Origin of the sequence: Serratia sp. MMO-28, from assembly GCF_037199905.1 — a bacterium.
Taxonomy (GTDB): Bacteria; Pseudomonadota; Gammaproteobacteria; order Enterobacterales; family Enterobacteriaceae; genus Chania; species Chania oryzae.
Window position 1 is genome coordinate 115343 of record NZ_JBBCVB010000010.1, and the last position, 57671, is coordinate 173013.

Annotated in this window: 57 protein-coding genes (1 of these 57 cut by a window edge); 27 read left to right on the forward strand and 30 right to left on the reverse strand. The window is 54.1% G+C overall.

The genetic code is table 11. From position 1 onward, the window contains the following. A protein-coding gene (gene yeaG / locus WG891_RS11085) for a protein kinase YeaG (RefSeq protein WP_076940255.1) crosses the window boundary here: on the forward strand, positions 1–1378 show its 3' portion. It extends 557 nt beyond the left edge of the window; the window shows 1378 of its 1935 coding nt (coding positions 558–1935); its start codon lies off the left edge, out of view; its stop codon occupies positions 1376–1378. Positions 1379–1497: 119 nt separating this feature from the next. Beyond that, a complete protein-coding gene (locus tag WG891_RS11090) occupies positions 1498–2769 on the forward strand; it encodes a YeaH/YhbH family protein (protein WP_076940256.1) in 1272 nt (423 codons plus the stop codon). A 397-nt stretch (positions 2770–3166) separates the two neighbouring features. Here the strand turns inward: WG891_RS11090 and cspE are convergent, their stop codons facing one another. After that, the gene (gene cspE, locus WG891_RS11095) at positions 3167–3379 is read right to left on the reverse strand and encodes a transcription antiterminator/RNA stability regulator CspE (RefSeq protein WP_076940257.1); all 213 of its coding nucleotides are present in this window, start codon (positions 3377–3379) and stop codon (positions 3167–3169) included. A 349-nt stretch (positions 3380–3728) separates the two neighbouring features. On the opposite strand from cspE, the gene WG891_RS11100 reads away from it, so the two are divergent. Next, positions 3729–3905 (forward strand): GhoT/OrtT family toxin, encoded by a 177-nt coding sequence (locus tag WG891_RS11100; protein WP_337262329.1) that lies wholly within the window; start codon positions 3729–3731, stop codon positions 3903–3905. Positions 3906–4235: 330 nt separating this feature from the next. Continuing rightward, entirely contained in the window at positions 4236–4796 is a 561-nt protein-coding gene (locus tag WG891_RS11105; protein ID WP_337262328.1) for a 3'-5' exonuclease, read from the forward strand. 13 nt (positions 4797–4809) lie between these two features. On the opposite strand, the gene dadX is transcribed toward WG891_RS11105, so the two are convergent. After that, positions 4810–5883: a catabolic alanine racemase DadX gene (dadX, locus tag WG891_RS11110; RefSeq protein ID WP_337262327.1), complete on the reverse strand. Its 1074-nt coding sequence runs from the start codon at positions 5881–5883 to the stop codon at positions 4810–4812. Between the two features lie 65 nt (positions 5884–5948). After that, positions 5949–7253 carry a D-amino acid dehydrogenase gene (locus WG891_RS11115; protein ID WP_337262326.1) on the reverse strand — a complete coding sequence of 435 codons (1305 nt, stop codon included), beginning with the start codon at positions 7251–7253 and terminating at the stop codon, positions 5949–5951. Between the two features lie 664 nt (positions 7254–7917). Between WG891_RS11115 and WG891_RS11120 the strand changes: the two genes are divergently transcribed. Continuing rightward, positions 7918–9453, forward strand: coding sequence for a SpoVR family protein (locus WG891_RS11120; RefSeq protein WP_337262325.1), 1536 nt, complete (start codon positions 7918–7920; stop codon positions 9451–9453). 55 nt (positions 9454–9508) lie between these two features. On the opposite strand, the gene fadR is transcribed toward WG891_RS11120, so the two are convergent. Then, positions 9509–10228, reverse strand: a complete 720-nt coding sequence (gene fadR, locus WG891_RS11125; RefSeq protein ID WP_337262324.1) for a fatty acid metabolism transcriptional regulator FadR — start codon at positions 10226–10228, stop codon at positions 9509–9511. A gap of 243 nt (positions 10229–10471) precedes the next feature. Between fadR and nhaB the strand changes: the two genes are divergently transcribed. From nhaB to WG891_RS11140, 3 genes are all read left to right on the forward strand, one after another. Next, complete coding sequence (gene nhaB / locus WG891_RS11130) at positions 10472–12055, forward strand: sodium/proton antiporter NhaB (RefSeq protein WP_337262323.1); 1584 nt, start codon at positions 10472–10474, stop codon at positions 12053–12055. A 122-nt stretch (positions 12056–12177) separates the two neighbouring features. Then, positions 12178–12708 (forward strand): disulfide bond formation protein DsbB, encoded by a 531-nt coding sequence (gene dsbB / locus WG891_RS11135; RefSeq protein ID WP_337262322.1) that lies wholly within the window; start codon positions 12178–12180, stop codon positions 12706–12708. Positions 12709–13528: 820 nt separating this feature from the next. Beyond that, positions 13529–14428, forward strand: a complete 900-nt coding sequence (locus tag WG891_RS11140) for a Kdo hydroxylase family protein (protein WP_337262321.1) — start codon at positions 13529–13531, stop codon at positions 14426–14428. Positions 14429–14471: 43 nt separating this feature from the next. On the opposite strand, the gene WG891_RS11145 is transcribed toward WG891_RS11140, so the two are convergent. From WG891_RS11145 to WG891_RS11160, 4 genes are all read right to left on the reverse strand, one after another. Then, positions 14472–14918: a YcgN family cysteine cluster protein gene (locus WG891_RS11145; RefSeq protein ID WP_337262320.1), complete on the reverse strand. Its 447-nt coding sequence runs from the start codon at positions 14916–14918 to the stop codon at positions 14472–14474. A gap of 155 nt (positions 14919–15073) precedes the next feature. After that, positions 15074–15730 (reverse strand): fumarylacetoacetate hydrolase family protein, encoded by a 657-nt coding sequence (locus tag WG891_RS11150; protein ID WP_076940268.1) that lies wholly within the window; start codon positions 15728–15730, stop codon positions 15074–15076. Between the two features lie 93 nt (positions 15731–15823). Continuing rightward, entirely contained in the window at positions 15824–16093 is a 270-nt protein-coding gene (locus tag WG891_RS11155; RefSeq protein ID WP_443006089.1) for a lytic murein transglycosylase, read from the reverse strand. An 18-nt stretch (positions 16094–16111) separates the two neighbouring features. After that, positions 16112–16384 (reverse strand): YcgL domain-containing protein, encoded by a 273-nt coding sequence (locus WG891_RS11160; RefSeq protein WP_337262319.1) that lies wholly within the window; start codon positions 16382–16384, stop codon positions 16112–16114. Positions 16385–16520: 136 nt separating this feature from the next. On the opposite strand from WG891_RS11160, the gene minC reads away from it, so the two are divergent. The 3 genes from minC to minE are packed head-to-tail and all read left to right on the forward strand — an operon-like array spanning position 16521 to position 18318. Further along, the gene (gene minC / locus WG891_RS11165; RefSeq protein ID WP_337262318.1) at positions 16521–17207 is read left to right on the forward strand and encodes a septum site-determining protein MinC; all 687 of its coding nucleotides are present in this window, start codon (positions 16521–16523) and stop codon (positions 17205–17207) included. A gap of 25 nt (positions 17208–17232) precedes the next feature. Beyond that, positions 17233–18045: a septum site-determining protein MinD gene (gene minD, locus WG891_RS11170; RefSeq protein WP_337262317.1), complete on the forward strand. Its 813-nt coding sequence runs from the start codon at positions 17233–17235 to the stop codon at positions 18043–18045. 3 nt (positions 18046–18048) lie between these two features. Continuing rightward, positions 18049–18318 (forward strand): cell division topological specificity factor MinE, encoded by a 270-nt coding sequence (gene minE, locus WG891_RS11175; protein ID WP_076940272.1) that lies wholly within the window; start codon positions 18049–18051, stop codon positions 18316–18318. 206 nt (positions 18319–18524) lie between these two features. Here minE and rnd read toward each other — a convergent pair whose 3' ends face one another. The 5 genes from rnd to WG891_RS11200 form a co-directional block, all read right to left on the reverse strand. After that, complete coding sequence (gene rnd, locus WG891_RS11180) at positions 18525–19646, reverse strand: ribonuclease D (RefSeq protein ID WP_337262316.1); 1122 nt, start codon at positions 19644–19646, stop codon at positions 18525–18527. A gap of 121 nt (positions 19647–19767) precedes the next feature. Next, a complete protein-coding gene (fadD, locus tag WG891_RS11185) occupies positions 19768–21456 on the reverse strand; it encodes a long-chain-fatty-acid--CoA ligase FadD (protein WP_337262315.1) in 1689 nt (562 codons plus the stop codon). 198 nt (positions 21457–21654) lie between these two features. After that, on the reverse strand, positions 21655–22254 hold the full coding sequence (locus WG891_RS11190; protein ID WP_337262314.1) for a Slp family lipoprotein: 600 nt from the start codon (positions 22252–22254) through the stop codon (positions 21655–21657). A 104-nt stretch (positions 22255–22358) separates the two neighbouring features. Beyond that, entirely contained in the window at positions 22359–23060 is a 702-nt protein-coding gene (tsaB, locus tag WG891_RS11195; RefSeq protein WP_156293631.1) for a tRNA (adenosine(37)-N6)-threonylcarbamoyltransferase complex dimerization subunit type 1 TsaB, read from the reverse strand. A 79-nt stretch (positions 23061–23139) separates the two neighbouring features. Beyond that, on the reverse strand, positions 23140–25044 hold the full coding sequence (locus WG891_RS11200) for an ATP-dependent DNA helicase (RefSeq protein ID WP_337262313.1): 1905 nt from the start codon (positions 25042–25044) through the stop codon (positions 23140–23142). A 133-nt stretch (positions 25045–25177) separates the two neighbouring features. Between WG891_RS11200 and WG891_RS11205 the strand changes: the two genes are divergently transcribed. Next, positions 25178–25522 (forward strand): RidA family protein, encoded by a 345-nt coding sequence (locus WG891_RS11205; RefSeq protein WP_076940277.1) that lies wholly within the window; start codon positions 25178–25180, stop codon positions 25520–25522. A gap of 45 nt (positions 25523–25567) precedes the next feature. Here WG891_RS11205 and mdtI read toward each other — a convergent pair whose 3' ends face one another. The 4 genes from mdtI to zwf form a co-directional block, all read right to left on the reverse strand. Further along, on the reverse strand, positions 25568–25897 hold the full coding sequence (mdtI, locus tag WG891_RS11210; RefSeq protein ID WP_076940278.1) for a multidrug/spermidine efflux SMR transporter subunit MdtI: 330 nt from the start codon (positions 25895–25897) through the stop codon (positions 25568–25570). After that, positions 25884–26252, reverse strand: coding sequence for a multidrug/spermidine efflux SMR transporter subunit MdtJ (gene mdtJ, locus WG891_RS11215; protein WP_076940279.1), 369 nt, complete (start codon positions 26250–26252; stop codon positions 25884–25886). Before mdtJ ends, mdtI begins: the two co-directional genes overlap by 14 nt. Positions 26253–26780: 528 nt before the next feature. Next, complete coding sequence (locus WG891_RS11220) at positions 26781–27422, reverse strand: bifunctional 4-hydroxy-2-oxoglutarate aldolase/2-dehydro-3-deoxy-phosphogluconate aldolase (protein ID WP_076940280.1); 642 nt, start codon at positions 27420–27422, stop codon at positions 26781–26783. 141 nt (positions 27423–27563) lie between these two features. After that, complete coding sequence (zwf, locus tag WG891_RS11225) at positions 27564–29039, reverse strand: glucose-6-phosphate dehydrogenase (RefSeq protein ID WP_076940281.1); 1476 nt, start codon at positions 29037–29039, stop codon at positions 27564–27566. Between the two features lie 394 nt (positions 29040–29433). On the opposite strand from zwf, the gene WG891_RS11230 reads away from it, so the two are divergent. The 3 genes from WG891_RS11230 to WG891_RS11240 all read left to right on the forward strand — a co-directional run bounded on the left by WG891_RS11230 (position 29434) and on the right by WG891_RS11240 (position 32920). Then, positions 29434–30306 carry a MurR/RpiR family transcriptional regulator gene (locus tag WG891_RS11230; RefSeq protein WP_076940282.1) on the forward strand — a complete coding sequence of 291 codons (873 nt, stop codon included), beginning with the start codon at positions 29434–29436 and terminating at the stop codon, positions 30304–30306. 188 nt (positions 30307–30494) lie between these two features. After that, complete coding sequence (gene pyk, locus WG891_RS11235) at positions 30495–31937, forward strand: pyruvate kinase (RefSeq protein WP_337262312.1); 1443 nt, start codon at positions 30495–30497, stop codon at positions 31935–31937. A 92-nt stretch (positions 31938–32029) separates the two neighbouring features. After that, entirely contained in the window at positions 32030–32920 is an 891-nt protein-coding gene (locus WG891_RS11240; RefSeq protein ID WP_337262311.1) for a leucine-rich repeat domain-containing protein, read from the forward strand. A 67-nt stretch (positions 32921–32987) separates the two neighbouring features. On the opposite strand, the gene lpxM is transcribed toward WG891_RS11240, so the two are convergent. The 3 genes from lpxM to znuA form a co-directional block, all read right to left on the reverse strand. Then, positions 32988–33956: a lauroyl-Kdo(2)-lipid IV(A) myristoyltransferase gene (gene lpxM / locus WG891_RS11245; protein WP_337262310.1), complete on the reverse strand. Its 969-nt coding sequence runs from the start codon at positions 33954–33956 to the stop codon at positions 32988–32990. A 130-nt stretch (positions 33957–34086) separates the two neighbouring features. Continuing rightward, positions 34087–35409, reverse strand: coding sequence for a murein DD-endopeptidase MepM (gene mepM, locus WG891_RS11250; protein ID WP_337262309.1), 1323 nt, complete (start codon positions 35407–35409; stop codon positions 34087–34089). 21 nt (positions 35410–35430) lie between these two features. Further along, a complete protein-coding gene (znuA, locus tag WG891_RS11255; RefSeq protein WP_337262443.1) occupies positions 35431–36357 on the reverse strand; it encodes a zinc ABC transporter substrate-binding protein ZnuA in 927 nt (308 codons plus the stop codon). A gap of 78 nt (positions 36358–36435) precedes the next feature. Here znuA and znuC point away from each other — a divergent pair, with 78 nt between their 5' ends. Then, positions 36436–37194 carry a zinc ABC transporter ATP-binding protein ZnuC gene (gene znuC / locus WG891_RS11260; protein ID WP_337262308.1) on the forward strand — a complete coding sequence of 253 codons (759 nt, stop codon included), beginning with the start codon at positions 36436–36438 and terminating at the stop codon, positions 37192–37194. Then, positions 37191–37976: a zinc ABC transporter permease subunit ZnuB gene (znuB, locus tag WG891_RS11265; RefSeq protein WP_337262307.1), complete on the forward strand. Its 786-nt coding sequence runs from the start codon at positions 37191–37193 to the stop codon at positions 37974–37976. Before znuC ends, znuB begins: the two co-directional genes overlap by 4 nt. A gap of 38 nt (positions 37977–38014) precedes the next feature. On the opposite strand, the gene ruvB is transcribed toward znuB, so the two are convergent. The 6 genes from ruvB to aspS all read right to left on the reverse strand — a co-directional run bounded on the left by ruvB (position 38015) and on the right by aspS (position 43416). Beyond that, positions 38015–39022: a Holliday junction branch migration DNA helicase RuvB gene (gene ruvB, locus WG891_RS11270; RefSeq protein ID WP_076940289.1), complete on the reverse strand. Its 1008-nt coding sequence runs from the start codon at positions 39020–39022 to the stop codon at positions 38015–38017. 17 nt (positions 39023–39039) lie between these two features. Then, the gene (gene ruvA / locus WG891_RS11275; RefSeq protein ID WP_337262306.1) at positions 39040–39654 is read right to left on the reverse strand and encodes a Holliday junction branch migration protein RuvA; all 615 of its coding nucleotides are present in this window, start codon (positions 39652–39654) and stop codon (positions 39040–39042) included. A 115-nt stretch (positions 39655–39769) separates the two neighbouring features. Beyond that, positions 39770–40291, reverse strand: coding sequence for a crossover junction endodeoxyribonuclease RuvC (ruvC, locus tag WG891_RS11280; protein ID WP_337262305.1), 522 nt, complete (start codon positions 40289–40291; stop codon positions 39770–39772). Positions 40292–40358: 67 nt separating this feature from the next. Beyond that, a complete protein-coding gene (locus WG891_RS11285) occupies positions 40359–41102 on the reverse strand; it encodes a YebC/PmpR family DNA-binding transcriptional regulator (protein WP_076940291.1) in 744 nt (247 codons plus the stop codon). Between the two features lie 83 nt (positions 41103–41185). Then, on the reverse strand, positions 41186–41632 hold the full coding sequence (nudB, locus tag WG891_RS11290; RefSeq protein ID WP_076940292.1) for a dihydroneopterin triphosphate diphosphatase: 447 nt from the start codon (positions 41630–41632) through the stop codon (positions 41186–41188). After that, a complete protein-coding gene (gene aspS / locus WG891_RS11295; protein WP_337262304.1) occupies positions 41632–43416 on the reverse strand; it encodes an aspartate--tRNA ligase in 1785 nt (594 codons plus the stop codon). Before aspS ends, nudB begins: the two co-directional genes overlap by 1 nt. A gap of 394 nt (positions 43417–43810) precedes the next feature. Here aspS and WG891_RS11300 point away from each other — a divergent pair, with 394 nt between their 5' ends. The 5 genes from WG891_RS11300 to cmoB all read left to right on the forward strand — a co-directional run bounded on the left by WG891_RS11300 (position 43811) and on the right by cmoB (position 47629). Then, the gene (locus tag WG891_RS11300) at positions 43811–44383 is read left to right on the forward strand and encodes a hydrolase (protein ID WP_337262303.1); all 573 of its coding nucleotides are present in this window, start codon (positions 43811–43813) and stop codon (positions 44381–44383) included. A gap of 66 nt (positions 44384–44449) precedes the next feature. Next, complete coding sequence (locus WG891_RS11305) at positions 44450–45265, forward strand: DUF72 domain-containing protein (RefSeq protein ID WP_337262302.1); 816 nt, start codon at positions 44450–44452, stop codon at positions 45263–45265. Between the two features lie 153 nt (positions 45266–45418). Continuing rightward, the gene (locus WG891_RS11310; protein WP_337262301.1) at positions 45419–45814 is read left to right on the forward strand and encodes an MAPEG family protein; all 396 of its coding nucleotides are present in this window, start codon (positions 45419–45421) and stop codon (positions 45812–45814) included. A 103-nt stretch (positions 45815–45917) separates the two neighbouring features. Further along, on the forward strand, positions 45918–46661 hold the full coding sequence (gene cmoA / locus WG891_RS11315) for a carboxy-S-adenosyl-L-methionine synthase CmoA (RefSeq protein ID WP_337262300.1): 744 nt from the start codon (positions 45918–45920) through the stop codon (positions 46659–46661). After that, complete coding sequence (gene cmoB, locus WG891_RS11320) at positions 46658–47629, forward strand: tRNA 5-methoxyuridine(34)/uridine 5-oxyacetic acid(34) synthase CmoB (protein WP_156293623.1); 972 nt, start codon at positions 46658–46660, stop codon at positions 47627–47629. The genes cmoA and cmoB overlap by 4 nt, the downstream gene beginning before the upstream one ends. Before the next feature lie 42 nt (positions 47630–47671). Here cmoB and WG891_RS11325 read toward each other — a convergent pair whose 3' ends face one another. Next, positions 47672–49042 carry an MFS transporter gene (locus WG891_RS11325; protein WP_443006105.1) on the reverse strand — a complete coding sequence of 457 codons (1371 nt, stop codon included), beginning with the start codon at positions 49040–49042 and terminating at the stop codon, positions 47672–47674. A gap of 523 nt (positions 49043–49565) precedes the next feature. Between WG891_RS11325 and WG891_RS11330 the strand changes: the two genes are divergently transcribed. Further along, positions 49566–50453 (forward strand): shikimate dehydrogenase, encoded by an 888-nt coding sequence (locus WG891_RS11330; RefSeq protein WP_337262298.1) that lies wholly within the window; start codon positions 49566–49568, stop codon positions 50451–50453. Positions 50454–50460: 7 nt separating this feature from the next. On the opposite strand, the gene WG891_RS11335 is transcribed toward WG891_RS11330, so the two are convergent. Beyond that, a complete protein-coding gene (locus WG891_RS11335; RefSeq protein WP_337262297.1) occupies positions 50461–52323 on the reverse strand; it encodes a bifunctional sugar phosphate isomerase/epimerase/4-hydroxyphenylpyruvate dioxygenase family protein in 1863 nt (620 codons plus the stop codon). Positions 52324–52537: 214 nt separating this feature from the next. Here WG891_RS11335 and WG891_RS11340 point away from each other — a divergent pair, with 214 nt between their 5' ends. From WG891_RS11340 to pcaQ, 4 genes are all read left to right on the forward strand, one after another. Beyond that, positions 52538–53185, forward strand: a complete 648-nt coding sequence (locus tag WG891_RS11340; RefSeq protein WP_076940302.1) for a TetR family transcriptional regulator — start codon at positions 52538–52540, stop codon at positions 53183–53185. Between the two features lie 151 nt (positions 53186–53336). Then, positions 53337–54059: a protocatechuate 3,4-dioxygenase subunit beta gene (gene pcaH, locus WG891_RS11345; protein ID WP_076940303.1), complete on the forward strand. Its 723-nt coding sequence runs from the start codon at positions 53337–53339 to the stop codon at positions 54057–54059. Beyond that, positions 54059–54685 (forward strand): protocatechuate 3,4-dioxygenase subunit alpha, encoded by a 627-nt coding sequence (gene pcaG / locus WG891_RS11350; RefSeq protein ID WP_443006086.1) that lies wholly within the window; start codon positions 54059–54061, stop codon positions 54683–54685. The genes pcaH and pcaG overlap by 1 nt, the downstream gene beginning before the upstream one ends. Before the next feature lie 81 nt (positions 54686–54766). Further along, positions 54767–55699, forward strand: coding sequence for a pca operon transcription factor PcaQ (gene pcaQ / locus WG891_RS11355; RefSeq protein ID WP_337262441.1), 933 nt, complete (start codon positions 54767–54769; stop codon positions 55697–55699). A 4-nt stretch (positions 55700–55703) separates the two neighbouring features. Here pcaQ and pcaC read toward each other — a convergent pair whose 3' ends face one another. Further along, positions 55704–56093 (reverse strand): 4-carboxymuconolactone decarboxylase, encoded by a 390-nt coding sequence (pcaC, locus tag WG891_RS11360; RefSeq protein ID WP_337262296.1) that lies wholly within the window; start codon positions 56091–56093, stop codon positions 55704–55706. Continuing rightward, positions 56090–57463 carry a 3-carboxy-cis,cis-muconate cycloisomerase gene (locus WG891_RS11365; RefSeq protein ID WP_337262440.1) on the reverse strand — a complete coding sequence of 458 codons (1374 nt, stop codon included), beginning with the start codon at positions 57461–57463 and terminating at the stop codon, positions 56090–56092. The genes pcaC and WG891_RS11365 overlap by 4 nt, the downstream gene beginning before the upstream one ends. Positions 57464–57671 lie beyond the last annotated feature (208 nt).

Genomic DNA, 57671 nt, shown 5'->3' on the forward strand with positions numbered 1-57671 from the left:
GTTCGGCGGTGACATCACCAAATTCAAAGTTGTGAAGGTTCGCCCTTCCATCCTTGACCAAATTGCCATCGCCAAAACCGAACCTGGCGATGAGAACAACCAGGATATTTCCGCACTGGTGGGCAAAGTGGACATCCGTAAACTGGAAAACCACGCGCAGAACGATCCAGATGCCTACGGTTATTCCGGTGCCCTGTGCCGGGCCAACCAAGGGATCATGGAGTTCGTCGAAATGTTTAAAGCACCGATTAAAGTGCTGCATCCTCTGCTGACGGCCACCCAGGAAGGTAACTACAACGGGACTGAGGGGATTTCTGCCCTGCCGTTCAGCGGCATTATCCTGGCGCACTCGAACGAATCGGAATGGGTGACCTTCCGTAACAACAAAAACAACGAGGCTTTCCTCGACCGTGTTTACATCGTCAAGGTGCCTTACTGCCTGCGGGTGTCGGAAGAGATCAAAATCTACGACAAGCTGCTGGATCACAGTGAGCTGACACACGCTCCGTGCGCCCCTGGCACACTGGAAACGTTGGCCCGCTTTACCGTGCTCTCACGGCTGAAAGAGCCAGAAAACTCCAGTATCTACTCGAAGATGCGGGTTTATGACGGCGAAAGCCTGAAAGACACCGATCCGAAAGCCAAGTCGTATCAGGAATACCGCGACTATGCCGGGGTTGATGAGGGAATGAACGGTCTTTCGACCCGTTTCGCCTTCAAAATTCTGTCTCGGGTATTCAACTTTGATCACGTTGAAGTGGCTGCAAACCCGGTCCATCTGTTCTACGTGCTGGAACAGCAGATCGAACGCGAGCAGTTCCCACAGGATCAGGCTGAAAAATACCTGGAGCACCTGAAAGGCTATCTGATTCCGAAATACGCCGAGTTTATCGGCAAGGAAATCCAGACCGCTTATCTGGAATCTTACTCCGAATACGGCCAGAACATTTTTGACCGCTATGTCACCTACGCTGATTTCTGGATCCAGGATCAGGAGTACCGTGACCCCGATACCGGCCAACTGTTTGACCGTGAGTCCTTGAATGCTGAACTGGAGAAAATCGAAAAACCAGCGGGTATCAGCAACCCGAAAGATTTCCGCAACGAGATCGTCAACTTTGTTCTGCGCGCCCGCGCCAATAATAGTGGCCGGAATCCGAACTGGACCAGTTACGAGAAGCTGCGGACGGTGATCGAGAAGAAAATGTTCTCGAATACCGAAGAGTTGCTGCCAGTCATTTCCTTCAATGCGAAAACCTCAACGGATGAGCAGAAGAAACACGATGACTTCGTCGACCGTATGATGGAGAAAGGCTATACCCGTAAACAGGTTCGCCTGCTGTGTGAATGGTACCTGCGGGTAAGGAAATCTTCATAATGTTTGCGGCCATGGCGTCATAGATAGCCTGTATACCTAGTGACTTTCGGGTTGCAGCCAACGGGCTGCAACCTGGAAGCTGCAGGTAGAGAAAGTTGGCAACGTTGTTTGGGGGATGTATGGCCTATTTCATTGACCGACGGCTGAATGGCAAAAACAAGAGCATGGTGAACCGCCAGCGCTTCTTGCGCCGTTATAAGTCGCAAATCAAACAGTCGATTGCCGAAGCCATCAACAAGCGTTCGGTGACCGACGTCGACAGCGGGGAGTCAGTTTCGATTCCTTCGGGTGATATCAGCGAACCGATGTTTCATCAGGGGCGTGGCGGTACGCGCCATCGCGTTCATCCAGGCAACGATCACTTTGTGCAAAATGACCGCGTCGAACGGCCACAAGGTGGCGGTGGCGGCGGAGGTAGCGGCCAAGGCAATGCCAGCCAGGACGGAGAAGGTGAAGATGAATTCGTCTTCCAGATCTCAAAAGATGAGTATCTCGACCTGCTGTTTGAAGATCTGGCGCTGCCAAACCTGAAGAAAAACCAGTACAAACAGTTAACAGAGTACAAAACCCATCGTGCCGGTTACACCGCTAACGGCGTACCGGCGAATATCAGCGTCGTGCGTTCATTGCAAAACTCACTGGCGCGGCGAACCGCGATGACGGCCGGTAAACGGCGGGCATTGCATGAGCTTGAAGATACCCTTACCCAGTTGGAAAACACCGAACCGGTGCAACTGCTGGAAGAGGAGCGCTTGCGTAAAGAAATTGCCGAACTGCGCAAGAAAATCGACAGTGTGCCCTTTATCGACACCTTCGATTTGCGCTACAAGAACTATGAGCGCCGCCCAGAGCCTTCCAGCCAAGCGGTGATGTTCTGCCTGATGGACGTTTCAGGTTCAATGGATCAGGCCACCAAAGACATGGCCAAACGTTTTTATATTCTGCTCTATCTGTTCCTGAGCAGGACTTATAAGAACGTTGAGGTGGTGTATATCCGCCACCATACGCAGGCCAAAGAAGTGGACGAACAGGAGTTTTTCTACTCGCAAGAAACGGGCGGTACCATTGTCTCCAGCGCGCTGAAGCTGATGGAGGAAGTGGTTGAGGAACGCTACGATCCGGCGCAGTGGAACATCTATGCCGCACAGGCATCGGACGGCGATAACTGGGCGGATGACTCACCGCTTTGTCACGAACTGTTGGCGCAAAAGATCCTGCCGATGGTGCGTTACTTCAGCTACATCGAGATCACACGCCGTGCCCACCAAACGCTGTGGCGTGAATATGAAAATCTGCAGGCAACCTTTGAAAACTTCGCCATGCAGCATATCCGCGAGCCAGAGGATATCTACCCGGTATTCCGGGCACTTTTCCACAAACAAACGGCGTAAAACCGATCTTAATCTCAATCAGCCAGATAACTCAGGTTTCTGGCTGATTGTATTTCTGCCTGAATATTCCATCCGTAAAACAAAAAACCCCGGCATGGCTGCCAGGGCTAGAATTTGTGCCGGTCGCTTTCCCGGCTGTCATGGTGCGGTGTAAGCGTTCATCGAACACTCCAACTTTACACGGCCTGAGCACGGCCCTTTCACAACAGAAAAACCTACTGTTCTCAATAACCTTTTCTGTTGCTGAAGTCTGGATAGTGGGTGGAGGCTTTCGCGGTGGGAAATCTTCACCCCCGGCACAAAGCCGGAGGTGAATAGGTAGGGTGGGTTAACGCTTGTCTGCTCCGGTCTTTGCCATCATCGCTGTCGCAAGTTTCTATCGCCCTACCGGCTCAGATTACAGCGCGGTAACGTTGCCAGCTGACGGGCCTTTAGCACCATTTTCGATGGTGAACTCAACCTTTTGGCCTTCATCAAGCGTTTTATAATCATTCCCCTGAATGGCAGAAAAATGCACAAACACATCTTTGCTACCGTCAGCAGGGGAAATAAAACCAAAACCTTTACCAGCGTCAAACCATTTTACTAAACCAGTCATTTTATTAGACATAGATACTTCCTTCATTATTTTTTAGGCCGCCATAGTGGCGAGTGAGGTCTGCTATTCAGTGGAAACTTATGGGGCACTAAAGAAGAGAATTCGCGGAAGAAGAGGTATCTGTCGGATATCACTAATACTGAGAACTGCTTTACTAAAACTGCTTTCATAAGGTCTGTGCTACAAACCGATGACGTCATTTACTCATAACCATCCGTTATTAGCAATCTATATTTATAATTATTTTTGATAAACGACTAAAACCCCCCTTGCCTGAGAACAATAAGCCAGAGCCAAACGTTGCTTGTCACAGGTTAACCCCCTAGAATGCGCAGCTCAAAAAACAACTTGGATCGGTTTCATGTCATCGCTGTGGGTAACAACGCAATACGTTTATTTAATTGGCCTATTCGTCTCTATGTTTTTTACGTACTTAGTCAGCAAGGATACCATTAAAATCCGCTGCGTCAGCGCAGTCGTCATCGGCCTGACCTGGCCACTGAGTCTCCCCGTCGTATTGCTGTTCGCCTTGTTCTAACCAAGTGACAAGAACATCTTTACTTCTGAATATGGGGCTCTGAGATATCTACCATACGGCAGACTTTGCTGAAGTTATTGGATTTTTCACAGATTTTATCAGTGACATAAACGCTAAGGTAGCCTAGTACCAGCAGGTAACCGATCATACATAAAATGAAGATAAGAGTTCTCAACGCTAGTTACCAACCCGACGCAATGACTGAAAACATCATACCGTGATTAACTGACTTTCGCCTCTGTCAAAATAGGCACTTACCCGCCGAGTTGCACCACACTATTCGGTTTGGTGTACCATTATGCTATCCACAAAGCTGCCGGAGGCCCCGCAATGCACCACCTGATGTTAGATATTGAAACGCTGGACATCGCACCCAGCGCCGTGATCCTGGTCGTTGCTGCAGTCTTTTTTGATCCCAAAACGGGCAAGCTGGGCGCGGAATTTGAAGCCGCGATCAACAGCCAGAAGGATCAGCCTGGTCGCACCATCAGCCTCACCACCGTAGCCTGGTGGGCAAAACAGTCAGATGAAGCACGTAAGCGGGCCTTTGGCGGGACAGAAAATCTGAAGCGCGTGCTAACTCACTTCAGCCGTTTTATTCACATGCACAGCACCGACAGCGTGAAAGTATGGGGCAACGGTAAAGAGTTTGACTGCACAATCCTCGAACACGCCTTCAGCCAGCTTGAAATACCCTGCCCCTGGCAATTCTGGGATACACAGGACGTGCGTACCATCATTACGCTGGCAGAACTGCACGGCTTCAACCCGAAAAAAGAGCGCCCGTTTGAAGGCACGCCTCATCGTGCGTTGGATGATGCCAAACATCAGGCACGCTATGTTGCTGATGTTATTTCCGCACTCTATTACCGCAAACCCTCTTCCGTTTGATGCTGCCCGCCTCTTACCTGACGACGTCAACGTTAACCCGCGCAGCCAGGCTGGTCAGCAATTCATAACCCAGCGTACCGGCTGCTGCTGCAACACTGTCCACCGGCAGATTCCGCCCCCATAGCTCCACGCGGGTGCCAATAGCGGCCTGCGGGCAAGGCGTCAGATCCACCATCATCATGTCCATCGAAACGCTACCCAGCGTATGGGTCAATACGCCATCGACCCACACCGGCGTGCCGGTCGGCGCATGGCGCGGATAGCCATCGGCATAGCCACAGGCCACCACGCCAATACGCTGCGGCCCAGTGGCGGTATAGCGGCCGCCATAACCCACGCGATCGCCCTGTTGCAACGTTTGCATACCAATGATTTCACTGCTCAGCGTCATCGCCGGTTGCAAGCCCGTATCAGCAATGTCGCGCCAGTTGCCGGTGGGTGAAGCGCCATACAGGATAATACCCGGCCGCACCCAGTTGCCATGGGTCTCCGGGTGCCACAAGATGGCGGCAGAATTCGCCAGGCAGCGTGGCAGAGTGATGGCGGCTGAGGCGCGTTCAATCGTTGCCATCTGTTGTGCGACACCTTCGGCGCTATCAGCGGTAGCAAAATGGCTCATCAGCGTCATCGATGCGATATTGCGCAACTCCTGCGCTTTCAGCCAGATATTGTGCAACCGCTCTGGGGCGAACCCCAAACGATTCATCCCACTATTGAGTTTCAGGTAAACATCCACGGGTGCTTGCAGACGCGCTTCGGCAATCGCCTGAAGCTGCCAGTCACTGTTCACCGCGGTGGTCAATCGATAGCGATCGATCAGCAACAAATCCTCTGGCTGAAAAAAACCTTCCAGAAGCAGGATCGGGCCGCGCCAGCCAGACTCCCTAAGCAGGATGGCCTCGGCCAGATCGAGCAGGGCAAATCCATCAGCTTGTGCCAGACTCTGCCAGACATTCTTCAGGCCATGCCCATAAGCATTAGCCTTAACAACCGACCAGACCTTGGCAGTGGGAGCAAAACGGCGAACAACGTGCAGATTATTGGCAAATGCCGCCAAATGCAGCGTAGCGGTTATCGGGCGGGGCATTGGTTCTCCTTCAGCCTCCATGGCAAACAACAGCCGCAGGCAACAACCTGCGGCACTCGTTACTTTCAGCGAGCCGGATGCACGTCATTCAGCGGGATCGCCGGTCTCTGGCGAAAGCTGGCGCTATAGCGCGCTACGGCTAAATCGTCAGAGGGGATTGCTGGCGTAGTGCCGGAAATCAGATCGGCAAGCAACTGCCCGGAACCACAGGCCATCGTCCAGCCCAGCGTACCATGCCCCGTATTGAGATAGAGGTTTTTCAGCGACGTTCGGCCAACGATCGGCGTGCCGTCGGGCGTCATTGGCCGCAGACCGGTCCAGAATGTGGCATCCTCAATCCGGCCACCGTTCGGATACAGATCGCGCACCACCATCTCCAGCGTTTCACGGCGTTTCTGTTCCAGTTCGGTATTAAAACCGACAATTTCGGCCATGCCCCCCACGCGGATGCGCTGATCAAAACGGGTAATGGCAATTTTATAGGTTTCATCCAGCACAGTAGAGAACGGCGCGGCGGCTTCATCGGTGATCGGGATCGTCAACGAATAGCCTTTCAGCGGATAGACCGGTATCGAAACCAGATCGCGCAGTAATGCGGTGGAATAGGCACCGAACGCGACCACATAGCTGTCGGCTTTAATCACTTTGCCATCACACTGCACCCCGGTGATTTTATCGCCCTCCACCAACAGGCGATCAACGCTGCGGTTGAACAAAAAATTGACACCGGCCTGTTGGGCCAGCTTCGCCAATTGCTGGGTAAACAACTGGCAATCCCCGGTTTCATCATTGGGTAACTGCAAACCGCCGGTCAACTTATGCGCCACCTGCGCCAACGCCGGTTCAACCGTCGCCAATTGGCTGGCTTCCAGCAGTTTATAAGGCACCCCGGCATCTTCCAGCACGGCGATATCCTTGGCGGCATTCTCAAACTGCTGCTGAGTACGGAACAGTTGCAACGTTCCCCCTTGACGGCCTTCGTATTGAATACCGGTTTCCTGACGCAGCACTTTGATACAGTCACGGCTGTATTCCGCCAGGCGTACCATACGGCCTTTGTTGGTCATATAGTGGGCGGTATCGCAATTTCGCAACATCTGCCACATCCAGCGCAGTTGGAAGCTGCTGCCGTCAAGACGTATCGCCAGCGGCGCATGGCGCTGGAACATCCACTTAATCGCCTTCAGCGGCACTCCTGGCGCGGCCCACGGTGCGGCATAGCCCGGTGAGATCTGCCCAGCGTTGGCGGCGCTGGTTTCCATTGCCGGCCCCGCTTGACGATCGATAACCGTGACCTCATGACCGGCTTTTGCTAAATACCAGGCACTGGCAACGCCTACCACTCCACTCCCTAAAATGACCACACGCATCGCTGACTCCAAAAGCATAATCATCTAATCACATGAAATTAACCCAGTGGAAAAACCCGAACAACAAGTTACTCATTAATCGTGACAAAATTCACATTTAATTTATCGTTCAAACGAAGATCTTTTGCAATAGACACCTATAAATAGCGATAAGATGTTGTAAAAACGGCGATAGAGAAAGAAATAGCCCTTCAATCACTATCATTGACTGCATTGATTGCAATGCAAAAACCTTCTCTGATAACATTCCGTTAACGGCACATAAATATGAAACCGCCATTAATAATCAGAATTTTATTTTTTAAAAACCACTTTATAGCGGAATATTATATTCAAACAACTTCATATCCTCGCAGCAGAAAAAACTCGCTGCCGGACAACAACCTCTCTCATGCCATAAGTTGCCCCCCCTTTCGGCCGGACTATACTCGAAAGAGAGAAAAGGCGATTGGCTCAGCGTCTTCTCGGCCAGAAATCAGCAGAAATAACCGCAAGAGGTCAGGACGATCGCGGTAACCAGTAAGTTGAAAGCTAACCAACGATCGGTGCAGAGCGATATGTTAATTTTACTTTACTGATATATAACGGTTTATTTCAACTTGGACTATGATTGATACAAGACCTGCCAAAACGAGCAGAGTCCGTTAATAACGAGGGTGCGCTGATGACTACTTCGACACATAAAAAGGTTAAGGAAGATAAACGTCTGAGCGATGGACCGGACTGGACGTTCGACCTGCTGCAGGTTTATCTGGAGCAGGTTGACCGGGTGGCCAAGCATTACCGGCTCGACACCTATCCACATCAAATCGAGATCATCACCTCCGAGCAGATGATGGACGCTTACTCCAGCGTCGGGATGCCGATTAACTATACCCATTGGTCGTTCGGTAAAAAGTTCATTGAAACCGAGCAACTCTACAAACAGGGCCAGCAAGGCTTGGCCTATGAGATCGTGATCAATTCCAACCCGTGCATTGCCTATCTGATGGAAGAAAACACCATCACGATGCAGGCATTGGTTATGGCCCATGCCTGCTATGGGCACAACTCGTTTTTCAAGAATAACTACCTGTTCCGCAGTTGGACCGATGCCAGCTCTATCGTGGATTACCTGCTGTTTGCCCGTCACTACATCAGCCAGTGTGAAGAACGCTATGGCGTTGAGGAAGTGGAGAAGCTGTTGGACTCCTGCCATGCGCTGATGAATTACGGCGTTGATCGCTACAAACGCCCACAGAAAATCTCGCTGCTGGAAGAGAAAGCGCGGCAGAAAAGCCGTGAGGAATATCTGCAAAGCCAGGTGAATTCGCTGTGGAAAACGCTGCCACGCGTAGACCGCGAGGCGCTTCCTGAGCAGGCACTGCGATACCCACGTGAGCCGCAGGAAAACATTCTCTACTTTATGGAGAAAAACGCCCCGCTGCTGGAGCCTTGGCAGCGTGAAGTGCTGCGCATCGTGCGCAAGGTGAGCCAATACTTCTATCCACAGAAACAGACGCAGGTGATGAACGAAGGTTGGGCTACCTTCTGGCACTATACCATTCTGAACCATCTTTATGATGAAGGGCGTGTGACGGATCGCTTTATGCTGGAGTTCCTGCACAGCCACACCAACGTGGTGTATCAACCGCCGTACAACAGCCCATATTACAACGGGATTAACCCGTATGCGCTGGGCTTTGCCATGTACCAGGATATCAAGCGCATCTGTCAATCCCCGACCGAGGAAGATCGCTACTGGTTCCCTGACATCGCTGGCAAAGACTGGTTGGATACCTTGCATTTCGCCATGCGCGATTTCAAGGATGAGAGCTTTATCAGCCAGTTCCTATCGCCGAAAGTGATGCGTGACTTCCGCTTGTTCACCGTGCTGGATGACGATCGCAACAACTATCTGGAGATCTCGGCGATCCACAACGAGGCCGGTTACCGCGCGATACGTCAGGAGCTGTCAGCCCAGTACAACCTGAGCAATCATGAACCGAATATCCAGATCTGGAACGTCGATCTGCGCGGCGATCGATCGCTGACGCTGCGTTATATTCCACAAGATCGCGCACCACTGGACAAGAGCCGCAAAGAGGTGATGAAACACCTGCACCGCCTGTGGGGATTCGATATCATTCTGGAGCAGAAAAACGAAGATGGCAGCATTGAGTTGCTCGATCGCTGCCCGCCAAGGCCCACTCCGTTATAACTCGCAATAGCAAAGGGGCGCACAATGCGCCCCTTTTGACGTGCAGCGAAGCCTGTTACCGGCGAGCTTCGGCCAGATCGCTTGGCATTGCGCCCTGCATGCTGTGCCAGATTGCCCCGCTCTCTTTACCGTAACTGCGTACACAATCCATCACCTGATCGTACATCTTTTCGTGGCACAGGGTAGAGAGCTTGTTGTAGAAGCTGAGCGCCAGTTTGCGCGCATCCGGGTTAGAGAAGTAATAACGGCCGACTCGGGTATACAACCCTTTCAACCCATTGAGAATCAAGCCATAAATCGGATTGCCCGAGGCAAAAGCCAGCCCACGGAAAATCTCGTAATCGAGATGATTGAAGGCCTCCGCCTGATCTTCTACCTGCGCGGCTTTCGCCAGCACCTCTTGCGCCTGCTCGGGGTAGTTGCGCACCGCAGCGCGGATAAAGATCGAGGCAATATTGGTGCGCACGGCCAGCAGGTTATCAATCAATTGCGGCACGCTGTTGTGATCGAGACGTGCCAGGGTTTCCAGGATATTCAGGCCTGAAGTTTCCCAAAAATTATTCACTTTGGTAGGTTTGCCATGCTGAATCGTTAACCAACCATCACGGGCCAGTCGCTGTAAAACCTCACGTAATGTGGTGCGTGTGACACCAATCAGCTCTGAAAGCTCACGCTCCGCGGGCAAAATAGAGCCAGGGGGGAAGCGATTATTCCAAATACTTTCAATAATATATTCTTCCGCGAAACCGGCAGGACTCTGCGCCTTTATGACCATGTGTTTGACGTTCCGTAGCGACGATATGCAGTAATAGTAGTTTGCTGATCATACCAGATCGCCGGGGTATCACATAGCGGGAGCAAAAAACATTAAACGAAAGTGTGCATAACCCGGCAAAAAATATGCGAAAACACCGCTTTGCAGAAATTTCCTCATAAAACCAACCTTGGATTGCAACAGACCCATGGCGGTTGTTAGGGTATAGCGCGTTAACTCTTTTGAAGGTTTTGCAAAGACTGTATGAATATGACAATACGTTCGGCATTGGTGAAAAATTTTCTCGGGCCTTCTCCCGACTGGTACAAATTAACCATCATCAGTTTTCTGGTGATTAATCCGCTGGTATTTTTCCTGATCAGCCCCTTTGCAGCAGGTTGGTTGCTGGTCGTTGAGTTTATCTTTACGCTGGCCATGGCGCTGAAATGCTATCCGTTGCAACCCGGAGGGCTGTTGGCTATCCAAGCGGTGCTCATCGGTATGACCAGCCCCGCGCACGTCAGTGAAGAGATCGCTAACAATCTTGAGGTGTTGCTGCTGCTGGTGTTTATGGTGGCTGGCATCTATTTCATGAAACAGCTGTTGCTGTTTGTGTTTACTAAACTGCTGCTTAATATCCGTTGCAAAATGCTGCTCTCGCTGGCCTTTTGCGTCGCGGCCGCTTTGCTTTCTGCTTTCCTCGATGCCCTGACGGTGGTTGCCGTGGTGATCAGCGTTGGCACCGGTTTTTATTCGATCTACCACAACGTGGCGTCCAAAGGTGCCGATAAGAATATCGATATCAGTGACGACAGCAACATTGACAATCCTGACCATAAGCAGACGCTGGAGCAGTTCCGGGCCTTTTTACGCAGCCTGCTGATGCATGCCGGTGTGGGGACCGCACTGGGCGGTGTGATGACCATGGTGGGTGAGCCGCAAAACCTGATTATCGCCAAGAGTGCCAACTGGGGATTCGGTGAGTTTTTCCTGCGCATGGCACCGGTTACGCTGCCGGTATTTGTCTGTGGCCTGCTGGTCTGTCTGCTGGTTGAACGTTTTGCGGTATTTGGCTACGGCACGACGTTGCCGGAACGCGTGCGTGAGGTGCTGCAGGAGTTCGATCGGAAAGCGACTGCCAAGCGTAGCCGCCAGGATAACATGAAGCTGGTGGTACAGGCCCTGATTGGCCTGTGGCTGGTTATTGCCCTGGCCTTCCATCTGGCGGAGGTGGGGTTGATTGGCCTTTCGGTGATCATTCTGGCGACGTCTCTGTGCGGTATCACGGATGAACATGCCATCGGCAAGGCGTTTCAGGAGGCCCTGCCCTTTACCGCGTTGTTGACGGTGTTCTTTACCGTGGTGGCAGTAATCGTGGAACAGCAGTTGTTTACGCCGGTGATTCAGTTTGTTCTGCAGGCAGAACCTTCGGCACAACTCTCTCTGTTCTATCTGTTTAACGGCCTGCTCTCTTCAGTTTCTGACAACGTTTTTGTCGGCACGGTGTATATTAACGAAGCACGTGCAGCACTGGAAAACGGCACACTTTCACTTAAACAATTTGAAATGCTGGCGGTGGCCATCAATACTGGCACCAATCTGCCCTCGGTTGCCACCCCCAACGGCCAGGCCGCTTTCCTGTTTCTGCTCACGTCAGCGTTAGCGCCTTTGGTGCGCCTGTCTTATGGCCGCATGGTTTGGATGGCGTTGCCTTACACTCTGGTGCTAACCTTGGTTGGCCTATTGTGCGTGCAGCATACCTTGGCACCTGCCACGGATCTGCTGACACAATGGCACTGGCTAACGCTGCCACCGCTTGACGCCGTAGCCCCAGGCGCGGCACATTAATCGGCATACCCGCCCCGCCGCCAGCGACTATTTTTCACTGAATAGCGTCCAGATAGCTGGCAGCGGGGATGAATTGGTTTACACTGCCGGTTCAATTGCTTACTGCATGGAAGAACAAATATATGTTGCAATTCTTTAACCGTTGCTCACAGGGGCGCGGTGCTTGGCTGCTGATGGCCCTGACTGCATTGGTCCTGGAGTTGGTTGCTCTCTATTTTCAACACGTAATGCTGTTGCAGCCTTGTGTGATGTGTATCTATGAACGCGTTGCGCTGTTCGGGATATTAGGCGCTGCGCTGCTGGGTGCCATTGCGCCAAAAACGCCGCTGCGTTATGCGGCTATCTTATTATGGATATACAGTGCCTGGTCGGGCGTACAGTTGGCCTGGAAGCACACCATGATCCAATTACACCCATCGCCGTTCAATACCTGTGATTTCTTCGTCAGTTTCCCATCCTGGCTGCCGCTCGACAAATGGCTGCCCGAGGTGTTCCACGCTTCAGGTGACTGTTCCGTGCGCCAATGGCAGTTTCTGTCCTTAGAAATGCCACAGTGGTTGGTAGGGATCTTCGCTGCCTATCTGCTGATCGGTATCTTGGTACTGCTCAGCCAATTTGTACGCCAGCGTCGGCGCGATCTGTTTGGCCGCTAAATCGTTATCAGGCAAAAACGGCGCTTTCAAGCGTAATGCTTGTCAGTTAAGGCTAGCCAGTTCCCTCTCCTTTAGGGAGAGGGTTAGGGTGAGGGGATGAACACCGCACTACAAACCCCTCACCCCGGCCCTCTCCCACTGGGAGAGGGGGCGACTCCTTTAGCAATTGCACACGATTATGCAGTTTTGCGTTTAACTGACCGGCATTACGCTCTCAAGCGCCGTTTTTAGTCAGGTTGTCGTTTCATGCATTCTTCACATCAGGTATGCGTAAAGAAATAAACGAGCACAATCAGTGCTCCGGCCACGGTAAACAGACGTGCCATCTTCATCATTATATTCTCATTGCTGGGCGAGAGAAGCGACAAACTACCTAACATTGGCTTTAAAAAGAAGCACTAACTGGGGATTTGCGGCGTAATTTACATAACATTAAGTTATACCGGGATAACAATCTGTTTCTCTGTTAACCATTTACCCGCCGAGTTATGTTTCAAAAATGTATATATTTAGTATGGGCTTATATAAATAGCTCATCTTTTATTCATTGAGAATATACTTTAACGCCACTGGTTAAAATAATGACTGATAAATAAAGCGCATCATTGCTCATCAGATTAACAATAGGCCTTTTATTTATAGCACCATTTACTCTTTGTTTAATTTCGTATAACGGTTATGTTCATAAAACATCTATGATATGCCAGATATAACACCGTGTCCTACCCCAGTAAGGTTGGGCCGTTATCACGCCAGACTCTGCCTTTCAGATAGAGAAAACCGTGAGAAAGACGCGGTACTTAAGTAAGGGAACAAAAAAATGCCAGACAGTAAAATACCCCCAGAAGCGGCCATTATGCAGCTTCCCTATCAGGATTGGAGCACTACCTCTCCTTCCTCTATAGACGCCGTCGCCGCCCTCGAGCAAGGCAAAGTCCTGTTTTTCCCCCATTTGGCCTTTAATCTGACCGACGCTGAGAAAACCTTACTGACCCCCGAGTTAGTCGATCCTAAGCGTAAGAATATCAGCTATCAGCCGGAGCTGCAGAAACTGACCGGTGTCGCGGTTGAAGAGCAGCGTGAGGCGGTACAAAAATTGTTGGCACGCCATCACCGCGCCTGCCAGGAGCTGGTTATTTCGGTGTTGCCCGAATATCGTCATACACTGCATACGCCAACCAACAGCCTGCGCCTGCACCCTATTTCTGCCTGGAAAGCCAGCAATTCATGGCGTAAAGATGATACCCGTCTTCATGTTGATGCGTTCCCTTCACGCCCTAATTACGGTGAGCGTATTCTGCGGATCTTCACCAATATCAATCCCCACGGTGAGAACCGTCTCTGGCGTGTTGGTGAGCCGTTCCCGGAATTGGCGCAGCGCTTTCTGCCCCGGCTCGGGCGTTATTCCCCGTTGATCAGTTGGGTGCAGGATAAAGTCGGTATTACCAAAACCCGTCGCAGCCATTACGACCATCTGATGCTGCAAATGCATGATGCGATGAAAGCGGATATGGAATATCAGAACAACGGCCCGCAGCAGACGATCGAATTCCCACCGGGCAGCAGTTGGATTTGCTTTTCCGACCAAACACCACACGCCGCGATGTCGGGGCAATTCATGCTGGAGCAAACCTTCCTGTTGCCAGTGAAAGCGATGAAAACGCCGCAGAACTCACCGCTGAAGGTCTTGGAAGCGATGCTTCACAAACCGCTGATTTAGGTTTTGCCCCTACCGGGGCTGGGGAAAGTTGAGCGAGCGGTGATTACCTGGCCCAGCTCGGTTTATTTAAGATGTGATCCTGCCAATCCACCACTTCGCTTTCACGAACGGCAATGTGGCGCACCGTAATGCGTTCACCGTGCATAGCCGCCTTGGAACCGCTGATCAGCGGATGCCAGGGGAACAGCGGTTTGCCTTCACCAATCAGGCGATAGGCACAGGTTGGTGGCAACCAGTCGAACGTAGTGAGGTTTTCACGCGTCAGCTTGATGCAATCCTCTTCCAGTTCAAATCGCCGCTCATAATGGCGACACTGGCAGGATTTGATATTGAGCTGATCGCAGGCAACGTTAGTGAAATAGATTTCGTCGGTATCTTCGTCGATCAGTTTATTCATGCAGCATTGGCCACAACCGTCGCACAGCGATTCCCACTCTGCTTCAGACATTTCATCCAGCGTTTTCTGTTGCCAAAAAGGGAGTTGTGACATATCGACATCCGAATAATAGGTAAATGAGCACATCACCTGCGTACAGGCTTCAAGGGGGGCACTATATCGACACTGAGCGCAAAAGGAAATAACTACGGAACTAACCCTGCCGGTTGCAGCCTGCACCTAATGATGACGTTGCAGGCTGCAAGGCATTAAATCACACGTGTACTGAGTGCTTTGCCATTCAGAGAGATTTTAAGCATGTCGCCGGAAACCATCGGCCCCACGCCCTGAGGCGTACCGGTCAGGATAATGTCACCTGCACGCAAGGTAAAGAAACGGCTCATGTAAGCGATCAGCGGTAAAATTGGGGTAATCATATCGCGAGTATTCCCCTGCTGACGCAATTCATCATTCACCGTCAGCGAAAGCTCGGCATTTTGCGGATCGCCAAACTCGGCCACCGGAATAAAGCCGGAGATCGGGCAAGAACCATCAAAGCCCTTAGCTTTTTCCCAGGGTTGCCCAGCCTTTTTAAACCCGGCCTGCAGCTCACGCAAAGTCAAGTCCAACGCCACACCGTACCCGGCGATAGCGCGCGCCACACGATCTTCATTGGCCTGCTTCAGCGGCGTACCGATCAGTACCGCCAGTTCAACCTCGTGGTGAACCGACCCTAGGCCTTTAGGGATCGCCACCGGCTGGCGAATGTCACACAGCGCCGTTTCAGGTTTGATAAATACCACGGGTTCAGGCGACGTCGCACTGCCCATTTCCTTAATGTGGTCAGCATAGTTGCTGCCGACACAGACCACTTTATTTACCGGGAAATCGAGCAACGCACCTTGCCAGTCTCTATGTTGATACATACCACCTCTCCCAACCACAGTGTAGGGGTTCCGCTTACAAACCCCATCTTCGAACGCGGCGTCACTCCGGGCGCCGCTTTATGGCATCGGCTTTTATTGCACGATACCGTCTGCCATCATTCCCACACTAATCGCAAAATAGTACGAGCGATTCCAGTGCATCAGGGTACGAAAATTATCATAAACCAGGAATGCCCGCCCCTGAATATCATCTGGCACAATCACCCAACTGCGTAAACGAGAAGCTGGCAACGCCGAGCCATCCGCTAGCCTGATACCACGTGCGGCCCCAGCCGACGCTTGGCTTTGTCGTGAACGGCCGCCAGAATCAGAATATTCAAAAGAAACGGCGTTTAACCCCATGCTGAAGATTTGTTGGGATTATTTTTTGCTGTCAGACAGATGCAGGTTTAATAAATTTTCCACCGATGGCGGGAACTGCAGATAAAATCCATCTTGCTTCAACGCTTCTTTCACCGTTTCAATATCTGCCGAGGCCAATTTTTTGCGCCCGTCGAGTGAAAGCATCATTGAGAATTGCGGTGTACCAAAGCTTTTCATCAGTTCTTCCGGCACGCGCGAAAAATCGTCTCTTTTTTCGACATAAAGATAAGTTTGATCGCGTTTTGGGCTTCTATAGATCACACAAAGCATTTTTTTAACTCTATTTAATTGAGGCAGCGTCTTGCCTGGATATAACTCTGACTATAACATGCTTATAGTACTTCGGAATATCGCACCCCGAGTGGTATTCCGGGGATTTAAAGTTGCTGAGACTGAGTCAGGATAGATGTCACAATCGCCAATTGAGCTAAAAGGCAGCAGTTTTACCCTATCGGTTGTTCATTTGTATAATTCAGAACCCGAGGTAATACGTCAGGCATTGCAGGAGAAAGTGGATCAAGCACCTGCTTTTCTTAAAAATGCCCCTGTTGTGATCAATGTCGCGACGCTGAGCGGCGACGCGAACTGGAAAGAACTTCAACAGGCTGTCACGGCTGCGGGTTTACGCGTGGTCGGCATCAGTGGTTGCAAAGATGAGCGGCAAAAACGTGCTATCGCTCGTGCCGGTTTACCCTTATTAAACGAAGGTAAAGGGCAGAAAATTCCCCCGCCCGTCGCGGCACCCGTGCCGGATAACGCCCCTGCCAAAACGCGCATCATCAATGCTCCTGTCCGTTCCGGCCAACAGATTTATGCCCGCAACAGCGATTTGATCGTCACCAGCAGCGTCAGTGCCGGCGCAGAATTGATTGCCGATGGCAATATTCATATCTACGGCACCATGCGCGGCCGTGCACTGGCTGGCGCCTCCGGCGATGCCCAGTGCCAGATTTTTTGCACGCACCTGGGTGCTGAGCTAGTCTCTATCGCAGGGCAGTATTGGTTGAGCGATCAGATCCCGTCCGATTTCTTCGGGCAGGCAGCGCGGCTCAGCCTGTTGGATAACGCTTTAACCATACAACCTTTAAATTAAGCCCTTTTGACAAGGAATCCATTTCATGGCACGCATTATTGTTGTTACATCGGGTAAAGGGGGCGTTGGCAAGACCACATCGAGCGCGGCCATTGCTACCGGCTTAGCCCAGAAAGGCAAGAAAACCGTGGTGATCGACTTCGATATCGGTCTGCGTAACCTTGACCTGATCATGGGCTGTGAACGCCGGGTAGTTTATGATTTTGTTAACGTTATTCAGGGTGATGCCACGCTGAATCAGGCGTTGATCAAAGATAAGCGCACCGAAAACCTCTATATCCTGCCCGCGTCGCAAACGCGTGATAAAGACGCCTTGACCCGTGAAGGCGTTGAAAAGATCCTCAACGATCTCGACGAGATGGGATTTGAGTTTGTGGTCTGCGATTCACCCGCTGGCATTGAAACCGGCGCGCTAATGGCGCTGTATTTCGCCGATGAAGCCATTATCACCACTAACCCGGAAGTGTCCTCAGTACGTGACTCAGACCGCATCCTTGGCATTCTGGCTTCCAAATCTCGCCGTGCCGAAAAAGGTGAAGCCCCTATCCAGGAACATTTGCTGCTAACCCGTTACAATCCGGGCCGCGTCAGCCGTGGCGACATGCTGAGCATGGAAGATGTGCTGGAAATTCTGCGCATTCCGCTGGTTGGCGTAATTCCGGAAGATCAGTCTGTATTACGCGCCTCCAATCAGGGCGAACCTGTTATTCTTGATAATGAGTCAGACGCCGGTAAGGCCTACGATGACACCGTTCACCGCCTGTTAGGAGAAGAACGCCCATTCCGCTTCATCGAAGAAGAGAAAAAGGGCTTCCTGAAACGCCTTTTTGGGGGATAAACCATGGCTTTGTTAGACTTCTTTCTGTCCCGCAAAAAATCAACAGCCAGTGTAGCCAAGGAACGGCTGCAAATTATCGTTGCAGAGCGTCGGCGTGGGGACAGTGAGCCCCACTATCTGCCTGATTTAAAACGCGACATTCTGGCGGTAATTTGTAAATACGTTCAAGTCGATCCTGAAATGCTGCATGTGCAATTCGAGCAGAAAGGAGACGATATTTCGGTACTTGAACTGAACGTAACGCTACCGGAATCGGAAGATACACCTAAATGATTGCGGCGCATTAATTACCCCCTGCCTATTTTACGCAGGGGGTAACTGTATATATATACATAATAAAAGATAAAAACGTAAATATCGCTGCTTTGCGCGTTGAGATAATGCCAATTAATTTTTAGCATAGCGGTAGGGTTAAATTTCTTACGGCAGTATTTGCAAAAATGGAACAGCCTGCACTGCCCCATTCTTGTTACCAACGATTAATAATTCTTCAGGATATCCTGCAAAGGTTCTGCTAATAATTCACCACGCCAACCGCTGATTAATTCTGGCTTTGTATCATTGCCTTTGAGTTTCCAGTGCCAGTTTAGCAATTGATTGATCTGCCGACGTGAGGCCAGCAACTCGCTGCTTAAACCACTTTTTTCACTCACTTCGCTGATGGCCGCTTTAATATCCTTAAATACTTTCTTATAACCGGGCTGATCGATCAGATTAATAATCGGCTCAGGCAACGCAGACTCATCCAACGCGTTAGCTTCTGCCACCAGCGCAATCAGCGTTTTGCCATGATAGCGAATCTCTGGCCCACTCAACCCCAGTGAATCAAGCTCCCCCAAGGAGGCTGGCATGTAGCGGGCAACGGCCCACAGGTTCTCTTCACGCACCACGAAATTCACCGCCAGATCGCGCTCACGCGCCTGACGCAAGCGCCATTCCGCCAGTTTTTGCAAACAGCCTAACTGACGCGGACGTAACTGCCAGGCGTTGGTGATTTCACGGTAGGCCAATTCTGGCGCCAAGGTTTCACTGCGGCGCTGGCATAACAAAAGACATTCATCGTGTGCCGCCGCTGTGCAACCCGCCTCTTCGGTTTCCTGCACCAACTGTTTGGCCATCGGCAACAGGTAGAACACATCAGCAGCAGCGTAAATACACTGCCGTTCCGTTAACGGCCGCGCTAACCAGTCGGTACGGGATTCACTTTTATCCAGCTCGACCTGCATATACTCCGCCACCAGTTTGGCAAAGCCGCAAGACAACGCATGGCCGCTAAACGCGGCCAGGATCTGGGTATCGATCATCGGCGTTGGCAGCGTTTTGAAGGCATTGAGGAATACCTCCAAGTCTTCACTGCCCGCATGCAGGAATTTCACCACGCGGGTATCGGCCAGCAGATCGATAAACGGTTGCCATTGCTTGATAGGAAGCGGATCAATCAGGGAAAGTTGTTCACCATCGTATAACTGGATCAGGCCTAACTGCGGGTAATAGGTGCGCGTTCTGACGAACTCAGTGTCCAGCGCAATCTGGGCATGGTTTCTTGCCTGCTCGCAGACCTGCTGCAAGCCAGTGTCGGTCGTGATCAACTGATAATTCAAAACGTCATTCTCTTTATCGTTTACCCACTCTTCTGCACGAAGAGGAGGGGTATTTCATGATTCAAACACAACAACGCCGGCATTAACCGGCGTTGTTGATAAGGAGTTGTAACAAGCCCGCTTAGGCAGCATCAGCCGCATTGGGCTTTTTTTGCTCGTCACGCAGTTCCCGGCGCAAAATCTTGCCAACGTTCGACTTCGGCAATTCGTCACGGAACTCAACAATTTTTGGCACTTTGTACCCGGTCAGGAATCGGCGACAATGGGTCAGTAACTCTTCCTGAGTCAATGAGGCGTCTTTCTTCACCACACAGATCTTCACCGTTTCACCGGAAGCCCCGCTCGGCACACCGATCGCCGCACACTCCAAGACTTTCGCATGCTGGCTGACCACATCTTCGATCTCGTTCGGATAGACGTTAAATCCAGAAACCAGGATCATATCTTTTTTACGATCGACAATGCGAATAAAACCTTCATCGTCCACGGTAACCACATCGCCAGTGGCAAGCCAACCGTCTTTTAACACTTCATCCGTGGCATCCGGCCGCTGCCAATAGCCTAACATAACTTGCGGCCCTTTGACCCACAGTTCTCCAGGTTCACCCACGGGAACATCTTTGCCATCGTCATCCAGCAAACGAATGTCAGTGGAGGGCACCGGCAGGCCAATACTGCCGCTGTAATGCTTCAGATCGTGCGGGTTACCTGATACCAATGGAGAGCATTCCGTCAGGCCGTAACCCTCCAACAAATGCTTGCCGGTCAGTTTCTCCCACCGTTCCGCGACGGCTTTCTGCACCGACATGCCCCCACCCACCGACAGCCGTAATGTGGAGAAATCGAGTTTCTGGAAGTCGGCATCGTTCAGCAACGCATTAAACAAAGTATTTACGCCGGTCATGGCGGTGAACGGATATTTCGCCAGTTCCTTCACCATTCCTGGGATATCACGCGGATTAGTGATCAGCAGGCTACGCCCGCCTAACTCGATAAACAGCAGGCAGTTCACCGTCAAAGCAAAGATGTGATAAAGCGGCAATGCCGTCACCACCAGTTCCTGCCCGTCACGCAGCAGAGGAACATAAGCGGCTTTAGCCTGCGCCAGGTTGGCCTGCATATTACGGTGGGTCAGCATAGCGCCTTTAGCCACGCCGGTCGTGCCGCCGGTATATTGCAGGAAGGCCAGATCGGTATTCACGACATCCGGCTTAACATATTGCATGCGGCGGCCGCGTTGCAGCACACTGCGGAAGGAAATCGCGTCCGGCAAATGATATTTGGGTACCAGACGTTTGATGTATTTCACCACAAAGTTCACCAGCGTACCCTTGGCAGCAGAGAGCTGATCGCCCATCCGCGTCAGGATCACGTGCTTCACCTGGGTTTTGAAGACCACTTTTTCCAACGTATGGGCAAAGTTGGAGACGATCACAATGGCGCTGGCACCGCTGTCGTTCAACTGATGCTCCAGCTCGCGCGGCGTATACAGCGGGTTGACGTTCACCACCACCATCCCGGCACGCAGAATGCCGAACAGGGCAATCGGGTACTGCAGCAGGTTTGGCATCATCAGCGCGACACGATCGCCCTTCTTCAACCCCAGCTCATTTTGCAGGTAAGCAGCAAACGCCCGGCTTCGCTCTTCCAGTTTGCGGAAGGTCATTACCTCCCCCATATTGATAAAAGCGGGCTGATCCGCATAACGTATGGCCGCATTTTCAAATACTTCGATCAGAGATGTGTAGTGATCGGCATCAATCTCTGCCGGAACATCTGCCGGGTAACGTTTTAACCAGACCTTATCCAAGCTATTACTCCTGAAATTTTTGCTAATTATCATCGCAGCCCCCCACTTTACCGCCAAACTTTAACAATATTTTAACTCAGCGTACCAGTTCGGGTTTTAAACAATACTCAGGTTGCGATGCAGGTCACTAATTGCCAGTGCCCCTTGGACAAAAAAGCATAAGGCGGCTATCAAGCCGCCCTATCAGAATCACCACGCTTACGGCACAACCAAGGTCTGGATCCTGGCCGGACCAGGATTGTACCAACCCGGTCCACCTCCCCAGCCGGGGCCCCAAGGATCGTGACGTGGCCCCCAAGGGCCCCATGGCCCCATCGGCTGCGGTGGCATGACAACCTGCTGAGCAATACGCCAGCGTTTGAATCCTGTGGCATTCATAGTGACAAACCGATACGGCGTCATACCAATCTTGCCTTCGCGCACACCGGTAATCGGCCCCACCACCGTGACCAACTGCCCATTGAAATCAACCGGGTCAAGGAAGCCGTTAACCGAAGCCAGCAACCGCCCTTGTGATGGTTCCCCCAAAATAGGGCGCGCCCCAGAATCCAGTGGCACCGCGGCAATCTCCAATACCGTACGGCCACGCTCATTGGTCATGGCAACCACCGTACCGCCAAAACGCGCCTCGGCACCGGTAAACAGATTTGGCGCATTCTGCACAGACGACAGTTGATCCACCGGCGTAGCACTGGTTCCCTGAATAGCATCTGGAATAGTGACACAACCGGAGAGCGCCAGTACGCTACCGGCAATCACCAGAGCCAGGCATTTTTTACTCAAAGTGCGGGTCAGCATCGTCGCAATCTCCTGAATTGGCTGTAACTTCGACCGCATTCCTTAGCGCAAGTTGCACGGGGCCTATTTCCGACATCAATGACAACACTTTAATAATAGTGTAATTATTCGCGCCCCGGCAGTTTCTTCCAAGTGACTTCATTGCGCAGATAGGTAGGTTCGGCATTTTCGACGCTCACTGCCAGCCCCTGCTGCCAGGCCTGCAATGCCAATGGCAGCATATCTTCGGCCTGTGGCAACAGCATCTGCCCATCCGTCAGGCTCAGCGAGGCTCCCGCAACCAGATCTGGGTAGGTTTGCCAACCGGTGCCAGCATGGGCCCAGTTGCCCTGCAAACGCAGTGCACGTTCCAGCGCCTGCGGCGGCGACAGCACGGCTTCCCCTTCGCTCTCCAGCCAATCGCCATCTGGCTGCCGCTCGAACTGGCCCCAGTAGACTTCGCCCATACGCGCATCGATCGCCGCCAGCACGCGCTGCGCACCGGTCATGCGCCAAGCGCCTTGCGCCATGGTTTGTAACGTGGAGATCCCGAGCATTGGCAGATCGGCCCCCAACGCCAGCCCCTGAGCAATACCAATGCCAATACGCACGCCGGTAAAGCTGCCCGGCCCACGGCCAAAGGCCAGCGCATCGAGTTGGGAAAGGGTTAATCCAGATTCAGCCAGCACCTGTTGCACCAAGGGTAAAATACGCTGGGTGTGTTCGCGTGGGCACAGTTCAAACAGGGCGTGAGTTTCGCCTTGATTCCAGATGGCGACAGAACAGGCTTCCGTCGCCGTATCAATCGCTAAAATTCGCGTGGACATGCCAAACCTCAGGCGGGAAAAATCAATGGTTTCATACAGGGCGCGCATTGTAGCACAGCCCCGAAGTGACGCCTATCCGCTAGCATTTTGCCTTGAGGAAGGCGATCGCCTGTGCCAGATCGCGGGTGCGCGGCGTGGGCGGCAGGCTGTTAAGGAACACTTCACCATAGGGGCGCATCACCAGGCGGTTGTCACAAATCACCAGCACACCGCGATCGTCAGTGTCGCGAATCAGGCGGCCAACGCCCTGTTTCAACGTAATCACCGCATCCGGTAGCTGCACATCGTTGAACGGATCGCCCCCGCGCAGACGGCAATCTTCAATGCGCGCTTTCAGCAGCGGATCGTCTGGCGAGGTAAACGGCAGTTTATCGATGATGACACAGGAGAGCGTATCACCGCGCACATCCACCCCTTCCCAGAAACTGCTGGTGGCCACTAAAAGCGCATTGCCGGCTTCAACAAACTGCGCCAGCAGTTGGCCTTTGCTGGTTTCCCCTTGCAGCAACACCGGCAGCGTCAGAGTGGCACGGAACTCTTCTGCCAGTTCGCGCATCATCTGGTGTGAGGTGCAAAGAAAGAAACAGCGCCCCTGATTAGCTTCGATCAATGGCCGCAGCATCCGCGCCAATTGGCGTGCACCACCGGGCTGATTGGGCGACGGCAGGAAACGCGGTACGCACAGCAACGCCTGATTAGCATAATCAAACGGGCTGGGCAGCAGCAACGTTTTGGCGTTATTCAGCCCTAGGCGTTCGGTGAAATGGCCCATCTGCTCATTCACCGACAGCGTGGCCGAGGTAAAGATCCAACTGCCCGGTTTATCGTCGAGCATTTCACGGAAGCGCTCGGCGACCGTCAGCGGCGTCAGCGCCAACACAAAGTGACGCGAGTTGCATTCATACCAGTAGCTGAAACCCGGTTCATTCACCTCTTTCAGGCGCTTAAGACGGCCACGGTATAGCGTCGCGCGTTCAAACGCCGCGTCCAGCAAGGCGGAACGGCCAAGAGAAAGCTTGACCACGTCATAGCACAGCTCCAGCGCGTCATCGAGCAACACCAGCGCGCGCTGCACATTTGGCTGCGCTAATACTTCACGCAGATTGCCGCGAAACCCCGGTTCCCCCAAGGCCAAGCGGAAATCCTGGGTACTTTGGCTGAGGCGATCGGCACTTTTTTGCAGCTGTGCCGTATCTCGCACCTCGGTGCGATAGGCGATAGTGATATCTTTCGCTAAATCCAACAGTTGGCGGCTGGTGAGTTGCTTGCCGAAATACTGGCTGGCGATATCTGGGATCTGGTGCGCTTCGTCGAAAATCATCACGTCCGCTTCCGGGATCAGTTCAGCAAAGCCACCCTCTTTCACTACCATATCCGCCAGGAACAGATGGTGGTTCACCACGACCACATCAGCATCCATGGCACGGCGGCGGGCCTTGACCACAAAGCACTCTTTATACAGCGGGCAATCACTGCCTAAGCAGTTGTCGTTAGTGCTGGTCACCAGCGGCCAGACAAAGCTGTCTTCCGCTACATCGCTACAGGAACTGATGTCCCCTTCTTCCGTCTGTGACGACCAACTACGCAGGCGCACCAGATCGATCAGCGTCTGCCCGGCCAGTTCGCCACCGGCCATCGACTGCTGTTCGAGGCGCTCCAGGCACAGGTAGTTGGAACGCCCTTTCAGCAGCGCCAATTTACCTTTATATTTTAATGCCTTGGCAACGGTAGGCAGATCGCGCGCATAGAGCTGATCCTGCAATGCTTTAGAACCGGTGGAAATAATCACCTTGCGTTTGGAACGCAGCGCCGGGGCCAGATAAGCGTAGGTTTTGCCAGTACCCGTGCCCGCCTCAACCACCAGTTCCTGTTTGAAATTGATCGCTTCCGTCACCGCCTCGGCCATCAGGCGCTGCGGCTCACGGGGTTTGAAACCTTTAATTGCCTGCGCTAATGCGCCTTCTGGTGCGAAATCGTCTGCCACGCTATCTCTCTGTCGGTATTATTCAGCGGTGATTATGCCAAGCCTGCCACGCTGCTACCATCGACTTTATCAGCGCACACATTTTACGGTGGCTGTGTTACCCTTATGCCGTTGATGATAGGGAGATAATTGAATGAATATCGAACGTATTGATCCGGCACAGCGCTGGTCCGAAGCCGTGATCCACAATGACACCATTTATTACACCAGCGTGCCGGAAAACCTTGATGACGACGCCATGGCGCAGACCGCCAACGCGCTGGCGGCTATTGATATTTTGCTGACGCGCGTAGGTTCGGACAAAAGCCGGGTATTAGATGCGACTATCTTCCTGGCTGATGCCGGCGATTTTGCCGCCATGAATGCCGCCTGGGATGCCTGGGTGGTGGCGGGCAGCGCACCGGTGCGCTGCACCGTGCAGGCCAAGCTGATGAATCCGAAATTCAAAGTTGAAATCAAGATTATTGCGGCCTTGTAAAAAAGACGCCGCAGGCGATAAACCTGCGGCTTTTGGTTTTTAACTTCAGGCCAGTTTGATAATCACCATTCCCGCCAGCAGCAACGCCAGGCCAACCCAGCCTTTGGCATTTAAACGCTGCCCGAACAGGATCCAACCTGCCGCGATCGTCGCAGCAATGCCGAAACCGCCCCACAGCGCGTAGGCCACCGACAGCTCGATCCCTTTAACCGCCTGTGCCAGCGCACTGAATGCCCCCAAGACCGACAACAGTGACAACAACCCCAACCAGACTTTACTGAAGCCGTCCGACATTTTCAGAAAGATATTGGCGACAATCTCCAGCACGATGGCTAACGCCAGAAACCCAATGTGGTACAACTCAAGCTGTTGCATGGTTGTCACCTCGCGGGCTGACCTGTTTTCGTACTTTGCGGGTACCGGACTTCACCAGCAGGATCCCGGCAATCAGGGTCACTAGCCCCAACACTTTCAGCGCAGAAATCGGCTCATCAAACAGCATTACGCTGAACAGGGTAATAAACAGAATACCGATCCCTTCCCACAACGCATAAGCTACACCCAGCGCCACGCGTTTTACCGCTAACGACAGCATCACATAGGAACCGGTAATCATCACGTACATCACAATATGCCCGGTCATGCCCCCGCTGACGCTCGCGTATTTCATGGACAGGGTACCGATAATTTCAGCAACGATGGCAAAGCCTAAAAATATCCAATAAATCATCTTTTTTCTCCCAAACGGCGAATAGCGCACGCTAAGGCGTATTTATCCCGATTAATCTCGTCAAACAGGCGCACAGCGGCGCAGGAGACGCAGAGATCCCTGGGGATAAACCTACCCGAATGCTGTAATAACAGTTGCCCGGTTACGCCAAGTGAGCAGGGATAAAACCTGTCATCAGCACCGGTTAAGGGGAAAAGACGCTATAGCTCGCTGCACCAGTGATGCTCACTGGCAAGGATGGCAGAAAGGAAAAGCTGGCAAGTAGAAGTTCTGAGGGTAATTCCATTAAGTTTCATCATAATTATTCTCTATCTTCAGCCGCACACCGTGCGATTTGCCCAATATCCTCATATATGTAATATTTTTAACTAACTTAGTTTTACCACAGCAAAAATGATAAAGCAAACTGCCGTTTTCACAAAATAGCGGAGAAAATGGGTTAAAAATAAGAATGTTAATGGTTTTAAAAATTAAAAAAGCCCGGGATTACACCGAGCTTCAGAGAAGTCAGTTGCCTGAAAAAGGTGCTTAGAGGCTGGCACCCTTGACGGCTTCACGCGCCAATTCAGTGATGCGCGCGTAGTCGCCTTTTTCCAGGGCATCGGCCGGTACCAACCAGGAACCACCAATGCACAGCACGCTTTTCAGTGCCAGGTAATCACGGTAGTTATTTGGCGTGATCCCGCCGGTTGGGCAGAAACGGATCTGCGGGAATGGGCCGCCGATCGCCTGCAGCGCTTTGACACCGCCGTTGGCTTCTGCCGGGAAGAACTTGAACTCGCGCAGGCCGTGATCCATACCCAACATCAGCTCAGAAACCGTACTGATTCCTGGGATCAACGGAATACTGCCGGCGGTCGCGGCCTTCAGCAGGCTATCGGTCAGGCCCGGGCTGATGGCAAATTGCGCACCGGCTTCGGTTACTTCATGCAACTGCTGCGTGTTAATCACCGTTCCCGCACCGATGATGGCGTCAGGGACTTCTTTGGCGATCGCACGGATTGCCTCCATCGCGCAGGGCGTACGCAGCGTGACTTCCAGTACGCGCACACCACCCGCAACCAGCGCTTTAGCCAGCGGCACCGCATGTTCCAGCTTGTTGATCACAATCACCGGAACGACTGGGCCTGCCGTCAGGATCTGTTCTGCGCTGGTTTTCCAGTTTTTCATCGTCGTTATCTCCACTACTTTTTCGCATTGTGTATGGCACGCCCCTGCCACAGGGCTCCGCATCGCTGCGGATTCCGATCGTACCGCCAACCCGCCTGAAGCGGGTAAAAAAAACCGGCAGACAAGCTGCCGGCAGATGCCTTACTCGAATTCGTTCCAGGAACGGCCATCGCGGGTGATCATCGCCACGGAAGCCACCGGCCCCCAGGTACCGGACTGGTAAGGTTTTGGTGCTTCGTTGTCTGCCTTCCACGCATCCATAATGGAGTCAACCCATTTCCAGGCTTCTTCCACTTCATCACGGCGCACGAACAGCGCCTGGATACCGCGCATGGTTTCCAGCAGCAGGCGTTCGTAAGCATCCGCCACGTGTTCCTGGTTGAAGGTTTCCGAGAAGCTCAAATCCAGCTTGGTGGTTTGCAGACGGTGTTTGTGATCCAGACCCGGCACCTTATTCAGCACCTGAATCTCAATCCCTTCATCCGGTTGCAAACGAATGGTCAGTTTGTTCTGTGGCAACTGCTGATAGGAGTCACTGAACAGGTTCAGCGGCGGGTTCTTGAAGTACACCACCACTTCCGAACATTTGGTCGGCAAACGCTTACCGGTACGCAGATAGAACGGCACACCGGCCCATTGCCAGTTGTCGATATCCACCCGGATGGAAACGAAGGTTTCGGTATTGCTGCTCTTGTTGGCCCCTTCCTCTTCCAGATAGCCCGGCACTTTTTTGCCTTGCACAAAGCCTGCGGTGTATTGCCCACGCACGGTGGTTTCGCGGACATTGCTCTGATTGATACGGCGCAGCGAGCGCAACACTTTCACTTTCTCATCACGAATACGGTCCGTGGTCAGATCCGCCGGCGGTGACATGGCGATCATGGTCAGGATCTGCAACAGGTGGTTCTGGATCATGTCGCGCATCTGGCCAGCCTGATCGAAATACCCCCAGCGCCCTTCAATCCCCACCTCTTCCGCCACCGTAATCTGCACGTGATCGATGGTGCGGTTATCCCAGTTCGACGCAAACAGCGAGTTGGCGAAGCGCAGAGCCAACAGGTTGAGTACCGTTTCTTTACCCAGATAGTGGTCGATACGGTAAACCTGGCATTCGTTAAAATATTCCGCCACCTGATCGTTGATCACGCGGGAAGACGCCAGATCGGTGCCAAGCGGTTTTTCCATCACCACGCGCGCAGGCTCTTTGTTCAGCTTGGCTTCGCCCAACCCTTTGCAGATCGCACCAAAAGTGCTGGGTGGCATGGCAAAATAATTAATGGTGGTACGGTGCTTCTGGTCCAGCATTTTGCCCAGATTGACGAAGTGCTTGCTGTCATTCACATCCAGATTACAGAAATCCAGACGGGCACTCAGCGTGGCCCACAGTTCTTCATTCAGCTCTTCTTTCATAAAGGTGCCAAGCGCTTCCTTGACCACCTTGGTATAGGCTTCTTTATCCCACTCGGCACGACCGACACCGATAATACGGGTATCCGGATGGATGTGACCGGCTTTCTCTAATTGGTACAGGGAAGGCAGCAGCTTACGACGCGCCAAATCGCCTTTCGCGCCGAAAATAACCAGGTCACATGCCTGGGCTGTAGAGGTTACCGCCATGTTCATCTCCTCGTTGCAGGATATTTGTAATTTTCTTACATTACTAATGTACTCTCTTTGACTACGGCCAGTAAACCCAGATCAAAAGCAGAAAAAAAACCCAGAAACTGCGGTATTAACCTCGGCACAGCGCGAAGGCCGCTGGCAGCAGGCCAAACTGTAATTTTCTGTCTTTTTTGATGCTCTCTTACCATTATGAAAGTTAGACACAGGTCATGTTCTGATGAAAAAAACCCGCTTATCCCTGGTCGATACTGCCAACGCTTACCGGCACGTAGTATATTTTCACGAAATTGGCATTGATTTCTCCTTTGATTGAAATCGACCTACCCTATGAGTTTCAAGCTGCGGCTTGAAAGGCGGCGGGTACAACACTATGAGTGACTCTCGTTATATGAATACGCTGGAAAAAATCCAGAGCCATCTGGAACTCCTGAGCAAATCTGAAAGGAAAGTCGCCGAGGTGATCCTCGCCTCCCCGCAAACCGCCATTCATTCAAGCATCGCCACCTTGGCCAAAATGGCCGATGTCAGCGAACCCACCGTCAACCGGTTTTGCCGCCGTCTTGATACCAAAGGGTTCCCGGATTTTAAACTGCATCTGGCCCAAAGCCTGGCCAACGGCACGCCTTACGTAAACCGTAACGTGGAAGAAGATGACAGCGTCGATGCTTACACCAGTAAAATCTTTGAATCTGTGATGGCCAGCCTGGATACAGTAAAGGCAAATCTCGACATTGCCGCCATTAATCGTGCTGTTGATCTGCTCACCCAGGCAAAAAAAATCTCGTTCTTCGGTTTGGGCGCTTCGGCAGCCGTGGCGCACGACGCCATGAACAAATTTTTCCGCTTCAATATTCCGGTGGTGTACTTCGACGATATCGTGATGCAGCGCATGAGTTGTATGAACTCGACGGAAGGTGACGTTGTGGTATTGATCTCACATACCGGGCGCACCAAGAATCTGGTGGAAATGGCGCACCTGGCGCGTGAAAATGATGCTACGGTCATTGCCATCACTTCGCGTGATACCCCGTTAGCCAAAGAAGCCACCCTCGCCCTGCTGCTCGACGTGCCGGAAGATACTGATGTTTATATGCCAATGGTGTCACGGATCGCTCAGTTAACGCTCATCGACGTGCTGGCAACCGGATTTACCTTGCGCCGAGGGGCTAAATTCAGAGATAACTTGAAGCGGGTCAAGGAAGCCTTGAAGGAATCGCGCTTTGATAAGGGAGTCGTCATTCCCAGCAGTTTTGACTCATAACAGATTTAAAAATCGCTGTTCAGGGCAATGATTTGATCGGCGGGATTATAGGTTGTACCTTGTCAGTACGCTCATAGGGATAACCTGGGTGAAATATCAGCGGGTTAAGGTGGTTGTTATTATCCCGGTTTCGTTATCCTAACGTTCAGCAACACCAATACTTGCTTTACCAGTCAACGGAGTAATACATGTCCAGACGGCTCAGAAGAACCAAAATTGTTACCACACTGGGTCCGGCTACCGACCGCGACAATAATCTGGAGAAGATTATTGCCGCCGGTGCGAACGTAGTTCGGCTTAACTTTTCCCATGGCAGCGCAGAAGACCACCAGATTCGTGCAGACAAAGTGCGCGAGATTGCTGCCAAATTGGGGCGTCATGTCGCTATCTTAGGCGATCTTCAAGGGCCAAAAATTCGTGTCTCCACCTTTAAGGAAGGCAAAATCTTCCTGAATGTCGGCGATAAATTCCTGCTGGATGCCAACTTGTCAAAAGGCGAAGGCGATAAAGAAAAAGTCGGTATCGACTATAAAGGCCTGCCTGCCGACGTGGTACCGGGTGATGTGTTGCTGCTGGACGATGGCCGCGTACAGCTAAAAGTGCTCGAAGTTCAGGGCATGAAAGTGTTCACCGAAGTCACCGTAGGTGGCCCGCTGTCGAACAATAAAGGGATCAACAAACTGGGCGGTGGCCTGTCGGCTGAAGCCCTGACCGAGAAAGACAAAGCCGATATCATCACCGCTGCCAAAATCGGCGTGGACTATCTGGCCGTCTCCTTCCCGCGTACCGGCGAAGACCTGAACTATGCTCGCCGCCTGGCGCGTGATGCGGGCTGTAACGCCAAAATCGTTTCGAAAGTTGAACGTGCCGAAGCCGTGGCCACTGATGAGGCCATGGACGATATCATTCTGGCTTCCGACGTGGTGATGGTTGCCCGTGGTGATTTGGGCGTAGAAATTGGCGATCCGGAACTGGTCGGTATCCAGAAGAAACTGATCCGCCGTGCCCGTACGCTGAACCGTGCCGTGATCACCGCGACTCAGATGATGGAGTCGATGATCACCAACCCGATGCCAACCCGTGCTGAAGTCATGGACGTGGCGAACGCCGTGCTGGATGGTACCGATGCGGTAATGCTGTCGGCCGAAACTGCCGCCGGGCAGTACCCTGCCGAAACCGTTGCCGCGATGGCGCGTGTCTGTCTGGGCGCGGAAAAAATCCCTAGCATCAATGTATCCAAGCATCGCCTTGATGTGCAGTTCGACAACGTCGAAGAAGCGATTGCCATGTCGACCATGTATGCGGCTAACCACCTGAAAGGGGTTACCGCCATCATCGCCATGACCGAATCCGGTCGCACCGCGCTGATGATGTCACGTATCAGCTCCGGCTTGCCGATCTTCGCCATGTCACGCCATGAGCATACGCTGAACCTGACCGCCCTGTACCGTGGCGTTACGCCGGTGTACTTCGGCAGCCACAGTGATGGCGTTCTCGCCGCCAATGACGCGATTACCCGCTTACGCGATAAAGGTTTCCTGGTGTCCGGCGATCTGGTGCTCGTCACCCAAGGTGACGTTATGGGCACCGTAGGTACTACCAATACCACCCGTATTCTGCGCGTAGAATAATTACGCCAGCAGTTCCAAGGCCAGCCGGTAACCCCTGCTGGCCTTTTATTTTCCTCTTGTTACCTCCTCTACCAACCTCTGGAGCACGCTTCATGCTGCATCAACATCCTTCTCAACTCTCGTCAGCATTCCCTGAAGTGCTGGACCTGGATGGACAGGGGTTGGAAAGCCTCGACGATCAACGCCTCTCAGGAAGCGCTCTGCAGAAAATCAGCCTGTACAATAATCACCTGACAAGCTTTCCGCTGCCAATCTTGCGCCATCGGCATCTGCAGGTACTGAATATTTCCTGCAATAAAATCACCCAACTGCCCGCAGAGATCGGGCAGTTAACGCAATTGGAGATGCTTGATTTCGGCCATAACCAGGCGAACACCGTTCCTACGGAAATAGGCGCCCTGCGCGCGTTGAAATATCTGTATCTGAGCGACAACCTGTTCAGCGATCTGCCCGATTCCGTGCGGCAACTGCAAGCGCTGCGCTATCTGAACCTGACCGATAATCAACTGACGATGATCCCCGCAGCCGTATGCGCGCTGAGCGCATTGCAGGAGTTGCGTCTTTACAACAATCAGATTGCTGCGCTTCCGGCTGAGCTTGGCCTGTTGCACCCATTGCGTGAATTACATCTGATGAATAACCGCATAGAAACGCTGCCTGCCGAACTGATGCAACTCGGCAAACTAATGGTGCTCGATCTGGAAAACAATGCCGTTGCACATTTGCCGGATGAGTTTTGCCAATTGCCCAGCCTGACCACGTTGAACCTGCGCTTCAACCAATTGACACAGTTGCCTGATGATTTTGGCGCGCTACGCTCGCTGGTGTCATTGGATCTGCGCGCTAATCGCTTGAGCGAGTTGCCTGAAAGTATGGCGCAAATGCACAACCTGCGGCGGCTGGACTTACGTTGGAATAACTTCAGCCACTACCCTCAGGTGCTTGATAGCCTGATCCAGCAAGGCTGCATGGTTCATGTGTAATTGCGGTAACAAAAAAAGCCGAACAGCAGTCACCGTTCGGCTTTCAGTCAATATAACCAGCGGCTGTTTAGCGGTATAAATCGTCGCGTGAATAAGGTTCGATCTCCCCTTCTTTACGCGTTTTCAGCAGCTTCAGGATCCAGGTGTATTGTTCTGGATTCGGGCCAACCAGGTTCTCAACCTCTTCGTTCATCCGGCGAGCAATGCGGTGATCGTCCGCTTCAGCCAAATCATCCATAGGTTCCCGAATATAGATATCCAGCATGCTGGTTTTGCCGTCATACACCGGGAACAGCGGCACAATCGCCGCACGGCACACCTTCATCAAACGCCCCACCGCAGGCAGCGTCGCTTTGTAGGTGGCAAAAAAATCAACGAACTCACTGTGTTCAGCACCGTGGTCCTGATCCGGCAGATAGTAACCCCAATAGCCTTGGCGCACTGAACTGATAAAGGGTTTGATACCGTCATTACGCGCATGCATGCGGCCGCCAAATTTGCGGCGCACGGCATTCCACAGGTAATCCACCAGCGGATTGCTCTGGTTATGGAACATGGCGGCCATCGGCTGGCCGCGTGCCGCCATCAGCATCGCCGGCACATCCACCGCCCAGCCGTGCGGTACCAGGAAGATCACGTTACGGCCTTCCTGACGAATTTTATCCAGCACCTCTTCACCGTGCCAACGCACACGCTTAAGCACTTTTTCCGGTTTGGTACAGGCGAGTTCCGCCATAAGGATCATCGACTGCGGGGCGGTGGCGAACATCTCATCAATGATGTGTTCGCGCTGGCTCTCCGGCACTTCCGGCAGGCAATAAAGCAGGTTGATGCGCGCACGGCGGCGGGCACTTTTTGCCACCTTCCCCACCAGCTTGCCAATAGCCCCCAACACCGGATCGCGCATGCGCGCCGGGATCAGAGAAACACCGGCCATCAGCCCGGTTCCCAACCACACTCCCCAGTAACGCGGGTGGAAGAAGGCTTTCTGGAATTGGGGTATGAACTCTACGTTCGATTTTTTTTCGTTTTGCATGTAACAACTCTTCGCTCAACGCGCCAGCATTAACCCTCACTACAGAAGGCAATTTACACCGAATAGGCGCCAATATAAAAAACATCGGCCCGAAATCAGGCCGATGTAGGATCAAACGTGGCTGAAAGGGTTAATCCAGTTGCAGCTGTGGAACCACTTCTTTCACCTGCGCCAGATAATCGCTGCGGTCTTTACCACTCAGCCCTTCAGAACGCGGCAGCTTAGCCGTTACCGGATTCACCGCCTGCTGGTTAGTCCACAGTTCATAATGCAAGTGTGGGCCGGTGGAACGCCCGGTGTTACCAGAAAGCCCGATGCGATCGCCACGTTTAACCTTTTGCCCTGGCTTAACCAGCGCTTTCTTGAGGTGCATATAGCGAGTGGTGTATTGGCGACCATGGCGGATCGCCACATAATTACCGGTATCGCTACCGTACTTGGCAGCCACCACTTCACCGTCACCCACGGCCAGCACCGGCGTGCCGACCGGCATTGAGAAATCGACACCTCGATGCGGTGCCACGCGCCCGGTTACCGGATTCAAGCGGCGCGGGTTGAAGTTGGAGGAAATGCGGAACTGTTTCATGGTTGGGAAGCGCATAAAACCGCGCGCCAGGCCCGAGCCCTGGCGATCGTAGAATTTACCGTCGTCAGCGCGGATCGCATAGTAGTCTTTACCCCCGCTACGCATACGCACGCCCAGCAACTGGCTCTGCTCGCTCTTGCCGTCAAACTCTTCACGCGACATCAGGACGGCGAATTGATCGCCCTTGCGCAGCTTGCGGAAATCGAGCTGCCATTGCAGCGCTTTGGTCACCGCGTTGATTTCTGCACGGTTGAGGCCCGCCGCCGCCGCGCTGCTGACGAAGCTGCCGTTCAACTGGCCGCTCAGCACGCTATTGCGCCATTCCCCTTTTTGGGTTTCCTGGGATTCTTTGAAGCTGTTGCCTACGCGCTCGTAGGTACGCGTTTCACGGCGGGAAACCTCCCAGGTCAAACGCTGCAGATCGCCAGCATCATTCAATGTCCATGACAGCTGCTGACCAATCTTCAAGTTACGCAGATCGCGGTTTTGCGCGGAGAGCAAAGAGACGTCCGACATTTCGACGCCGTACTGGGTCAGAATGCTGCTCAGCGTATCCCCGGTAGACACCACATACTCATGCACGCCTTCCTCACCGGCGACCTTCTGGTCCAGTTCATCCTGCGGGATGTCATCATCGGGAGTGGGCTGTTCAACATCGATCGGTTCACTGGCCTCTGGCGCCAGAGAGCGAACCTGATTGGATTCTAATTCAACATTTTTAACGATGGGGGTATGTTCTGGGTGATAAACCGAAGGCCGCCAAACGGCGACGGCCAAGGTAACGACTGTCAACGACCCCAGCATAACGCGATGGGGCCGAGGCAGGTTGTTATACGCCAGAGCGATAGTTCGGACTATCTTCTGCACTCAATAATATCCTCATGATCTTTACTTCAGGCAGCTCACGTACTGGTTGGACAGCGCTGTCAGGAAGTTCCCGTAGCTGTCTTTCCCTAGTGCGATGCCGGTGCCCAGCGGATCCAGCGTTCCAGAACGCACCTTGGTCCCCGCGGCGACGGCATTGATTACGGCCGGCCTGAATTGTGGCTCAGCAAAAACACATACTGCTTTCTGCTCAACCAACTGTGTTCGAATTTGGTGTAAGCGCTGTGCTCCAGGCTGAATTTCGGGGTTGACGGTAAAATGGCCCAATGGGCTCAAGCCAAAGTGTTTTTCAAAGTAGCCGTAAGCATCATGAAAAACAAAATATCCCCTATCACGCACAGGCGTAAGCATCTTAGCAAGATTTTTGTCGGTTTGCGCTAGCTGATCCTCGAACTGGCGCAGGTTTGCGTCTAATTTGTCCTTCTTTTGCGGCATAAGTTCCAATAATCTGTCATGAATCGCGATCGCCGTCACTTTCGCCACCGCCGGCGACAGCCAGAGGTGCATGTTATATTCACCATGATGATGTCCATGCTCGCTTTCATGCGCATCATGCCCGTGATCATGATCGTCGTCGTCATCCCCTTTCATCAGCAACGGTTGTACGCTGGCCAGCTCAGCAACCGACAATTGCTTATTGGCAGCCACCTGCGTCAGCGATTTAGTCAGAAACGCCTCCAGATCCGGGCCGACCCACACGACTAGCTCGGCATCGCGCAGACGTTGAATATCCGATGGGCGCAGCGCGAAATCATGTGGCGATGCGCCATCCGGTAACAGCACCTCCGTTGGCGTTACCCCATCAGCGATCGCCGAGGCGATAAACCCCAATGGACGAATCGAAGTGACAACCGCCGCCGTAGCCTGACCAGCCACCATCAGCGCGCTGGCAAACAGTGCACGCTGTAACCATTTATTTTTCTGCATCATCATCAGTAATCCCGTCGTTTTCAACCAAGGAACGTGATATTATAACATTCGGTTAGTTCTGCAAAATGTAATCACACTATGTCTACACTGACGACGCTAAAAAACATTTCAGTCACTTTTGACACCCGACGGGTTCTGACGAATATCTCGCTCAAGCTGCAGCCGGGCCGTATCCTGACGCTGCTTGGCCCCAATGGAGCGGGTAAATCCACCCTGGTGCGCGTGGTGCTCGGCCTGATCGCCCCTACGGAAGGGACGATTGAGCGTCAGCCTAATCTGCGCATCGGCTATGTGCCACAAAAGCTGCACCTGGATGCCACGTTGCCGCTCACCGTCAGCCGTTTTATGCGCCTCAAGCCTGGCGTAAAAAAGGCCGATATTCTGCCCGCGTTGAAACGCGTCCATGCAGCTCACTTACTGGAGCAGCCGATGCAAAAGCTTTCCGGTGGCGAGAATCAGCGCGTCTTGCTGGCGCGTGCGTTATTAAACAGACCGCAGCTTCTGGTGCTCGATGAACCCACTCAAGGGGTTGACGTCAACGGTCAACTGGCGCTCTACGATCTGATTGACCAACTGCGTAAAGAATTGGGCTGCGCCGTGCTGATGGTATCCCACGACCTGCACTTGGTGATGGCAAAAACCGACGACGTACTTTGCCTGAACCAGCACATCTGCTGTTCCGGCACGCCAGAAGTGGTGTCCATGCATCCGGAATTCATTGCCATGTTTGGCAATCGCGGAGCCGAACAATTGGCGATCTACCGCCATCACTATAATCACCGTCACGACCTGCAAGGCAGAATTGTGCTGAAAAAATCCGGGAGCCGTGAGGCATGATTGAACTGTTATTGCCCGGCTGGCTGGCCGGGGTGCTGTTGGCTGCCGCTGCAGGCCCGTTAGGATCTTTTGTGGTCTGGCGCAGGATGTCTTACTTCGGCGATACCTTGGCACACGCTTCACTGCTTGGGGTGGCCTTCGGTCTGTTGCTGAACATCAACCCGTTTTATGCCGTGATCGCCGTCACGCTGCTGCTGGCACTGGTGTTGGTATGGCTGGAGCGCCGCCCTCAGCTTGCGGTCGATACGCTGCTCGGGATTATGGCGCACAGCGCGCTGTCGCTCGGCCTGGTCGTGGTGGCGCTGATGTCAAACGTGCGCGTTGATCTGATGGCTTATCTGTTTGGGGATCTGCTGTCGGTAACCCTAAGTGATCTCTGGCTGATCGGCGCAGGCGTTATGGTGGTGCTGCTGGTGCTGTGGTGGCAATGGCGCGATCTGCTGTCGATGACCATCAGCCCGGAAATGGCCCATGTTGACGGCGTCAATCTGGCGCGTGCGCGCACCATTCTGATGCTGGTAACCGCTCTGACCATTGGCCTGGCGATGAAGTTTGTCGGCGCGCTGATTATTACTTCGCTGTTGATCATCCCAGCCGCCACCGCGCGCCGCTTTGCCCGCACGCCAGAGCAAATGGCCGGTTATGCGGTATTGGTGGGGATGATTGCGGTCACCGGCGGCCTGACCTTCTCGGCATTTTACGATACCCCGGCGGGGCCTTCGGTGGTGCTCTGTGCCGCGGTGCTGTTTGTGTTGAGCCTGTCGAAAAAACAGCAGGCATAAGTTTCATCTCAGGGCGCATAGGATTGCGCCCTTGATGCTTAATTCTCTTCCCGCGCGATGCCAAAATGCTTATAGGCATGGTTGGTCGCCATTCTGCCGCGCGGCGTGCGCTGAATAAAACCCTGCTGGATCAGGAAGGGTTCGATCACATCTTCGATCGTTTCACGCTCTTCACCGATCGCCGCCGCCAGGTTATCCAGCCCCACCGGGCCACCGTTGAACTTGTCGATAATTGCCAGTAGCAGCTTGCGGTCCATATAGTCAAAACCTTCGGCATCGACGTTCAGCATATCCAATGCCTGCATCGCCACGTCGCCGTTAATGATCCCGTTGGCGCGTACCTCGGCGAAGTCACGCACCCGGCGTAACAGACGGTTGGCGATACGCGGTGTTCCGCGGGCGCGGCGTGCAATTTCATGCGAACCATCCGCAGACAGATCCAGCCCAAGGCAGTTGGCACTGCGCGACACGATATGCTCCAGATCGGCCACCTGATAAAACTCCAGGCGCTGCACAATACCGAAACGATCGCGCAGCGGCGACGTCAGCGAGCCCGCACGGGTGGTAGCCCCGACCAGGGTGAACGGTGGCAGATCGAGCTTGATCGAGCGCGCCGCCGGGCCTTCGCCGATCATGATATCCAATTGATAATCTTCCATCGCCGGATACAGCACTTCTTCCACCACCGGTGAAAGGCGGTGAATTTCATCGATAAACAGCACGTCGTGCGGTTCAAGATTCGTCAGCATCGCCGCCAGATCCCCTGCCTTTTCCAACACCGGGCCGGAGGTGGTGCGCAAATTAACGCCCATCTCGTTGGCAACGATATTCGCCAGCGTGGTTTTACCCAACCCCGGTGGGCCGAAAATCAGCAGATGATCCAAAGCATCACCGCGCTGTTTGGCCGCCTGAATAAAAATCTCCATCTGCTCGCGCACGTGCGGTTGGCCAACGTACTCGGTCAGCAGTTTGGGGCGAATCGCGCGATCCAGAACCTCTTCTTCATTGAACGGCTCGGCAGAAATCAGGCGGTCTGCTTCAATCATTTTCTACCCCTTTGGCCTTAAAGTGCGGCACGCAGCGCGTCACGGATCAAGGTTTCGCAATCTGCACCCAGCTTGGCGATTTTGCCGATCATACGGCTGGCTTCCTGCGGTTTATAGCCCAGGGCCACCAGTGCCGAAGCCGCTTCGGCTTCAACATCCATTTCAGCCGCTTTGGCTGCGGTGGCTGGCAGGCTGATCTCGCTGCTGTTGTTAAACAGATCGCCATTCAACCCTTTAAAGCGGTCTTTCATTTCGACCACCAGGCGCTCGGCGGTTTTCTTGCCAACGCCCGGCAACTTCACCAGTGCGGTGATCTCTTCACGCTCCACGGCGCTGACAAACTGCTGCGCAGACATACCGGAGAGGATCGCCAACGCCAGTTTCGGCCCTACGCCATTCACTTTGATCAATTCGCGGAACAGCGCACGCTCTTGTTTATCATTGAACCCATACAGCAATTGCGCATCTTCGCGCACCACAAAGTGGGTAAACACGATCGCCTGTTGCCCCAGCTCCGGCAGTTCATAAAAGCAGGTCATCGGCATATGCACTTCATAGCCGACGCCGTTGGCTTCCAGTAACACCAGCGGTGGCTGTTTTTCCAGAATAATTCCTCTGAGACGACCTATCATTACCCCTCCTGTATGGATCCTTTGGTGGTAGTGTTTGCCACTACACAATGTTGTAAAGCTTATACCATAAAAAAGGCTGGATGAATATCCAGCCCGAGCTTCACATTTAACGCCATTACTTCAACCGACCGCGCGCCAAATCCAACCGCCCTGCGCTCACCCGCAGCACGTTCTGGCTAAGGTGGCAATGGGTAATGGCAATGGCCAGCGCATCGGCGGCATCGGTCTGTGGGTTGGCAGGCAGCTTCAGCAAAGCGCGCACCATATGCTGCACCTGCGCCTTTTCTGCCGCACCGGTACCCACCACCGTCTGCTTCACCTGGCGCGCCGCATACTCAAACACTTCCAGGTTCTGGTTCACGGCGGCAACGATCGCCACGCCTCGCGCCTGCCCCAGCTTGAGGGCAGAATCCGGGTTTTTGGCCATAAACACCTGTTCGATGGCGAAAAAATCCGGCCGGAACTGGGTGATTATTTCGCTGACACCGGCATAAATCAGCTTTAACCGCGTCGGCATATCGTCAACTACGGTACGGATACAGCCACTGGCAACGTAGGTCAGCTGACGGCCTTGCTGGCGGATCAGGCCATAACCGGTAACGCGCGAACCGGGATCGATACCCAGTATGATCGCCATTGCTACCACCACCCTGCGTTTAATCTTGCCTGGCGCTGCCGGCAGGCAACGCCATCAGTCACCTGCATTACAGCGTCGCGGCGATCTCGTCGGAGATCTCACCGTTGTGGTAAACCTCCTGCACATCGTCACAATCTTCCAGCATATCGATCAGGCGCAGCAGTTTAGGCGCAGTTTCTGCGTCCATATCGGCCTTGGTCGATGGGATCATGGAAACTTCCGCGGCTTCCGCAGTAAAACCGGCAGCGGTCAGAGCATCTTTTACCTCTCCCAGGTTTTCCCAGGCGGTATAAACGTCGATAGCGCCGTCGTCATAGGTAACGATATCTTCTGCGCCCGCTTCCAGTGCTGCTTCCATCACCGTATCTTCATCCAGACCCGGTGCAAAAGTGATCACGCCTTTTTTGGTGAACAGGTAAGCAACGGAGCCGTCAGTCCCCAGATTACCGCCGCACTTGGTGAAAGCATGACGCACTTCAGCCACGGTACGGTTACGGTTATCACTCAGGCACTCGATCATCACCGCCGTGCCGCCAGGGCCGTAACCTTCGTAAATGATGGTTTCCATATTGCTGTCATCATCACCACCCACGCCACGCGCAATCGCACGGTTCAACGTGTCGCGCGTCATGTTGTTGGACAGCGCCTTATCAATGGCCGCACGCAGACGCGGGTTAGCACCCGGATCGCCGCCGCCCAATTTGGCTGCGGTGACCAGCTCACGAATAATTTTGGTGAAAATCTTACCGCGCTTGGCATCTTGCGCCGCTTTGCGGTGTTTGGTGTTGGCCCATTTACTATGACCTGCCATACAAATATCTCCAAAAAGAACTACTGGATACCCCCGTCATACCTCGAGTTGCCGGCCCATTGGTTTCCTGCAACTCAACGCCTTCAGGGTATAGATTGGGTCACAAACTCTTCAATCGCCTGCTGATTGCTCCACGACTTGGTCAGTTTGACGGCGTCAGCTGCGTCAAGCCATTGGTAGGCGTGATGTTCGCTTAATACCGGATCGCGCTCTTCAGGCAGCGCCAGGCAGAACCAGTGCTCTTTATTGCGCGTGGTGCCCGGCGCATAGCGATGCCGCAGATGGACGAAGAGTTCAAACTCCACACAGCGCTGGCAATCGACCAGCGGCAAATTTTCTGCGCCGATATCGATTCCCGTCTCTTCTTTGACTTCGCGCTGTGCGGCATGCGGCGGTGATTCACCGTTTTCCAGGCTGCCGGTCACCGACTGCCAGAACTCCGTATCATCACGCCGCTGTAACATCAGCACCCGGCCGCTGGATTGCGCATAAATCACCACCAGGATCGACTCGGGCCGCTTGTAATTCATCACTCGCTCTCTTGCTCGGCAGAGGCTTTCTTCACCACGCTGATCGCCAACTCCTGCAAAGATGCCGGGTTGGCGAAGCTTGGCGCATCGGTCATCAGGCAAGCCGCTGCGGTGGTTTTCGGGAAAGCGATGACGTCACGGATGTTTTCCGTACCGGTCAGCAGCATAACCAGACGATCCAGGCCGAAAGCCAGACCGGCGTGCGGTGGCGTACCGTACTTCAGCGCATCCAGCAGGAAGCCGAACTTCTCACGCTGCTCATGCTCGTTGATACCCAGGATGCCAAATACCGTCTGCTGCATTTCACTGCGGTGAATACGCACCGAACCGCCACCCACTTCGTAGCCGTTCAACACCATATCGTAGGCGTTGGCGATGGCTGAAACCGGGCTTTTAGCCAACTCTTCCGGGCTCATATCACGGGGTGCGGTGAACGGATGGTGCATCGCCGCCAGGCCACCTTCGCCATCTTCTTCGAACATCGGGAAATCCACCACCCACAGCGGTGCCCAGCTGTCGAGCTTGGTCAGCTCCAGATCGCGGCCCAGCTTCAAGCGCAGTGCGCCCATCGCATCGGTGACGATCTTGAAACTGTCTGCGCCGAAGAACAGGATGTCGCCGGTTTGCGCATTGGCACGTGCCAGAACGGCTTCCAGAACCTCTTCACTGAGGAATTTGGCGATCGGGCTTTGCACACCTTCCATGCCAGCGGCACGGTCGTTAACCTTCAGCCATGCCAGCCCTTTGGCGCCATAGATGTTAACAAAGGCGCCGTATTCATCGATCTGCTTGCGGGTCAACTGCGCGCCACCCGGCACACGGATCACCGCAACGCGGCCTTTGGCATCGTTCGCCGGGCCAGAGAACACTTTGAATTCAACCTCTTTCACCAGATCGGCCACGTCCACCAGTTCCAGCGGGTTACGCAGGTCGGGTTTGTCGGAGCCGTAACGGCGCATCGCTTCGGCGAAGGTCATGATCGGGAATTGCCCCAGATCCACACCTTTCACGTCCAGCCACAGTTCATGTACCAGTTGTTCCATCACTTCACGCACCTGATCGGCGGTCATGAAGGAGGTTTCCACGTCGATCTGAGTGAATTCAGGCTGACGGTCGGCACGCAGATCTTCGTCGCGGAAGCATTTGACGATCTGATAGTAGCGATCGAAACCGGACATCATCAGCAACTGTTTAAACAGCTGCGGAGACTGCGGCAACGCATAGAATTTGCCTTTATGCACGCGGCTCGGCACCAGGTAATCACGGGCACCTTCTGGCGTGGCTTTGGTCAGCATCGGGGTTTCGATATCGAGGAAACCGTGGCTGTCCATAAAACGGCGCACGAAGCTGGTAATTTTGGCGCGGGTCTTCAGGCGATCGGCCATTTCCGGGCGACGCAGGTCCAAATAGCGGTATTTCAGGCGCGCTTCTTCGGTGTTGGTCTGGTTGGAGTCCAGCGGCAGCGGTTCGGAGCGGTTGATGATCTCCAGACCGTGCGCGAACACTTCCACTTCACCGGTAGCCATATCTTTATTGACCTGATGGTCAGGACGAGCACGGACGGTGCCGACGATCTGAATGCAGAACTCATTACGCAGTTCGAACGCTTTATCGAACGCCGTTTTCTGGTCTGGATCGAAAAACACCTGCACGATGCCTTCACGGTCACGCATATCAATGAAGATCAGGCCGCCCAGATCGCGACGACGGTTGACCCAACCACATAAAGTGACTTCCTGGCCGACGTGGGCCAGATTCAACTGCCCGCAATATTCAGTACGCATACGCTATCCTTTTGACTTAAGCCGACTCCGCCGGAGTGTTGCATGATTGCTGTTGTCCGCACGGCTGTTATCTATACCCGCCACAGCGTGATCGCCCGTGCACAACCAGCACTTGCCATCTGGCTGAAACGTGAAATCCCTTGGTATAGGTCGTTGGATTAAAGATCGGTGAAAAAAGGCGGCCATTATAAAGGAAATTCATGCGCCAGATAAGTGCGAACACCGCATTGTTGCAACGCAAAATTCGCTCTCTTTACCCAGGGCAACACATTAGTTAACAAATTTTCCATTAACTCGGCACCGTTTTTTCACGTAGCCTCACACACGGCCTGCTGCCCAGTCATGCACGCATGTACCTGCCAGCACAAATTTCATCCACTATGAGACGGACCCCATGTTGAAACTTGATCCCCAATCCACCGCGTTAGTACTTATCGATCTGCAAGATGGCATTCTGCCCTTCGCCGTAGGCCCGCACAGTGCCAACCAGGTGGTCACCCACGCGGCCCACCTGGCGGGCCGCTTCCGTGCCTTGGGGGCGCCGGTGTTCCTGGTGCGCGTCGGCTGGTCAGACTCATTTGCCGAAGCGCTGAAACAGCCGGTAGACAAACCCTCTCCGGCACCGGTCGGCGGCCTGCCGGATTCCTGGTGGCAATTCCCACAAGAATTGGCGGTCAGTGATAGCGATATCCTGATCACCAAGCGCCAATGGGGCGCGTTTTACGGCACCGATCTCGATCTGCAACTGCGCCGCCGCGGTATCCAGTCGATCGTGCTAGGCGGCATTGCCACCAACATCGGCGTGGAATCCACCGCCCGCAACGCCTGGGAACATGGCTATGAGCTGGTGATCGCCGAAGATATGTGCAGCACCTACAGCGCCGAGATGCACCAGTTTGCTTTCGACAACATCTTCCCACGCATTGCCCGCGTGCGCAGCACCAGCGAGATCCTGGCAGCGCTGTAACGCAGTCTGAAAATCTGCTAGGTTGTGGTTTGGCAAACGAGGGTATACCAGGAAGACAACAGATTGATGTATATCGGATTACCACAGTGGCAACACTCAGCCTGGAACCGTATCGGGCTGCGCGATCTGGCAGATTACAGCCGTTATTTTAACTGCGTGGAAGGCAATACCACCTTCTACGCGTTACCGAAGCTGGAAATAGTCCATCGCTGGCGCGACATGACCAGCGATGATTTCCGCTTTTGTTTCAAGTTTCCATCCGATATCAGCCATAAAGCCGCGCTGCGCCACTGTTCAAGCGAAATCCAGGCGTTTTATGATTGCCTGAGCCCGATCCATTCACGCATCGGGCAGCTCTGGTTACAACTGCCCGCCGCTTTCAGCCCGCAACACCTGCCCATCCTGTGGCAGTTTTTCGACGCCCTGCCAAAAGCCTTTACCTACGGCGTAGAAGTGCGCCATCCGGCGTTTTTCGCCAAAGGTGAGGACGAACTCTTGCTCAACCAAGGGTTACATCAGCGCGGCATCAATCGGGTAATTCTTGATAGCCGTCCAGTGCATAACGCCAAACCCAACACCGCCGCCGTTCGTGACGCCCAGCAGAAAAAGCCCAAACTGCCGGTACACGCGATCGTCACTGCCAACCATCCGCTGGTGCGCTTTATCGGCGGGGATGTGCTGGAAGACAACTTGCGCTGGTTTGCCCCATGGCAGCAGAAACTTCCGCTTTGGCAGCAACAGCATCAGCCTTATCTGTTCATTCATACGCCAGATAACGGCGACTCGCCGCAGCAGGCACAAAAAATCTGGCAGCAATTACGCCAGACTATTCCGAATTTACCCGCACCGCCAGACTGGCCTGAACAGAATGCGCTGTTCTAACCCGTTATATAAGCGGTAGAATTCGAGCAGCAAGCCAACCTCTGCGCCTGCCACGCGATGTATGATGAACATATTGGTTTTTTCCTCGCGACACTGCCCATAATGGCAGTTATCATGCTTATGGCCTGATTTAGTTAGGAAATGGAGTTAAAAATGGTAAGCGCGCTTTATGTGGTGCTCGGCGCATTGTTGTTGATCAAACTCTCTTATGACGTAGTTAGATTGAGGATGCAGTACCGTGTTGCCTACGGCGACGGCGGATTCTACGAACTGCAAACCGCGATCCGCGTACATGGCAATGCGGTTGAATACATCCCTATTGCCACCGTCCTGCTGGTCATCATGGAGATGAACGGGGCCGAAGTCTGGATGATTCATTTGTGCGGTCTGCTGCTGATGGCAGGCAGGCTGGTTCACTATTATGGCTTGCGCAATCGCGAGGTCAGTTGGCGCCGTTCGGGAATGGCAGCCACCTATATCTCGTTAATCCTGATGGTTATCGCCAATATCGTCTATCTGCCCTGGGATCTGGTTTTCAGCCTGCATTGATTCCCCGTAGCACCGCTACAGTTTGAAAGACGACGGGTATGCATTATTTCCCGTCTTTTTCTGCTAGTATACGCGCCTTCGAATTCTGACCTGATTTGCCGCTATGCCAAACCGCGATACCCTTTTCTCCGCACCGATCGCCAAACTGGGCGACTGGACCTTCGACGAACGCGTCGCTGAAGTCTTTCCTGACATGATCCAGCGCTCCGTTCCCGGTTATTCCAATATCATCTCCATGATTGGCATGCTGGCCGAACGTTTTGTCCAGCCGGGCAGCCAGGTGTATGACCTTGGCTGTTCACTGGGGGCGGCCACGCTGTCGATGCGGCGGAACATCAACGTGGCTGGCTGCAAGATTATCGCCGTCGATAACTCCCCCGCCATGGTTGAACGCTGCCGCCGCCATATCGACGCCTTCCGCGCCGATACGCCGGTCGAAGTCATTGAAGCGGATATCCTGGATATCAACATTGAAAATGCGTCGATGGTAGTGCTCAACTTTACTTTGCAATTCCTTGAGCCTGCCGATCGCCTGCGTCTGCTGCAGCAAGTGTATCGTGGGCTGCGGCCCGGCGGTGCGCTGGTGCTGTCGGAAAAATTCAGCTTTGAAGACAGCAACGTGGGCGAACTGCTGTTCAACATGCACCATGATTTCAAGCGCGCCAACGGCTACAGCGAACTGGAAATCAGCCAAAAGCGCAGCATGCTGGAGAACGTGATGCTGACAGACTCAGTGGAAGCCCATAAAGCCCGGCTGCAACAGGCAGGGTTTGAACACGCCGAGGTCTGGTTCCAATGTTTTAACTTTGGTTCGCTGATTGCCCTGAAATCAGGAGAAACAGCATGATTGAGTTTGGCGATTTTTATCAACGCATTGCCAAAGGGCCACTCAGCCACTGGCTGGATACCCTGCCCGCGCAGATCAGCGCCTGGCAGCGTGAGTCACTGCATGGCAAGTTCAAACAGTGGTTCAACTCGGTGGAACATCTGCCTGAACTGACCCCAACGCACCTCGATCTGCTGCACGGCGTGCGCGCCGACATGGAACAGCCGCTGTCGCCTGGTCAGTTGGAAGGCATCGAGAAAATGCTGCGTACCCTGATGCCATGGCGCAAAGGGCCATTTTCCCTGTATGGCATCAATATCGATACCGAATGGCACTCCGACTGGAAATGGGATCGCGTGCTGCCGCACATTTCTCCGCTGGCCGGCCGCACCATTCTCGACGTCGGCTGCGGCAGTGGTTATCACCTGTGGCGGATGGTCGGCGAAGGGGCCCATCTGGCGGTGGGTATCGACCCAATGCAGTTATTTCTCTGCCAGTTTGAAGCGGTGCGCAAACTGCTGGGTGGCGATCAACGCGCACATGTGCTGCCACTCGGCATTGAACAGTTGCCGGAACTGGCGGCGTTCGACACCGTATTCTCGATGGGCGTGCTGTATCACCGCCGTTCGCCGCTGGATCATCTGTATCAGTTGAAAAATCAGCTGGTCGCCGAAGGGGAATTGGTGCTGGAAACGCTGGTGGTAGAGGGCGATCGCCATCAGGTGCTGGTACCGGGCGATCGCTATGCGCAGATGCGTAACGTTTACTTTATCCCTTCCGCAGAAGCGCTGAAATGCTGGCTGGAAAAATGCGGTTTTGTCGACGTCAAGATTGCTGATATTGGTGTCACTAGCCTTGAAGAGCAGCGCCGCACTGACTGGATGACCAGTGAGTCGCTGGCTGAGTTCCTGGATCCGCACGATCGCAGCAAAACCATTGAAGGCTACCCGGCACCGCTGCGCGCGGTATTCACCGCGAAAAAACCCTGAATCACGGCAGCACAGACGCAATGCCTGTGCTGCTTGCTTGCCTCAGACTACCGTTGACTGCTGCACCCTCTCTTCCTGAACCGTAACCGGCTGCCGCTGGTATCCCCAGATCCCCTTAGCGAAAATGGTGCAGGCGGTGATCACCGCCGGGATCGCAATAATGGCAAACACCTGGGTAAACTCCCACCCCAACGCCAGCATCTGCGCTCCGGCAAAGGCGCTCAGAATAGCGCCGGTGCGGCCAATACCGTGCATCCAACTGGAGCCGGTAGCGCGGGCTTCGGTGGGGTAATAGCCAGCAGAAAGTGCGTTCATACCCGTATTAGCACCGTTGAGGCAGAAACCGCAGCCGAAAGCCAGCAGCCCCAGCAAGATTTCACTGTGTGCCGCCAAGCCAATCGACAGCGTAAAGGCCGCGCCCACCAGATAAATCCCCCCCAGCGCCCGATGCGGGTTGACCCTGTCCATCATCCAACCGGCAAACAAGGAGCCAAAAGTGCCACCCGCCTGGTACAACGCGGTGATCACCGCAGCTTGAGCAACGCTAAGGCCGATCTCTTTCACCAGCGTCGGTAACCAACTGCCCAGCAGATAGACCAGAAACAGCGCCATAAAATAGCCAATCCACAGCATAACGCTACCGAAACGGTAATCACGCGACACCACAATCCGCACCGCCCCTTTGCCTTCACCCACCAACGGTGGCAGCGTGAAACGGGTGTCCGGGCGGGTGCTGCCCGGTGCCAGTTTTTCAACAATCTTGCCGATGCGCTGCGCGCTGGCGCGCTTGGTGACCAGAAAACGCACCGACTCCGGCAGTTTCAGCAACAACAGTGGCACACTGAGCAACGGCAGGATCCCGCCTAACAGCAGCAGAGAGTGCCAGCCGAAACGCGGGATCAGCCAAGAGGCGGCAAATCCCCCGATCGCAGCACCAAAGGTAAAGCCGCAGAACACCACGGTAATCAGGAACGAACGTTTTTTCTCCGGTGCATATTCTGAGATCAGCGTGCCGACATTCGGCATCGCAGCGCCCATCCCCAGCCCGGTCATAAAACGGAACAATATCATCTGGTCGATATTCTGCGAAAAGGCGGTAATAATGGTCCAAAAGCCGAAGAAAAATACGCTGTTGATGATAATCACCCGGCGGCCCAGGCGATCCGCCAGCGGGCCAGAGAGCAGCGCCCCCAAGGTTAACCCCACCAGCGCAGCGCTGATCACCCAACCCAATTGATGGTTAGCCACGCCCCACTGCACTTTCAGCTCTGGCGCAATAAACCCCATCAGCGTGATATCGAAGCCATCCAGGGCAATCACAATGAACCCCAGGCAGATAATCAGCTTTTGAAAACGCCCCAGGGGACGCTGGTTAATCAATTCCCTCACATCTATCTCGTTTGCAGCCACAATATTTCCCTCCGTACATTCGGCTATGCCACAAGCGTTTTTCGTCATCAACACGCTGTAATCGGTCTTTGCGTCGTTGAGTTATACGCCTGCGGCCGATGGCGACAGCAACGGTAAATTGGGCGATTATCGCCCAATAATTCGTATATCGTACTTAGAATGTAAGAATTCACACGGGTGCCAGCAATGGGGTGATGCGATAATTTGGGCGGTTATCGAACTGTTTGGTACATTTTAACCTTACTGATTTGATGTGGTTCACGGTTAAAAATAAACTCAATTAATTGAAATAAAACACATTAATTCACCTAAGGTGCTCTGTTTATTGCCAGCGTCAAAGGTGAAAATATTGTTGCGAATATGTGAAGTTCATCATATCCCGCGGGTTTCCGCTCAGCCGGTGCCCCTTTATCACCTTTGACAACTGTCACAAATCACATCCCTCATGTTTACATAAAGAACCATATGGTTCATTTTATCATAACACGGGCAATCTGCCCCAACCTTGAAACCACCGGAGTTCATCATGAATGCCAACGCCCCACTTGCAGCATCGCGTCCAGCGCTTTATCTGCTGGCTTTGCTAGGCAAAGATATCCAAGGCTCGCTGTCTCCCCAGTTGTACGAGCACGAAGCTCGCCGCCAAGGTCTACGTTGCAGCTACCAGTTACTGGACTTTGCCCAACGTGGTTGGGAGGCGGAGGCCCTGCCGGATGTGTTACGCAGCTTGGAAACCCTCGGCTTTACCGGTTGCAACGTGACCCACCCGTTCAAACAGCACATCATCCCTTATCTGGATCAGCTCTCGCCGCAGGCTAGCGCTATTGGCGCGGTCAACACCGTCCTGTTTCGCCACGGCCAGCGCATCGGCCACAATACCGACTGCCCCGGTTTTATCAGCCACTTCCGCCGTAATTTACCCGGGGTGAATATTGAACGCGTGTTGCAGATCGGCGCGGGGGGGGCAGGCAGTGCCAGCGCCTACGGCCTGTTGGAGTATGGCGTCAAGCATCTGGCCCTGTACGATCGCGATACGGCGCGCAGTGAAGCGCTGTACCAGCAGTTGCTGCTGCACTTCGGTTCCGATCGCATCAGCATCACCCACCATCCGCAGCAGGCATTAGCCAACAGCAACGGCCTGGTGCAGGCAACGCCGATCGGCATGAGCGGCCACCCCGGTATCCCCATCAATATTGACTGGCTCACGCCGCAGCACTGGGTGGCCGATGTAATTTACGTTCCCCGGGAAACGGAGCTGGTCCTGCGCGCACGCGCCAAAGGCTGCCAGGCAATTGGCGGTGACGGCATGGTGGTATTCCAAGCCGCCCAAGCGTTCGAGCTTTACACCGGCCTGCCAGCGGATCGCGAACATATGCTAGCGATTTTTCAACAGGCCTGCGTCACCCCGGCATAAGCCGGGGCTACCCTTGGCGCATCGCTGCCAGGCGGGCTGCGCCATTGGCTGCCCCGTACTGACTATAGCCACCACGCCTTTCCAGCAGTTCAAAGAAGAAACACCCACCGGTGAACGGCTGAGTGTAAACATGCAGCAGTTCGCCCCCCGCCGGATCGCGATCGTAAAGAATATGGTGCTGCCGCAACCGAGCAACGAACTCCGCATCCAGGCTAAAACGGGTTGCCAGATCGTCGTAGTAGTTATCGGAGATGCTCAGCAGCGCCACGCCATTTTGCCTGGCGGCAGCCACCGCCTGAAAAATATCGGCCGTGGAGAATGCTACATGCTGCAACCCGCTGCCGTGATAAGCCTCCACGGTACGCGCACTGAGCGTGCCCAGGCTTTGTGAAGCGTTCAGCGGTAAGCGAATGCCGTTGCAGAGGGTGTGCAGCGCTTTGCTGCGTACCAGGCCGTAAGGATCGGGCAGCAACTGTTCACTCTCCGCCTGCATCCCCAATACACTGCGCAGAAACATCACCCAGTTTTCCAGCGCCCCTGCGGGCACCGCCAAGGCCAAGTTATCGATCCCCTCCAACCGTGGCCCTGCGTTGGCCGCTGCAGGTTGCAAGTGAAAATCATCCTGGTACACCTCGCTGGTCTGCGCGCCAAACAGGTAAATCAGGCCCCCCTCCGGCGTGCAGAGCGCGGGGATTTCATGCTCATTCGGGCCAACCTGCCCCTGATAAGACGGATAAGCAAAGTCTCTGGCGCGCCGTAACAAAGCCTGTGGACGATCGCTACGGCAGGCCAGCGCGCACAGCGAAGCGCCGTGCTGCTCATGGTAGCCCGCGGCAAAAGAGTCTGGCTGCTGGTTAAGCACCACGCGAACTCCGCCATTCTGGTAAAGCGCCACGCGCTTGGAGCGATGAACGCCAGCGTGACTGAACCCCAATTGCCCAAGCCAGCGCGCCAGTTCGTCTGCTTCTGCGCCATTAACGGCAAACTCTAAGAATTCGATCGCCTGACGCTGTGGCAGCGGCGCTGTGCTGAACAATTCAGGGTCGATTTGCCTCAACGCCGCCTGCGCCTGTTCTTCCAACAGCAAGAGCGAGCGCCAGCCGTCTTTCGCCGTTGCGCCGCTGGGTGCCGCGCGAAAACCGTCATTAAACACTTCCAACGACCAGGGGCCGCAGTACCCTTTACGAAGCAGCGCGGCGGCAAACTCCACCAGCGGTAACACCCCCTGTCCAGGGAAACAGCGGAAATGGCGGCTCCACTCAATCACTTCCATGTTCAACCACGGCGCATCCGCCAGTTGCAGAAAGGCGATCTTTTCCAGCGGAATATCATCTAATTGATCGAGTTTGTCGCCCAAAGCCAAAATATGAAAACTGTCCAATGCCAGACCCAACGCCGGGCGGTTAACCGCACGTACCCGTTCCCACGCCTGCCGATAGCGGTTAACGTGCTGCCCCCAGGCTAACGCCTCATAGGCGACGACGATCTGTTGCTGTTGTGCTAAATCAGCCAACTGGGCCAGATCCCCTACCTGCTGATCGAAGTGGGGAGAACTGTCTGGTGAGACATTGCTGCACAACAGCATGCGATCGCACCCCAGCTCATGCATCAGCGCAAACTTGCGCCGCGCGCGCTCCAGATTGCCCGCCATCAGCGATCGCGGCGCGCCTTCAAAATCACGAAACGGCTGGTACAACGTAATGGCTAACCCCAGGTCTTGCGCCCGCTGGCGTATTTCTGCCGGTTTACCCGGAAAGTAGAGCAGATCGTTTTCAAAAATTTCTACACCATCAAAGCCTGCCGCAGCAATGGCTGCCAGCTTTTCCGGTAACGTTCCGGCAATGGATACCGTCGCAATTGAACGCAGCATGAGATTCCCCTGTTGATAAACCAAATACCCTCTGGCACCGGGCAGAAGCACGGCACACCTCTTTTTGTACCAAAAGATTCATAATGTCAAACAGGTTCAAAACAGCGTTCACCACTCCTTAACAGCGATCACAAAACAACCGGAAAGCGAAGGTTGTATTGGCGCAGCCCGGCGGTTACTCTTACCCGGTGTTCTCTCAATAACCAACCTCTTGATGTTAAATCCAATCGACTCACCAAGCGGCAAACGCAAAAACGATCCCCAAGGTTTGAGACAGCGTATTTTTACCAGCGCCTTGTCTGAGTTTGCCGAGTTTGGCCTCAAAGGCGCGCGCCTGGAAAATATTGCCCAGCAGGCAGAAACCACCAAGCGCATGGTGGTCTATCACTTTCAGAACAAAGAAACCTTGTATCTGGCGGTGCTGGAATATGTCTATCAGCACATTCGCAATCACGAGTCCGCTTTGGCGTTAGCTAGCCTGCCACCCGCAGAAGCCATCGTCAGGCTGGTGGAGGAAAGCTTCAATTACCACGTAGAGCACCCCGACTTTATTCGTTTGATTTGCATGGAAAACATGATGCGCGGTCAATACATCAGCCAGTCGCCGCATATCCGCGCGCTCAACCAGAGTGCGCTGACGCTGCTGGAAGATATTCTGGCGCGTGGTAAAGCCAAACAACTGTTTAATGACGAAGTCAGCGCCCACGATGTCCACCGCCTGATCAGCAGCCTGTGTTTCCACCATGTTGCCAATCAGTACACATTCAATACGCTTTTTGAAAGTAACCAATCGCCAGAAGAACAGATTGCCCACCACCGAAAAATGGCGGTGGTCGCCACAACCCGCTATCTTGCAAGGTAAACCGCCTGCTGCCTTTGCATTATTGCAGGCCATTTACATTACTTTTTGCTATGTAAACAGCCTGTAAAATTCACTTTATTGTAACAACTCACCGCTTATACACTGCCGAGGGTCAAGCTATCCCCTTCACCTTATCCATAAGGAGCGCCCTATGAGCAGCGAGCTGTATCAACGCAATCGCGATCGCCATCCGCCGGCCTACTCACCGGAATATAAAAGCAGTGTCTTACGCTCGCCGCGTAATGCCCCCATTTCATTGCAGAATTCGCTTTCCGAAATCACCGGCCCGGTGTTTTCCAGCAGTGAACTCGGGCCGCTAGATAACGATCTGATCCTGAATTACGCCAAACAGGGTATGCCGATTGGCGAGCGGATTATCGTGCATGGCTACGTGCGCGACGAAAACGGCCAGCCCGTGCGCAATACGCTGGTTGAGGTGTGGCAGGCTAACGCCGGTGGCCGCTATCGCCACAAAAAAGATCAGTATCTGGCACCGATCGATCCCAACTTTGGCGGCTGTGGGCGCATGCTTACCGACGACAAGGGTTATTACGTTTTCCGCACCATCAAGCCCGGCCCCTACCCCTGGCGCAACCGTGTCAATGACTGGCGCCCGGCACATATCCACTTTTCCCTCTCCGGTGATGCCTTTGCACAACGCCTGATCACCCAGATGTATTTCGAAGGGGATCCGCTGATTGCCCAATGCCCAATTGTGCGTTCCATCAATAACGATGATGCCGTGCGTTCGCTGATTTCGGTACTCGATAAATCCGCGTCTGTGCAGCTCGACAGCCTGGCGTATCGCTTTGATCTGGTGCTGCGCGGGCATCGCGCCACGCTGTTTGAAAACCGCTTACAGGGGAAAGCCTAATGTTGAAAGATACCTATTTGCTGGAAACACCTTCACAAACCGCAGGCCCTTACGTACATATCGGCCTGGCCCCTCATGCCGCCGGTTTTGATATTTTCGACAACAACTTCGGCCCGGTGCTGACCAATGCCGAAACCCACGGCGAACGTATCCGTATTGAAGGCCGGGTGTTCGACGGTAGCGGTACACCGCTGCGTGACGTCCTGCTGGAAATTTGGCAGGCCAATGCCGCCGGGCGTTATCAGCACCCGCAGGATCATCAGCATGACAAAAGCCTGGACAATAACTTCCGTGGCTGGGGGCGTGCCTGCTCCGATTTCGCCAGCGGTGTTTATGCCTTTGATACCATCAAACCTGGGGCAGTGACCGGGCGCGACGGCCGGCTGATGGCGCCGCATGTCAACCTGTGGATCGTGGCACGTGGCATCAACCTAGGGCTGCATACCCGCATGTATTTCTCCGACGAGGAAGCGGCTAACCAGGCCGATCCGGTGCTCAACCTGGTCGAACAGGAAGTCCGGCGCAATACGCTGATCGGCCAAAAAAAGACCACGGCAGAGGGCACTCTCTACCAGTTTGATATCGTGCTGCAAGGAGAGAACGAAACCGTATTTTTCGATGTGTAATCCAGAGTGCGGCCAAGCCCGTTCATAACGGCAGAAAGATCGGTTACTCTGCCGTAACCTTAATGACGGAGTGGCGGCGTGATAGATAACAACAACGTTTTTACCCAGCGTATTCGTCTGCGCCATATCCACTGCTTTATCGCCGTCGCCCGGGAAGGTTTCCTGCACCGGGCGGCGGAGCGCCTGAATCTGAGTCAACCCGCACTGTCGAAAACGCTCAGCGAATTGGAGGCCCTGACCGGCGTCACCCTGTTTGAACGTGGCCGCCACGGCGCACGCCTGACGGCGCAAGGCGAGATGTTCCTGTCTCATGCGCAACGCATCATGGCGGCCCTGGCCGACGCCGGAGACGTGCTGGCGCAACAGGCCCAGGCTCTGCCGCCCCCGCTGCGGATAGGCGCTCTGCCCACCGCCGCGCTGGGGGTCTTACCGCCGGTCATCGCCCATTTTCAGCAGCTTCATCCTCATCTGCGCATTCAGGTCACCACCATGCACAACACGGCGCTGCTGGCGCAGTTACAAAACGGTGAACTGGATCTGGCGATCGGCCGCATGGCGGATCCGCAAATGATGAGCGGCCTGCTGTTTGAACTGCTGTTTCTGGAGGAGTTACAGGTTGTGGCCCAGCCCGCGCACCCGCTGCTGCGTGAAACCCTGACGCTGGAAAATGCCCTGCGCTACCCGCTGATCGTCGCCCCCAAAGGCACCGTACCGCGCCAGAATGCCGAGGCACTGCTGACCGCCAGCGGCCTTTCCCTGCCCGCCCAGCGTGTGGAAACCTTGTCACCGTCGCTGGCGCGGCGGTTAACGCTGCAATACGACTACCTGTGGTTTGTGCCTTCCGGCGCGGTGCAGGACGATCTCGCCGCCGGCAGATTGCTGCCGCTGCCATTCAGCGGGCCAGGCACCTCTGAACCGGTGGGGATCATCGTGCGTAATCAGGCGCATTCGAGCGGCGCTCTGCAAGAGTTTATCACCGCAGTGCGCCGCGAAGCCTTGGGGGAACGAGCTTAACCCTTCAGCCTGCCGCGGCATCCATTTCGGCAAACACCGCTTCTGCCAGATGAAACGCCGCGTTGGCCGCAGGTAAACCGCAGTACAGCGCACTCTGCATCAACACCTCTTTGATCTCTTCGCGGGTGACGCCGTTGTTGAACGCTGCCTTCAGGTGCATGCGCAGCTCCGCTTCACGGTTAAGGGCAATCAGCATCGCGATGGTGATCAGGCTGCGGGTATGGCGCGCCAAACCGGGACGGGTCCAGATCTCGCCCCAGGCGTAGCGGCTGATAAAGTGCTGAAACTCCTGGTTGAGCGGCGTCAGGTTGCTCAGGGTGCGGTCAACGTGGGCATTCCCCAGCACTTCGCGGCGTACCGCGATCCCTTGCTGGTAACGCTGTTCATCATTCATGATTGCTCCTCGGTGGTGAAAAGTGATTGGTGCACCGCTTTGGCACGAGCCAAGACCTGTTGGATAAATACGCTGGCGCTGCCGAGCGCATTGGCAGGATCGAGCAGTTCGGCCAGTTGTTGGCGATCGAGCCATTTCAGCACCTGCTCATCCTGTTCCAACACCGCCAGCAGCGGCAAATTTGCTGCCTGTGCGTGCTGGCAGGCCTGTTCGATATGGCGGTAGGCGTTCTGGCGCCCCATCTGTTCACCCAGCGCCATCGTCACGGCTTCAGCCAGGATCAGCCCGCCGGTCAGCGCCAGATTATCCGCCATACGGGCCGGGAAAACCTGCAGCCCGTCAATCAGCGGCACGCTGGCCGCCAGCGCCCCGGCGCTGAGCATCATCAGTTCCGGCAGGCTTTCCCATTCGGCATGCCAACCGCCCAAACCACGCTCATGTTCTTGCAGCATCGCCTGATACAGGCCGCTTACCAGCGCGGGGGCACGCATCGCCGCCGCCAGGATCACCGCGCAGGACACCGGGTTGCGCTTATGCGGCATGGTTGAAGAACCGCCGCGCCCCTCGGCCTGCGGTTCGGCAACCTCAGCAATTTCGGTCTGGCACAATAGTGAGATATCGCGCGCCAGCTTGCCCAACGTACCGGCAAGCCCCGCATACCAGCCCGCCACTTCCAGCAGGCGATCGCGCTGGCTATGCCAAGGGGTGTCGGCTTCCGTCAACTGCAAACGCTGCGCCAGCAGAGCAGACACCGCTTTGCCCTTAGCACCCAGCGAATTGAGCGTCCCGGCGGCACCGCCAAATTGCAGCACCAGCACGCGTGGCAACATCTGTTGCAAGCGTTGGCGATAACGCAGCAACGCGTCCAATGTGCCAGCCAGCTTCAGCCCTAACGTGGTGGGCAGCGCCTGTTGCATCCAGGTTCGCCCCACCATCAGCGTGGCACCATGGCGCTCAATCTGCTGCACCAGAACCGTCATCAGCTGCGTCAACAGGCGATCGGTCTGCGCTAGCGCACTGCGCAGCTGCAACACCAAGCCGGTATCGATCGCATCCTGGCTGGTGGCTCCCCAGTGCACAAAACGCGCCGCCTGCGCGTCCTGCTCGGCTACCCGCGCCGTCAGTTGGCGCACCAGCGGGATCGCCAAGTTACCCGCCTGTGCCGCCGCGGCGGCCAATGCACCAGCATCTAACAATTCGCTTTGACAACAGCGGGCGATGGTTTCTGCTGCTGAACGTGGGATCACGCCAGCTTCGGCCTGCGCCTGCGCCAGTGCTGCCTCAAAATCCAGCATCCCTTGCAAAAGCGCTGCATCGCTAAAACAGTGGTTGATCGCTGAAGGCCGCAGCAACGGCGTCAGTAATTCCATCATTTCCTGTCCTCTACTCATTCTGGGCAACGCGTTAACGTTAGCCTTGCTAACCGAACAGCGTCAAGGGCGATAATCGCTATACTGTGCGTATATCGCACAAAACGGGAACTTGATTGCGCTGTTATCAGATTCTGTGATCCGAACAGGATTTTCACACGTCAGTTTGCGGCCTGCAGCGCGCAGTGGGCGATTATCGGATAGACTG

Bases quoted from the DNA above. Each gene is read 5' to 3' on its own strand.
- WG891_RS11090 (WP_076940256.1), top strand. From the start codon at position 1,498: ATGGCCTATTTCATTGACCGACGGCTGAATGGCAAAAACAAGAGCATG.
- cspE (WP_076940257.1), bottom strand. From the start codon at position 3,379: ATGTCTAATAAAATGACTGGTTTAGTAAAATGGTTTGACGCTGGTAAA.
- WG891_RS11100 (WP_337262329.1), top strand. From the start codon at position 3,729: ATGTCATCGCTGTGGGTAACAACGCAATACGTTTATTTAATTGGCCTA.
- WG891_RS11105 (WP_337262328.1), top strand. From the start codon at position 4,236: ATGCACCACCTGATGTTAGATATTGAAACGCTGGACATCGCACCCAGC.
- dadX (WP_337262327.1), bottom strand. From the start codon at position 5,883: ATGCCCCGCCCGATAACCGCTACGCTGCATTTGGCGGCATTTGCCAAT.
- WG891_RS11115 (WP_337262326.1), bottom strand. From the start codon at position 7,253: ATGCGTGTGGTCATTTTAGGGAGTGGAGTGGTAGGCGTTGCCAGTGCC.
- WG891_RS11120 (WP_337262325.1), top strand. From the start codon at position 7,918: ATGACTACTTCGACACATAAAAAGGTTAAGGAAGATAAACGTCTGAGC.
- fadR (WP_337262324.1), bottom strand. From the start codon at position 10,228: ATGGTCATAAAGGCGCAGAGTCCTGCCGGTTTCGCGGAAGAATATATT.
- nhaB (WP_337262323.1), top strand. From the start codon at position 10,472: ATGAATATGACAATACGTTCGGCATTGGTGAAAAATTTTCTCGGGCCT.
- dsbB (WP_337262322.1), top strand. From the start codon at position 12,178: ATGTTGCAATTCTTTAACCGTTGCTCACAGGGGCGCGGTGCTTGGCTG.
- WG891_RS11140 (WP_337262321.1), top strand. From the start codon at position 13,529: ATGCCAGACAGTAAAATACCCCCAGAAGCGGCCATTATGCAGCTTCCC.
- WG891_RS11145 (WP_337262320.1), bottom strand. From the start codon at position 14,918: ATGTCACAACTCCCTTTTTGGCAACAGAAAACGCTGGATGAAATGTCT.
- WG891_RS11150 (WP_076940268.1), bottom strand. From the start codon at position 15,730: ATGTATCAACATAGAGACTGGCAAGGTGCGTTGCTCGATTTCCCGGTA.
- WG891_RS11155 (WP_443006089.1), bottom strand. From the start codon at position 16,093: ATGGGGTTAAACGCCGTTTCTTTTGAATATTCTGATTCTGGCGGCCGT.
- WG891_RS11160 (WP_337262319.1), bottom strand. From the start codon at position 16,384: ATGCTTTGTGTGATCTATAGAAGCCCAAAACGCGATCAAACTTATCTT.
- minC (WP_337262318.1), top strand. From the start codon at position 16,521: ATGTCACAATCGCCAATTGAGCTAAAAGGCAGCAGTTTTACCCTATCG.
- minD (WP_337262317.1), top strand. From the start codon at position 17,233: ATGGCACGCATTATTGTTGTTACATCGGGTAAAGGGGGCGTTGGCAAG.
- minE (WP_076940272.1), top strand. From the start codon at position 18,049: ATGGCTTTGTTAGACTTCTTTCTGTCCCGCAAAAAATCAACAGCCAGT.
- WG891_RS11190 (WP_337262314.1), bottom strand. From the start codon at position 22,254: ATGCTGACCCGCACTTTGAGTAAAAAATGCCTGGCTCTGGTGATTGCC.
- tsaB (WP_156293631.1), bottom strand. From the start codon at position 23,060: ATGTCCACGCGAATTTTAGCGATTGATACGGCGACGGAAGCCTGTTCT.
- WG891_RS11205 (WP_076940277.1), top strand. From the start codon at position 25,178: ATGAATATCGAACGTATTGATCCGGCACAGCGCTGGTCCGAAGCCGTG.
- mdtI (WP_076940278.1), bottom strand. From the start codon at position 25,897: ATGCAACAGCTTGAGTTGTACCACATTGGGTTTCTGGCGTTAGCCATC.
- mdtJ (WP_076940279.1), bottom strand. From the start codon at position 26,252: ATGATTTATTGGATATTTTTAGGCTTTGCCATCGTTGCTGAAATTATC.
- WG891_RS11220 (WP_076940280.1), bottom strand. From the start codon at position 27,422: ATGAAAAACTGGAAAACCAGCGCAGAACAGATCCTGACGGCAGGCCCA.
- zwf (WP_076940281.1), bottom strand. From the start codon at position 29,039: ATGGCGGTAACCTCTACAGCCCAGGCATGTGACCTGGTTATTTTCGGC.
- WG891_RS11230 (WP_076940282.1), top strand. From the start codon at position 29,434: ATGAATACGCTGGAAAAAATCCAGAGCCATCTGGAACTCCTGAGCAAA.
- pyk (WP_337262312.1), top strand. From the start codon at position 30,495: ATGTCCAGACGGCTCAGAAGAACCAAAATTGTTACCACACTGGGTCCG.
- WG891_RS11240 (WP_337262311.1), top strand. From the start codon at position 32,030: ATGCTGCATCAACATCCTTCTCAACTCTCGTCAGCATTCCCTGAAGTG.
- lpxM (WP_337262310.1), bottom strand. From the start codon at position 33,956: ATGCAAAACGAAAAAAAATCGAACGTAGAGTTCATACCCCAATTCCAG.
- znuA (WP_337262443.1), bottom strand. From the start codon at position 36,357: ATGATGCAGAAAAATAAATGGTTACAGCGTGCACTGTTTGCCAGCGCG.
- znuC (WP_337262308.1), top strand. From the start codon at position 36,436: ATGTCTACACTGACGACGCTAAAAAACATTTCAGTCACTTTTGACACC.
- znuB (WP_337262307.1), top strand. From the start codon at position 37,191: ATGATTGAACTGTTATTGCCCGGCTGGCTGGCCGGGGTGCTGTTGGCT.
- ruvB (WP_076940289.1), bottom strand. From the start codon at position 39,022: ATGATTGAAGCAGACCGCCTGATTTCTGCCGAGCCGTTCAATGAAGAA.
- ruvA (WP_337262306.1), bottom strand. From the start codon at position 39,654: ATGATAGGTCGTCTCAGAGGAATTATTCTGGAAAAACAGCCACCGCTG.
- ruvC (WP_337262305.1), bottom strand. From the start codon at position 40,291: ATGGCGATCATACTGGGTATCGATCCCGGTTCGCGCGTTACCGGTTAT.
- WG891_RS11285 (WP_076940291.1), bottom strand. From the start codon at position 41,102: ATGGCAGGTCATAGTAAATGGGCCAACACCAAACACCGCAAAGCGGCG.
- nudB (WP_076940292.1), bottom strand. From the start codon at position 41,632: ATGAATTACAAGCGGCCCGAGTCGATCCTGGTGGTGATTTATGCGCAA.
- aspS (WP_337262304.1), bottom strand. From the start codon at position 43,416: ATGCGTACTGAATATTGCGGGCAGTTGAATCTGGCCCACGTCGGCCAG.
- WG891_RS11300 (WP_337262303.1), top strand. From the start codon at position 43,811: ATGTTGAAACTTGATCCCCAATCCACCGCGTTAGTACTTATCGATCTG.
- WG891_RS11305 (WP_337262302.1), top strand. From the start codon at position 44,450: ATGTATATCGGATTACCACAGTGGCAACACTCAGCCTGGAACCGTATC.
- WG891_RS11310 (WP_337262301.1), top strand. From the start codon at position 45,419: ATGGTAAGCGCGCTTTATGTGGTGCTCGGCGCATTGTTGTTGATCAAA.
- cmoA (WP_337262300.1), top strand. From the start codon at position 45,918: ATGCCAAACCGCGATACCCTTTTCTCCGCACCGATCGCCAAACTGGGC.
- cmoB (WP_156293623.1), top strand. From the start codon at position 46,658: ATGATTGAGTTTGGCGATTTTTATCAACGCATTGCCAAAGGGCCACTC.
- WG891_RS11330 (WP_337262298.1), top strand. From the start codon at position 49,566: ATGAATGCCAACGCCCCACTTGCAGCATCGCGTCCAGCGCTTTATCTG.
- WG891_RS11335 (WP_337262297.1), bottom strand. From the start codon at position 52,323: ATGCTGCGTTCAATTGCGACGGTATCCATTGCCGGAACGTTACCGGAA.
- WG891_RS11340 (WP_076940302.1), top strand. From the start codon at position 52,538: ATGTTAAATCCAATCGACTCACCAAGCGGCAAACGCAAAAACGATCCC.
- pcaH (WP_076940303.1), top strand. From the start codon at position 53,337: ATGAGCAGCGAGCTGTATCAACGCAATCGCGATCGCCATCCGCCGGCC.
- pcaG (WP_443006086.1), top strand. From the start codon at position 54,059: ATGTTGAAAGATACCTATTTGCTGGAAACACCTTCACAAACCGCAGGC.
- pcaC (WP_337262296.1), bottom strand. From the start codon at position 56,093: ATGAATGATGAACAGCGTTACCAGCAAGGGATCGCGGTACGCCGCGAA.
- WG891_RS11365 (WP_337262440.1), bottom strand. From the start codon at position 57,463: ATGGAATTACTGACGCCGTTGCTGCGGCCTTCAGCGATCAACCACTGT.